Genomic DNA, 57671 nt, shown 5'->3' with positions numbered 1-57671 from the left:
TCCGCCGGCCGGCTGCCCGGCCCGCCCCGAACCGGTCGAGTTCTCGCCCGGCGATCTCCCGGCGCTGGAGCACGCCGCCCGGCGCTACGTCCGCGACGAGCCCTCGCTGCCGGTCCGGGTGACCGGCGCGGTCGTACGGCTGCGCCGGGAGCGGCCCGGCGGCCCGGGTACGGTCCGGCTGCGGGTGCTGACCGGGGCCGACGTGGTCCAGGTCCGGGTCGCGCTGGGGGAGGAGGACTACCGGATCGCGGGCCACGCCCACCTCGTGGGGCTGCCGATCCGGGTCAGCGGCAGACTGGAGAGCCGGGGCGGTTTCCGCCGGATCACCGGGGGCCGGGACGTCACGCCGGTCCAGGTCGACGAGGCGGAGCGGGACCGGCTGCTGAAGTCGCTCCAGGAGAATCTCGACTTCTTCGAGGAGGCGTGCGGCGCCGACGACTGACCGCCCGCGGGCCGGCCCCGGAATCCGTTTCGCGGTCGGGTGCGCCGGCTCGGTACGATTCGGCTGCGCAGCAAACGCTGACGCGCAGCAGACATGAGTCAGGAGAGACCGGTGTCAGACGTCCGTGTGACCGTCCAACGCGATTCCGAGCGGGAAGAACGCGTGGTGACCACGGGCACTACGGCCGCCGACCTCTTCCAGGGTGAGCGCAGCGTCGTCGCCGCACGGGTCGCCGGGGAGCTGAAGGACCTGGCGTACGAGGTCGCCGACGGCGACGAGGTCGAGCCCGTCGAGATCTCCTCCGAGGACGGTCTGAACATCCTGCGGCACTCCACCGCGCACGTGATGGCGCAGGCCGTGCAGGAGCTGTTCCCGGAGGCGAAGCTCGGCATCGGCCCGCCGATCAAGGACGGCTTCTACTACGACTTCGACGTCGAGACCCCGTTCCACCCGGACGATCTCAAGCGCATCGAGAAGAAGATGCAGGAGATCCAGAAGCGCGGGCAGAAGTTCGCGCGCCGCGCGGTCAGCGACGAGGCCGCCCGCGAGGAGCTGGCCGACGAGCCGTACAAGCTCGAACTGATCGGCCTCAAGGGCTCCGCCGCGGACGCCGCCGAGGGCGCCTCCGCCGAGGTCGGCGCCGGCCAGCTGACCATCTACGACAACCTCGACGGGAAGACCGGCGAGCTGTGCTGGAAGGACCTCTGCCGCGGTCCGCACCTGCCCAGCACCCGCGCCATCCCGGCGTTCAAGCTGATGCGCTCGGCCGCCGCGTACTGGCGCGGCAGCGAGAAGAACCCGCAGCTGCAGCGGATCTACGGCACCGCCTGGCCGACCAAGGACGAGCTCAAGGCGTACCTGGAGTTCCTCGCCGAGGCCGAGAAGCGCGACCACCGCAAGCTCGGCGCCGAGCTGGACCTGTTCTCCATCCCGGAGGAGCTGGGCTCCGGCCTCGCCGTCTTCCACCCCAAGGGCGGCGTGGTGCGCCGGGTGATGGAGGACTACTCCCGCAAGCGGCACGAACTGTCGGACTACGAGTTCGTGAACACCCCGCACATCACCAAGGAAGCCCTCTTCGAGACCTCGGGGCACCTGCCGAACTACGGCGAGGCGATGTTCCCGCCCCTGGAGTTCGACGGGCAGAACTACCGCCTCAAGGCGATGAACTGCCCCATGCACAACCTGATCTTCAAGGCCCGCGGCCGGTCGTACCGCGAACTGCCGCTGCGGCTCTTCGAGTTCGGCACGGTCTACCGCTACGAGAAGTCCGGCGTCGTGCACGGCCTGACCCGGGCGCGCGGCTTCACCCAGGACGACTCGCACATCTACTGCACCAAGGAGCAGATGGCGGACGAGCTGGACAGCCTGCTCACCTTCGTCCTCGATCTGCTGCGCGACTACGGCCTGACCGACTTCGAGCTGGAGCTCTCCACCCGCGACCCGGAGTCCGACAAGTTCATCGGCGAGGACGCGGAGTGGGAGGAGGCCACCGAGGCGCTGCGCCAGGCGGCCGAGAAGCAGGGGCTGCCGCTGGTGCCGGACCCGGGCGGCGCCGCCTTCTACGGCCCGAAGATCTCGGTGCAGGCGAAGGACGCCATCGGCAGGTCCTGGCAGATGTCGACCATCCAGGTCGACTTCCAGCAGCCCGCCCGCTTCGGCCTGGAGTACACCGCGGCGGACGGCTCGAAGCAGCAGCCCGTCATGATCCACCGTGCCCTGTTCGGCTCGATCGAGCGGTTCTTCGCGGTCCTGCTGGAGCACTACGCGGGTGCCTTCCCGGCGTGGCTGGCCCCGGTGCAGGCGACCTGCATCCCGATCGGTGACGCGCACGTGCCGTACCTGGAGGAGTTCGCCGCGCAGGCGAAGGCCAAGGGGCTGCGGGTCGAGGTGGACTCGTCCTCGGACCGGATGCAGAAGAAGATCCGCAACGCCCAGAAGGCCAAGGTGCCGTTCATGATCCTCGCGGGCGACGAGGACATGGAGCACGGTGCGGTCTCGTTCCGCTACCGCGACGGGTCGCAGGAGAACGGCATTCCGCGCGACCAGGCGATCGCCAAGCTGCTGGACGTGGTGGAGCGCCGCGTCCAGGTGTGACGCCGCTTGCGTGACGGAAGGGCCCCGGGAGAGCAGCCGCTCCCCGGGGCCCTCTCACGTCTCGCCCTCCCGGCGGAAGCGGCGCAGCAGCCAGGAGGAGAAGGAGCCCACGACCGCCCCGACCAGGGCGACGCCGACGAGCATCAGGACCGCGCCGGTGACCCGGCCGCGAGGGGTGATGGGGGTGACGTCGCCGTAACCGGTCGTGGTCAGCGTCGTGCACGCCCACCACACCGCGTCGCCGAAGGTGCGGACGGTGGTGCCCGGGGCGTGGCGTTCGTCGTGGTAGACGGCGAGGCTCGCGGCGAAGCCGAGCAGCAGGGAGGTCAGGCCCGCGTAGGCCATCACCCGGGCCTCCAGGGCGAGCCGGGGGTGGTCCCGGCGGCGCTGCATCCGGTCGTGCATCTCGACCACCCGCAGCGGCCGGAGCAGCGGCAGGACGGTCACGATCAGGTCCAGCCAGCGGGTGCGGACGAAGCGCCGCCGGTCGTCGCTGAGCAGCAGCCGGGCCAGGTAGTCGGCGACGAAGAGGCCCCAGGTGACGACGGTGACCAGCGCCCAGAAGGTCCGCCAGCCGGGGGAGAGGCCGGGAACCAGCACCTGGACCGCGTAGGAGGTCAGGAAGAGCAGCGAGGCGGCGAGGAGGTACGACTCGGAGGCGCGCTCCCACTCCTGTCGCCGCTGTTGCCTGTCCACCGGCCCAGCATCGTCCAGCGGCCGCTGCGATGCGCCCCAACGACACGCCGCCAATGGGCGACGCCATATGCTGGCCCGTATGACAAGCGAGCCGGAGCAGCAGATCGGAGTCGGGACCCAGGACGCCTTCCAGCGCCTCTGGACGCCCCACCGGATGGCCTACATCCAGGGCGAGAACAAGCCGAGCGGCCCGGGTGCCGACGACGGCTGCCCGTTCTGCACGATCCCGGAGAAGTCCGACGAGGACGGGCTGGTGATCGCTCGCGGCGAGCGCGTCTACGCGGTGCTGAACCTGTATCCGTACAATGGCGGTCACCTCATGGTCGTCCCGTTCCGGCACGTGGCCGACTACACCGAGCTGGACGAGGCGGAGACCGCGGAGCTGGCGGAGTTCACCAAGCGGGCGATGACCGCGCTGCGGACGGCGTCGGGGGCGCACGGGTTCAACATCGGGATGAACCAGGGCTCGGTGGCCGGTGCGGGGATCGCGGCCCATCTGCACCAGCACGTCGTCCCGCGCTGGGGCGGCGACACGAACTTCATGCCGGTGATCGGGCACACCAAGGTGCTTCCGCAACTCCTCGCCGACACCCGGGCGATGCTGGCCGACGCCTGGCCCGCGTAGGGTGCCCGCCCGCCGTCCGAAAGGCCCGCCGGGGCCGGCCCGGAGGCGACACGTACGAGGGTGAATCGGATAGATCGCCCTAATTCGGATTAGTTGCCTCTCTAATGGGGTGGTGACTTCCCCAGATCGTCGCTCCGTGCTGCGCGCGGCCGCCTCGGCCGCGGCCGCGGGTGCGCTTGCGTCGGGCTGCGACCCCCACCGGGACGAGGACCGCGGCCCCGCACGGGCCACCGGCCCGAGCCCGTCCCCGGTGGGCCGGGAACCGCACCGGCCGGCCCACGCCGCCCGCCCGCCCACCCGGGTGCCCGGCCTGCCCGTACAGATCGAGAACGGCCCGCGCGAGGCCCGCGCGGTCGCGCTGACCTTCCACGGCCGGGGCGACCCGAAGCTGGCGACCGCCCTGCTGGGCGAGGCCGAGCGGGCCGGCGCCCGGGTCACCGTGCTCGTCGTCGGCGACTGGCTCGACGCCCAGCCGCAGATGGCCCGCCGCATCCTCGACGGCGGCCACGAACTGGGCAACCACACCCTGCACCACCGCGACATCTGCGCCCTGCCGGCCGCCGACGCCTACGCCGAGATCACCGGCTGCGCCGACCGGCTGCGCCGGCTCACCGGGACCATCGGCAGCTGGTTCCGCCCCTCACAGACCCGGCGGGCCACCGAACTGGTGACACAGCTGGCCCGCAAGGCCGGCTACCCGCACGTCCTCTCCTACGACGTGGACTCCCTCGACGCGAACGACCCCGGCGCCCCGGCCGTCCGGCGCACGGTCCTGGACGCGGTCCGGCCGGGCTCGGTCGTGAGCCTCCACCTCGGGCACGCCGGCACGGTGGCCGCGCTGCCCCCGATCCTCGACGGCCTCCGCCGGCGCGGACTGCGCGCGGTGACGACAACGGAGCTAGTGACCTGATGGCTGACCGGAACCGTACCCACGACCGTAAGAGCCCCCGCGTCCGCCGCCGGGCGTCCGCGCTGCTCGCCGTGGCCTGCGCGCTGGTGGCGGCGGCCTGCAGCGGGGAGGGCAAGCCCGCCGGGCAGAGCCACCGGCCGGTCGAACGCGCACCGGTCAAGGCCGCCAAGCCGGGGCTGCCGGGCATGCCGCCGCTGATCGACGAGCACGACCTGTACGCGGCCGACCGGCCGGGCAAACTGGTGCCGCAGGTCAAGGACTTCCCGTCGCGGATCTACGTGCCCAACACCGGCTCCGACACGGTCAGCGTCATCGACCCGAAGACGTACAAGGTCATCGAGACCATCCCGGTGGGCGTCCAGCCGCAGCACGTCGTGCCGTCCTGGGACCTGAAGACGCTCTGGGTCAACAACAACCGCGGGCACGACCTGACCCCGATCGACCCGGCCACCGGCAAGGCCGGCGAGCCGGTCAAGGTGCACGACCCGTACAACCTCTACTTCACGCCCAACGGCAAGTACGCCGTCGTGATGGCCTCGATGGACCGGCAGCTGGTCTTCCGCGACCCGCACACCATGGAGATCCGCAAGACCCTCCCGGTCAGCTGCGCCGGCGTCAACCACGCCGACTTCTCGCCGGACGGCCGGTACTTCATCGTCTCCTGCGAGTTCTCCGGCGAACTGCTCAAGGTCGACACCGAGAAGATGAAGGTCATCGGCCAGGAGAAGCTGCCGTTCGACGGGGCGATGCCGCAGGACGTGAAGATCTCCCCGGACGGCAGGACCTGGTACATCGCCGACATGATGGCCGACGGCATCTGGGTCATGAACGGCGACACCTTCGACCGGCCCAGGCTCATGCCGACCGGCAAGGGCGCCCACGGCCTCTACGTCAGCCGCGACTCCCGGTACATGTACATCTCCAACCGTGGCGAGGGCTCGATCTCCCTGCTCGACTTCAAGACCGGGGAACTCGTCGACAAATGGCACATCCGCGGCGGCGGCAGCCCCGACATGGGCGGACTGTCCACCGACGGCAAGGTGCTGTGGCTGTCCGGCCGCTACAACTCCGAGGTCTACGCGCTGGATACGAAGACCGGCAAGACCCTGGCCAAGATCCCGGTCGGCCAGGGCCCGCACGGCCTGGCCGTCTACCCGCAGCCCGGGCGGTACTCCCTGGGGCACACCGGCATCTTCCGGTGACCCCGGGGGCCGCCCGGCCCACGGCCGGGCACGCGGCTAGGCGTTGTACTCGTCGGCCTTCTGCGGGTCCACGCCCTGGATCATGCCGCTGAGCACCAGCGCACGGTTGGTGAAGCGCTCGGTGTCCACGCCGTGCTCCTTGAGGACACCCATGGCGGCGGCGTGGACCGTGCGCAGGACCGGGGTCGCGGCGCGCAGCGCGTCATCGGCCATGAAGCGGTGCCGCCAGGGCTTGTCCGCCCAGACGTGCCGCAGACCGAACGGCTCGGGCAGGGTCAGCTTCCCGCCGAGGAAGTCCAGCACCGGCGGGAACCACGTCAGCGGCGCCCGGGCGGCCAGCCGGACCACCTCCTTGGGCTCGATGAGCGGGAGGTGCTGGGTCTTGGTCTCCCAGAACTTGACGACCTTGGCGACGTCCTTGGTCTTCGGCTCCGGCTTGGTCGTGAACAGGCCGTTCACCGGACCGAGGGCGTGGCCGGTCACCTCGATGCGCAGCGTCTCGTGCAGCACCGTGACGGTGATCATCAGCGTGATCACCAGCTGGCCGTCCCACAGCACGAACTGCACACCGAGGTAGTGGCGGTTGCCGCTGCCGAACTGCTGCTCGTTGCAGATCCGCTCTATCTCGTGCCCGCGGATCTGGTACGCCTCCACGTGCGCGCCCTCGGGCCGGGCGACGGCGGCGGCCTTCTCCCCGACCGGGGAGACGATCCAGTGGCGTACGGACGGGGTGGGGAAACCGCCGGTGTGCAGCGGGCTGCGCTCCAGCAGCCGCAGCTTGTCGTGGATCGCCCGGATCACGTCCCAGCTGCGGAACGGGTGGATCTCCGTGCCCTCCTGGACCGGCTTGAGCTCCTCGGCGAGCTGCCAGCTGCCCCAGCGGGTGCCCATGCCGAGTATGCCTTTGGGGCCGGCGTAGAAGACCACGTTGCTGTTCTGCTCGGCGGTGACCATGGCCAGGTTCTGGCGGAGGGTCTCGGCGGCGGTCTGGTTCGGGTCCTGCGGCACCGCCTCGGGGATCTTCGCGGCCACCCCGCCGCCCTCCAGCAGCCCCTTCCAGGACTCCCGCATGGCCACCGCGGTCTTCTCGCAGATCTGCTTGGCCCACCACCAGCCGATCATCGGCGCGATCACCATGGCCCGCGCGTACATCGGCCAGAAGCCGCTCAGCGGCAGTTTGACCATGAAGAACAGCCCGAGACCGGCCAGCACGGTCAGCAGCGTCGCGCCGAGCAGCGAGACGCCGTTGCCCTCACCGTCCTTGGAGAGCATCTTGCGCAGCTGGAAGACGCCCAGCCACAACAGCACACCGGGCAGGAACAGCACGCCGAACAGCACCATCAGCAGCGTCAGCTTGCTGTCCCGCTGCTTGCGGATACGGGTGGCCGACAGGCAGTGCTCGACGACGGTCTGCGGCTCGATGCCGAACGACTGGATCAGCGGCTTGCGGCCGCCGCCGAGCATCCGCACCTGCACGGCGCGCGCGAACGCCTCGCCCAGATTCGGCTCGAACAGGGACAGCTTCGGCTTCTTGATCTCGGACTTGGCGGTGTCGGAGTCGGCCGCGCTGATGGCGGTGAGCGGGTCGTCCCGGTAGGCGGCCGAGGCCAGTGCCTGGGTCGCCGCCGTCTGACCGGCGCTCCCCGAGAGCGGCACCTGCGCCCCAGGACTGAAGTCAAAGCCGTCTGCCACTACCGCCCCCCACACCGCTCGCATCCGATGATGCGGCTCTTCCCGACTTCCGCCGGCGGCACACCTGTGACCCCGCGTCGCCACCGCCGAACAGGTTTCCGTCACACCCTGCTCAACGGCAGGACCTCAGCGTACAGCCGCCGTCCACCCCAAGGGAGTTGAGCCGGACGACGGCTGATTCAGGGCCGCTTCAGGACGGATTCAGGGCGGATTCACGGCGGTCCCGGGCTGATCCGGCGTCAACTACCCGCCGTCCTCGGCCGTTTCCCGCACCTTCGCGGCGATCTGCGGCGGCATCGGTTCGTGCCGGAGGTGGACCCGGGAGAACCGGCCGGTGCCGTGCGAGAGCGACCGCAGGTCGACGGCGTACCGGCCGATCTCGATCTCGGGTACCTCGGCGCGGACGACGGTGCGCCCGGCCCCGGACTGCTCGGTGCCCACCACCCGGCCGCGGCGCCCCGACAGATCGCTCATCACCGGCCCCACGTACTCGTCCGGAACCATCACGCTGACCTCGCAGAACGGCTCCAGCAGATCGATCCGGGCGTCCGCGGCCGCCTCCCGCAGCGCCAGCGCACCGGCCGTCTGGAACGCCGCGTCCGAGGAGTCGACCGAGTGCGCCTTGCCGTCGAGCAGCGTGACGCGGATGTCGACCAGCGGATGCCCGGCGGCGACCCCGCGCCCGGCCTGGGCGCGCACCCCCTTCTCGACGGACGGGATGAACTGCCGCGGCACCGCACCGCCCACGACCTTGTCCACGAACTCGATGCCCGAACCGCCCGGCAGCGGCTCGATCTCGATCTCGCAGATCGCGAACTGGCCGTGCCCGCCGGACTGTTTGACATGCCGGCCGCGGCCCGCCGCGGACTCGCCGAAGGTCTCCCGCAGCGGCACCTTGTGCGGCACGGTGTCGACCTGGACGCCGTACCGGGTCCGCAGCCGCTCCAGCGCCACGTCCACATGGGCCTCGCCCAGGCACCACAGCACCACCTGGTGGGTGTCCTGGTTGTGCTCCAGCCGCATCGTCGGATCCTCCGCGACCAGTCGGGCAAGGCCCTGGGACAGCTTGTCCTCGTCGGCCTTGCTGTGCGCCTGGATGGCGACCGGCAGCAGCGGGTCCGGCATCGACCAGGGCTCCATCAGCAGCGGCTCGTCCTTGGCGGACAGGGTGTCGCCGGTCTCGGCGCGGGTCAGCTTCGCCACGCACGCCAGATCACCGGCGATCGCCTGCGGCAGCGGGCGCTGCTGCTTGCCGAACGGGGCGGACAGCGCGCCGACCCGCTCGTCGACGTCGTGGTCCTCGTGCCCCCGGTCCGCGAGGCCGTGGCCCGAGACGTGCACCGTCTCGTCCGGGCGCAGGGTGCCGGAGAAGACCCGGACCAGCGAGATCCGGCCGACGTACGGGTCGGAGGAGGTCTTGACCACCTCCGCGGCCAGCGGACCGTCCGGATCGCACGCGAGCACCGGGCGCGGCCTGCCGTCCGGGGTGGTCACCGCCGGCGCCTCACGCTCCGCGGGCGTCGGGAAACCACCGGTGATCAGCTCCAGCAGCTCGACGGTCCCCAGCCCCTGCTTCGACCCCTCCGCGGCCGGGGCCGCGGCCAGCACGGGGTGGAAGGTACCGCGGGCCACCGCCGTCTCCAGGTCCCCGACCAGCGTCTTGATGTCGATGTCCTCACCACCGAGGTAGCGGTCCATCAGGGACTCGTCCTCGCTCTCGGCGATGATCGCCTCGATGAGCCGGCCGCGGGCCTCCTCGATCAGCGGCAGCTCCTCGGCGGTCGGCTCCCGCTCGGTGCGCTCCCCGGAGGAGTAGTCGAAGACCCGCTGGGAGAGCAGGCCGATCAGACCGTGCACGGGGGCGTGGCCGTCGGCACCCGGCGTCCCGTACAGCGGCAGGTACAGCGGGACCACGGCGTCCGGATCCTCGCCGCCGAAGGTGGCCCGGCACAGCTCGGTCATCTCGTCGAAGTCGGCCCGGGACGCCTCCAGGTGCGTGACGACCAGCGCCCGCGGCATCCCGACGGCCGCGCACTCGTCCCACACCATGCGGGTCGCGCCGGCCACGCCGTCGGCCGCCGAGACAACGAAAAGGGCCGCGTCCGCGGCGCGCAGACCGGCCCTGAGTTCCCCGACGAAATCGGCGTATCCGGGGGTGTCCAGGATATTGATCTTGATTCCGCCCCAGTCCACCGGGACCAGGGAGAGCTGTACGGAGCGTTGCTGGCGGTGTTCGATCTCGTCGTAGTCCGACAGGCAGCCGCCGTCCTCGACCCGCCCGGCCCGGTTGACCGCACCGGACGCCAGCGCGAGCGCCTCGACCAGGGTGGTTTTCCCCGATCCGCTGTGGCCGACCAGCACCACGTTCCGCAGGGCCGTGGGCCGGCCGGCCGTTACCGCCCTTCCGGCGGCTCCCGGGTGTGTACTCGTCTTCTCGCTCATGTGTCTCGCCTCCAGGTCGACACTTTGCGGTGATTCGAGCTTTCCACCGTGGTCATCAACCGTCCATAGATGGCACAGCGCCCCCGCGCTCCCAAGGGGTCGAAGGGGCCCGCACGCGCGCCCGGAGGCGCACGCCGCCCGGCCCGAGCCGCGGGATGCACCCTGCGCCGCGATGCCTTCGTGGTGGCCGCAGACCTCGTGGCTACGATGGGCCAGCCGGTGGCCCCTTGACCGCGCGGCCCGTATCGACCTCCGGGAAGGCCATGCTGAACAAGTACGCGCGTGCTTTCTTCACGCGTGTTCTCACGCCGTTCGCCGCCCTGCTCATCCGCCTCGGCGTCAGCCCGGACGCGGTCACCCTCATCGGCACCGGCGGCGTGGTGGCCGGCGCGCTGATCTTCTACCCGCGGGGCGAGTTCTTCTGGGGAACGGTCGTCATCACGCTGTTCGTCTTCTCCGACCTCGTCGACGGAAACATGGCACGGCAACTGGGCCGCTCCAGCCGCTGGGGCGCCTTCCTCGACTCCACCCTCGACCGGGTCGCCGACTCGGCGATCTTCGGCGGCCTCGCCCTCTGGTACGCCGGCCACGGCGACTCCCTCACGCTCTGCGCGATGGCGATCTTCTGCCTGGCCAGCGGGCAGGTCGTCTCGTACACCAAGGCCCGCGGCGAGGCCATCGGACTGCCGGTGGCCGTCAACGGCCTGGTCGAACGCGCCGAACGGCTGGTCATCACCCTCGTCGCCTGCGGCCTCTCGGGTCTGCACAAGTTCGGGGTACCCGGTGTCGAAGTACTGCTGCCGATCGCCCTGTGGGTCGTCGCCATCGGCAGCGCCGTCACCCTCGGCCAGCGCGTGGTGACGGTACGCCGCGAATCGGCCGAGGCCGACGCCATCGCACGAGGGGGGAACAGCGCATGAGCCCACGGATGCCGCGGATCGACACCGGCACACTCACCGACGCGCTCTACGGACTGGGCTGGAGCACCGTCAAACGGCTGCCCGAAACGGTCGCGGTACGCCTCGGCCGGAAGATCGCCGACACCGCCTGGAAGCGCCGCGGCAAGGGCGTGCGCCGCCTGGAGGCCAACCTCGCCCGGGTCGTCCCGGACGCCTCCCCGCAGCGCCTCGCCGAGCTCTCCCGCGCCGGGATGCGCTCGTACATGCGCTACTGGATGGAGTCCTTCCGCCTCCCCGCCTGGAGCGAGGACCGCAGAAGGAACGGCTTCGTCCCCGAGGACGTCCACCACCTCACCGACGGCCTCGAAAGCGACCGCGGCGTCATCCTCGCCCTGCCCCACATGGGCAACTACGACCTCGCGGGCGTCTGGGTCACCACGAAGCTCAACACCCCCTTCACCACCGTCGCCGAGCGCCTCAAGCCGGAATCCCTCTACGACCGCTTCGTCGCCTACCGCGAGGGCCTGGGCATGGAGGTCCTGCCGCACACCGGCGGCGCCGCCTTCGGCACCCTCGCCCGCCGCCTGCGGGCCGGCGGCCTGGTCTGCCTGGTCGCCGACCGCGACCTCTCCAGCTCCGGCATACCGGTCAAGTTCTTCGGCGAGGAGACCAAGATGCCCGCCGGCCCGGCGATCCTCGCCCTCCAGACCGGCGCCATGCTGCTGCCCGTCACCCTCTGGTACGACGACACCCCCGTCATGCGCGGCCGGGTCCACCCCGAGATCGAGGTCCCCGAGACCGGCACCCGCGCCGAGAAAGCAGCCCAGATGACCCAGGCGCTCGCCGACGCCTTCGCCTCCGGCATCGCCGACCACCCCGAGGACTGGCACATGCTCCAGCGCCTGTGGCTCGCCGACCTGGAGCCCCGCGAGGCCGGAACGGAGACGGCGTGAAGATCGGCATCGTCTGCCCGTACGCCTGGGACGTCCCCGGCGGCGTGCAGTTCCACATCCGCGACCTGGCCGACCACCTCATCCGGCTCGGCCACGAGGTCTCCGTCCTGGCACCCGCCGACGACGACACCCCGCTCCCGCCGTACGTCGTCTCCGCCGGCCGTGCCGTACCCGTGCCCTACAACGGCTCGGTCGCCCGCCTCAACTTCGGCTTCCTCTCCGCGGCCCGGGTCCGCCGCTGGCTGCAGAACGGCGCCTTCGACGTCATCCACATCCACGAACCGGCCTCCCCGTCCCTGGGCCTGCTCGCCTGCTGGGCCGCCCAGGGCCCGATCGTGGCCACCTTCCACACCTCCAACCCGCGCTCCCGCGCGATGATCGCCGCCTACCCGATCCTCCAGCCCGCCTTGGAGAAGATCAGCGCCCGCGTCGCGGTCAGCGAATACGCCCGCCGCACCCTGGTCGAGCACCTCGGCGGCGACGCGGTCGTCATCCCCAACGGCGTCGACGTCGACTTCTTCGCCCGCGCCGAACCCAAGACCGCGTGGCAGGGCAAGACGATCGGCTTCATCGGCCGCATCGACGAACCCCGCAAGGGCCTGCCGGTCCTCATGAAGGCCCTGCCCAAGATCCTCGCCGAGGTCCCCGACGCCCGCCTCCTCGTCGCCGGCCGCGGCGACGAGGAAGAGGCCGTCGCCTCCCTCCCCGCCGAACTGCGCCCCCGGGTCGAATTCCTCGGCATGGTCAGCGACGAGGACAAGGCCCGCCTGCTCCGCAGCGTCGACCTCTACGTCGCCCCCAACACGGGCGGCGAATCCTTCGGCATCATCCTCGTGGAGGCCATGTCCGCCGGCGCACCCGTACTGGCCAGCGACCTCGACGCGTTCGCCCAGGTCCTCGACCAGGGCGAGGCCGGCGAACTCTTCACCAACGAGGACGCGGACGCGCTCGCCACCGCGGCGGTCCGGCTCCTCGGCGACCCGGCCCGCCTCGCCGAACTCCGTACCCGCGGCACCCGCCACGTCCGCCGCTTCGACTGGTCCACGGTCGGCGCGGACATCCTCGCCGTCTACGAAACGGTGACGGCGGGGGCGGCTTCGGTCGCGACCGCGCCGTAGGCGCAATTTCCCACGTACTTGGCTGTCCCGCCGTGGTGGTTTCTCGCCGTTGCGCCTGCGGCGGGCTGGGTGGGTGTCGGGTGCGGTGACGGGCCTCCGGGGCCGGTTGTGTGGACTGCTGACGCTTTACGTCCACACAACCGGCCCCTCCGGCCCGTCCCCTCCCGTGAGAGGGAAAGTTAAAGCCGGTGGGGGTGCACGTGACGCCCACGTGCGCGCAGGCAACGGATAAGGCCCGCCCCCAACCACCTCTTCCCTCCCACTCACGGGAGGGGCTGGACCGGAGGACGAAGTCTGGAGGGCCGGCACCGCACCCGACAAAACAACGCCCGCCGCCAGGCGCAACGGCGAACAAGCCCCGCGGCGGGAAAGCCGGGTACGTGGGGGGCGCCGCAAAGCGCGCAACGGCGAACAACACCCGCGGCGGGACGGCCAAGTACGTGGGAGGCGCCGCAAAGCGCGCAACGGCGAGACGACCCGCGGCGCCGCAGACAGGTACGTGGGCGGCGAGGTATAACGTGCCACCCCGTGAGCACGTTCATCTGGATCGCCGCCGCGATCATCCTCATCGGCATCTACCTCAGCTGGACGGCCGGCCGCCTCGACCGCCTGCACGCGCGCATCGACGCCGCCCGGGCGGCGCTCGATGCCCAGCTCCTGCGGCGTGCCTCCGTCGCGCAGGAGGTCGGGACGTCGGGCGTTCTCGATCCGGCCGCCTCGATCGTCCTCTACCAGGCCGCCCACGAGGCCCGGCAGGCCGAGGAGGACCACCGGGAGGTCGCCGAGAGCGAGCTGAGCCAGGCGCTGCGGGCCATCTTCGCCGAGGAGGCGCAGCTGGAGGCCGTACGCGAGGCTCCGGGCGGTGAGCAGACGATCGCCGAGCTCACCGCCGCGGTCCGCCGCGTCCCGATGGCCCGGCGCTTCCACAACGACGCCGTACGGGCCGCCCGCGCGGTCCGCCGCCACCGGGTGGTGCGATACTTCCGGCTCGCCGGTCACGCCCCGTTCCCGCTGGCCTTCGAGATGGACGACGAGCCGCCGGCCGTCCTCGACGACCGCTCGGCGGGCAACTGAGCGCAGGCGGCAGAGCCCCGGGAAGCGCGCAGGGCGGACCCGGGGCCGCCCGGGGGAGCGGGCACCGGGCCGCGGGCCGAGCGGGCCCAACGAGCCACCGGCCTTGAATTGGCCCTTTTCTTCGGCCGCTCACAAACGGTTGTGTGGTCCGCACGCACAACCACCCGCACTGAGTGAGGTCAAACCGTGTCCAGCACGCCCACCACGTCCCAGAACCCCGAGACCGGAACCGCGCGCGTTAAGCGCGGAATGGCGGAGCAGCTCAAGGGCGGCGTGATCATGGACGTCGTCACGCCGGAAGAGGCCAAGATCGCCGAGGACGCCGGCGCCGTCGCCGTCATGGCCCTGGAGCGGGTCCCCGCCGACATCCGCAAGGACGGCGGCGTGGCCCGGATGTCCGACCCCGACATGATCGACGGCATCATCAACGCCGTCTCGATCCCGGTCATGGCCAAGTCCCGCATCGGCCACTTCGTCGAGGCCCAGGTCCTGCAGTCGCTCGGCGTCGACTACATCGACGAGTCCGAGGTCCTCACCCCGGCCGACGAGGTCAACCACTCCGACAAGTGGGCCTTCACCACCCCCTTCGTGTGCGGTGCCACCAACCTGGGCGAGGCCCTGCGCCGGATCGCCGAGGGCGCCGCGATGATCCGCTCCAAGGGCGAGGCCGGCACCGGCAACGTCGTCGAGGCGGTCCGTCACCTGCGCCAGATCAAGGGCGAGATCGCCAAGCTGCGCGGCTGTGACAACAACGAGCTGTACGCCGCCGCCAAGGAGCTGCGCGCCCCGTTCGAGCTGGTCAAGGAGGTCGCCGAGCTCGGCAAGCTGCCGGTCGTGCTGTTCTCCGCCGGTGGTGTCGCCACCCCCGCCGACGCCGCGCTGATGCGCCAGCTCGGCGCCGAGGGCGTCTTCGTCGGCTCCGGCATCTTCAAGTCCGGCGACCCCGCCAAGCGCGCCGCCGCGATCGTGAAGGCCACCACCTTCTACGACGACCCGAAGGTCATCGCGGACGTCTCCCGCAACCTGGGCGAGGCCATGGTCGGCATCAACTGCGACACCCTCCCCGAGGCCGAGCGCTACGCCAACCGCGGCTGGTAAGGACGTACGACAGCAGATGAGCACCCCCACCATCGGTGTGCTGGCCCTCCAGGGCGACGTCCGCGAGCACCTCACCGCGCTCGCCGAGGCGGACGCCCTGGCCCGGCCGGTACGCCGTCCCGAGGAACTGGACGAGGTCGACGGCCTGGTCATCCCGGGCGGCGAGTCCACCACGATGTCCAAGCTGGCGGTCGTCTTCGGCATGCTGGAGCCGCTGCGCGCGTTCGTCCGCGCGGGCAAGCCGGTCTACGGCACCTGCGCCGGCATGATCATGGTCGCGGACAAGCTGCTGGACGCCCGCGAGGACCAGGAGACGTTCGGCGGCGTCGACATGATCGTGCGCCGTAACGCGTTCGGGCGGCAGAACGAGTCGTTCGAGGCGGCCATCGACGTGGCCGGCATCCCCGGCGGGCCGGTCGAGGGCGTCTTCATCCGGGCGCCCTGGGTCGAGTCGGTCGGCGGGGACGTCGAGGTCCTGGCCACGTACGACGGGCACACCGTGGCCGTGCGGCAGGGTAACGTCCTTGCCACGTCCTTCCACCCGGAACTCACCGGGGACCACCGCGTCCACGCCCTGTTCGTGGAGATGGTGCGGGCCGCGGCCGGCTGAGGCTGCGGTGATCAGGTGAGTGACACCGTGTGACGCGACCCCGGTAGGATCGACGGCGTTCGTTTCAGAATTGGTTACGCGAAGGAGACAGGCGGATGTCCGGCCACTCTAAATGGGCTACGACGAAGCACAAGAAGGCCGTGATCGATGCCAAGCGCGGCAAGCTCTTCGCGAAGCTGATCAAGAACATCGAGGTCGCGGCCCGTACCGGCGGCGCCGACCCGGACGGTAACCCGACCCTCTTCGACGCCATCCAGAAGGCCAAGAAGAGCTCGGTGCCCAACAAGAACATCGACTCCGCGGTCAAGCGCGGCGCGGGCCTGGAGGCCGGCGGCGCCGACTACGAGACGATCATGTACGAGGGTTACGGCCCCAACGGTGTCGCGGTGCTCATCGAGTGCCTCACCGACAACCGCAACCGTGCCGCCTCGGACGTCCGCGTCGCCATGACCCGCAACGGCGGCTCGATGGCCGACCCGGGCTCCGTCTCGTACCTCTTCAACCGCAAGGGCGTGGTGATCGTCCCCAAGGGCGAGCTCTCCGAGGACGACGTCCTGACCGCGGTGCTCGACGCGGGTGCCGAGGAAGTCAACGACCTCGGTGAGTCCTTCGAGGTGCTCAGCGAGGCCACCGACCTGGTCGCGGTCCGCACCGCTCTGCAGGAAGCCGGGATCGACTACGACTCGGCGGACGCCAACTTCGTCCCGACCATGCAGGTCGAGCTGGAGGAAGAGGGCGCGCGCAAGATCTTCAAGCTGATCGACGCGCTGGAGGACAGCGACGACGTGCAGAACGTCTTCGCCAACTTCGACGTCTCGGACGACGTCATGGCCAAGGTCGACGCCTAGGCCGGACCGGACCGGACCTCGCACGGGCACCACAGCCGCGCACCGACGGGCCGACGGGGAGCACACCCCGTCGGCCCGTCGCGTTGCCGGGCAGCGGGCGGCGGGCGGTTTGCCGACGGGCGGTGGGAGGCGGGCGGCTGGCGGTTTGCCGACGGGCGGTGGGCGGTGGCGTGGTTGGTCCCTGCGTTGTCGGTTCGGCAGCCGGTCCGATCGCCGGGCCGCTCGCCGGGCCGGTGCGCCTTCGGCCGGTTGCGCCGTCGGCCTGTCGGCCTGTCGGCCTGTCGGCCTGTCGGCCTGTCGGCCGGTTGGCCCGTTGCTCCGTTGGCCCGTCGGCCCGTTGCGCCGTCGGCCCGTCGGCCCGTCGGCCCGTCGGCCCGTTGGTCCGTCGCGCCATGGCGTGGTGGGTGCGGGGCGTTGTCAGTGCCACCCGATACTGTGCTGAGCAGGGGATCTCCGCGCCCCCCCATGGGGGAGGTGCGGGACGAAACGGTCCGTCAGATCGGCAGATCGCCGGGCCGGCAAGTCGCCGGCCCGGCAGAGCGCCGGGTCGGCAGCGCGCGCGGCGGCGCGGTGTCGCGCGTGAAGAGGGGAGGGGCGTCGTGAAGGTGCTCGGGGTGGACCCGGGGCTGACCCGGTGCGGGGTCGGCGTGGTGGAAGGCGTGGCCGGGCGCCCGTTGACGATGGCGGGGGTCGGTGTCGTCCGTACCCCGGCCGACGCGGACGTCGCCCACCGTCTCGTCCTCATCGAGCGCGGCCTGGAGGAGTGGCTGGACCGCTACCGCCCCGAATACGTCGCGGTGGAGCGGGTGTTCAGCCAGCACAACGTCCGTACGGTCATGGGCACCGCCCAGGCCAGCGCGGTCGCCATGCTCTGCGCCGCGCGCCGCGGACTGCCGGTCGCGCTGCACACCCCCAGCGAGGTCAAGGCCGCCGTCACCGGCTCGGGACGGGCCGACAAGGCCCAGGTCGGTGCGATGGTGACCCGGCTGCTGCGGCTCTCCGCCCCACCCAAACCGGCCGACGCCGCGGACGCCCTCGCCCTCGCCATCTGCCACATATGGCGCGCCCCCGCGGTCAACCGCCTCCAGGCGGCGCAGGCCGCCGCCCGCCGCACCCCCGCTCCCGTACGCACGCCGAAGGGCACCCGATGATCGCCTTTGTCTCCGGCCCGGTCGCGGCCCTCGCCCCCGATGCCGCCGTCGTCGAGGTCGGCGGGATCGGCATGGCCGTCCAGTGCACGCCGAACACCCTCTCCGGCCTGCGCGTCGGTGAGCCGGCCCGGCTCGCCACCTCCCTCGTAGTCCGCGAGGACTCGCTCACCCTCTACGGCTTCGCCGACGACGACGAGCGGCAGACCTTCGAACTGCTGCAGACCGCCAGCGGCGTCGGTCCCCGGCTGGCTCAGGCCATGCTCGCGGTGCACTCCCCGGACGCGCTGCGGCTGGCGGTCGCCACCGGTGACGAGAAGGCGCTCACCGCCGTGCCCGGTATCGGCAAGAAGGGCGCGCAGAAGCTGCTGCTGGAGCTGAAGGACCGGCTCGGCGAGCCGGTGGGCAGCCGTCGTCCGGCGGCGGTCGCCGCGGGCCCGGCCGGCTGGCGCGACCAGCTGCAGGCCGCCCTGATCGGCCTCGGCTACGCCAGCAGGGAGGCGGACGAGGCGGTCGCCGCGGTCGCCCCGCAGGCCGAGGCCGCGGTCGCCGAGGGCGGCGCCCCGCAGGTGCCGCAGCTGCTCAAGGCCGCCCTGCAGACCCTCAACCGCGCCCGATGACCGCCGCCGCGGGCCCCGCCGCGCGCCGTGAGCGCCGTCCGGGCCCGCGACCGTACGACCCGACCGGCGGCCCGGCCGCCCCGACCCCGCGAGGCATTCCGCAGTGAACTGGGACGACACCGCACCGGCCACCGACGACGCAGCCCCGGCCGGTCCCGACCGGCTGGTGGGCGCCGACGCGGACGGCGAGGACACCGCCGTCGAGGCCGCGCTGCGGCCCAAGGACCTCCAGGAGTTCGTCGGCCAGGAGCGGGTGCGCGAACAGCTCGACCTGGTCCTGCGCGCCGCCCGCGCCCGCGGCGCCACCGCCGACCACGTCCTGCTCTCCGGCGCGCCCGGTCTCGGCAAGACGACCCTCTCGATGATCATCGCCGCCGAGATGGGCGCCCCGATCCGGATCACCTCCGGCCCCGCCATCCAGCACGCCGGCGACCTCGCCGCGATCCTCTCCTCCCTCCAGGAGGGCGAGGTGCTCTTCCTCGACGAGATCCACCGGATGTCCCGGCCCGCCGAGGAGATGCTCTACATGGCGATGGAGGACTTCCGCGTCGACGTCATCGTCGGCAAGGGGCCGGGTGCCACCGCCATCCCGCTCGAACTTCCGCCGTTCACCCTGGTCGGCGCGACGACCCGGGCCGGTCTGCTGCCGCCCCCGCTGCGCGACCGCTTCGGCTTCACCGCCCACATGGAGTTCTACGCGCCCGAGGAGCTCCAGCGGGTCATCCACCGCTCGGCCGGCCTGCTCGACGTCGAGATAGAGCCGGACGGCGCCGCCGAGATCGCCGGCCGTTCCCGCGGCACGCCCCGGATCGCCAACCGCCTGCTGCGCCGGGTCCGCGACTACGCCCAGGTCAAGGCCGACGGCGTGATCACCCGCGAGATCGCCTCGCAGGCCCTGGGGGTCTACGAGGTCGACGCGCGCGGCCTGGACCGCCTCGACCGCGCGGTGCTCACCGCCCTGCTCAAGCTGTTCGGCGGTGGCCCGGTGGGCCTGTCCACCCTGGCGGTGGCGGTGGGGGAGGAGCGCGAGACCGTCGAGGAGGTCGCCGAGCCGTTCCTCGTACGGGAGGGCCTGCTCGCCCGGACCCCGCGCGGCCGGATCGCCACCCCGGCGGCCTGGGCGCATCTGGACATGGTCCCGCCGCAGCACCAAGCGGGCGGAAACGGTCAGCAGGGCCTGTTCGGGGCGTGACGGCGCGGGGACTCGCCCGGGCAGGAACTGCGGTGCGATGCTGGGCGTTGTTCCACTGGTGGGGACTCGCTTAGACTCCGCCGATGCCGTCCGTAGGGGCCGGCATACCACCCCCGCTATATGAGGCCGCGGATGCGCGGTCGTGCGAAGGATCTCCGTCCCGTGCCCAACATCGTCTCTCTCCTCCCCTTCATCGTCCTCATCGGGGCCATGTTCCTGATGACGCGGTCCGCCAAGAAGAAGCAGCAGGCGGCCGCGGAGATGCGCAATCAGATGCAGCCGGGCGCCGGCGTGCGCACGATCGGTGGCATGTACGCCACCGTCAAGGAGGTCCACGAGGACACCGTCCTCCTGGAGGTCGCCCCCGGCGTGCACGCCATCTACGCCAAGAACGCCATCGGCGCAGTGCTCGCGGACGAGGAGTACAACCGCATCCTGGACGGTGCCGACCCGATCCACGCCGAGGAGACCGTCGTCCCGGACGACGCCTCGTCGCTGACCGGCGACACCGCCGGCGAAGCCACCGAAACGGGTGACAAGGCCGACAAGATCGACCTCGGCAAGGCCGCGACGCCGGCCGACGCCGAGCCCGCCGCCGAGAAGCCCGCGGCCGACGAGACCGCGGCCGGCAAGGAAACCAAGGACGCCGGGGACGGCGCCAAGGCCGACGCGGACGCCGCCGAGAAGGACAAGAAGGCCGGCGGCAACGACGCGAAGTAGTCCCTCCCACGGAACCGCGGAGCACGCGTCGAGGCGTGCACCGCGGTTCCGGGACGGTCTAGGCTCCGGCGGGGGGCAGGTCCCCACAACACTTCGTGGCCGCTCGGCCGATACCCCAGGCCGAGGGGTTGGACAGGGAGAATCGAGAAGGTGGCAGCACCGAAAAAGGGCCGCAGGGCGCCCGCGGGCCAGGGGCATCCGGGCCGCACGCTGATCCTGGTCCTGCTCGCGATGGCGGGGCTGATCGGAGGCATGTTCTACTCCGGCACGCTGACGCCCCGGCTGGGCATCGACCTGGCCGGCGGCACCAGCTTCACGCTCCAGGCCGAGAACATGCCGGGCAAGCCCAACGCGATCAACGAGACCAACATGAAGACCGCCGCCGACATCATGGACCGGCGGGTCAACGGTCTGGGCGTCTCCGAGACCGAGGTCCAGACGCAGGGCACCAACCACATCATCGTGAACATCCCCCGGGGGACGAACGCGAAGCAGGCCCGCCAGCAGGTCGGCACCACCGCTCAGCTCGGCTTCCGGCCGGTGCTGACCACCACCGTGGGTACGAAGACCCCCGAGCCCAAGCCCAGCCCCTCGCAGAGCGGCAAGAACGCCAAGGGCAAGGGCGGCGCGCAGGCCGGCAGCCAGCAGCACGCCTCGTCCTCGGCGACCCCCGGGGCGAAGCCCACGACGCAGGGCCGCGCCGTCACGGACTCCCTGAAGAAGGCGCCGTCCGCCAAGCCCACCCCCTCGGGCTCGGCCAAGCCGTCCACGCCTCCGGCCCCCGGTGGTGACCAGATCCCGCCGGCCCTCCAGAAGCGGCTGAACGCACTGGACTGCTCGACCAAGCAGGGCCGCGCCGCCGCCGGTGAGCAGGCCGCCGCGACCAAGCCCTCCGACCCCGTCGTGGCCTGCAACACCGAGGGCACGCAGAAGTACGTGCTCGGCCCGGTGGGCGTCGAGGGCACGGACGTCAAGGGCGCCAAGGCCGTCTTCGACAGCCAGCAGGGCCAGGGCTGGATCGTCCAGATGGACTTCACCTCCGACGGTGGCAAGAAGTTCGCGGACATCACCGGCAAGCTCGCCACCAAGACGCCGCCGCAGAACCAGTTCGCGATCGTCCTGGACGGCGCGGTGGTCTCCGACCCGCGGGTCAGCGAGCGGCTCAACGGCGGCAACGCGACCATCTCCGGTGGCTTCACCCAGCAGTCCGCGCAGGACCTGGGCAACATGCTCTCCTACGGTGCGCTGCCGCTGTCCTTCAAGATCGTCGACGAGACCACGGTCACCGCGGCGCTCGGCGGTGAGCAGCTGCACGCCGGTCTGATCGCCGGCGCGATCGGCCTGGGGCTGGTCGTCATCTACCTCGTCGCCTACTACCGGGGCCTGGCGCTGGTCGCGCTGGCGAGCCTCTGCGTCTCGGCGATCCTGACGTACGCGCTCATGACGCTGCTCGGACCGGCCATCCAGTTCGCCCTGAACCTCCCGGCGGTCTGCGGCGCCATCGTCGCCATCGGCATCACCGCCGACTCGTTCATCGTCTACTTCGAACGCATCCGGGACGAGATCCGCGAGGGCCGCACCCTGCGTCCGGCCGTCGAGCGCGGCTGGCCGCGGGCCCGCCGGACGATCCTGGTCTCCGACTTCGTGTCGTTCCTGGCCGCCGCGGTGCTGTTCATCGTCACCGTCGGCAAGGTCCAGGGCTTCGCGTTCACGCTCGGCCTGACCACCCTGCTCGACGTCGTCGTGGTCTTCTGCTTCACCAAGCCGCTGATGACGCTGCTGGCCCGCCGGAAGTTCTTCGCCGACGGACACTCCTGGTCCGGCCTCGACCCCAAGCGCCTGGGCGCCAAGCCGCCGCTGCGCCGTCGTCGCACCGCCCCCACCCAGACGAAGGAGGCGTGAGATGTCCAAGCTCGGAAGCATCGGCGCCCGGCTCTACCGCGGTGAGGTCGGCTACGACTTCATCGGCAAGCGGAAGATCTGGTACGGCATCTCGATCCTCATCACCATCACGGCCATCGTCGGCCTGGCGGTGCGCGGTCTGAACATGGGCATCGAGTTCTCCGGCGGCGCGGTCTTCTCGACCCCGAAGACCTCGGTGTCGACCGCGGAGGCGCAGGCCCAGGCCCAGTCCGCGTCCGGCGGTCACCAGGCCGTGGTGCAGAAGCTCGGCGACGGCGCGCTGCGGATCCAGATCGGCGGTCTGGACACCCAGCAGGCGGTGCCGGTCCAGGAGCAGCTCGCCAAGGAACTGAAGATCCCGGTCAAGGACGTCAACACCCAGCTGGTCGGCCCGAGTTGGGGCGAGGAGATCGCCAACAAGGCCTGGCTGGGCCTGGGCATCTTCATGGTCCTGGTGGTGCTCTACCTGGCCATCGCCTTCGAGTGGCGGATGGCGCTGGCCGCGCTGATCGCGCTGATCCACGACCTCACGATCACGGTCGGCGTCTACGCCCTGGTCGGCTTCGAGGTCACCCCGGGCACGGTCATCGGTCTGCTGACGATCCTCGGCTACTCGCTGTACGACACGGTCGTCGTCTTCGACAGCCTCAAGGAAGCCTCCAAGGACATCACCAAGCAGACCCGCTTCACGTACAGCGAGATCGCCAACCGCTCGATCAACGGCACGCTGGTGCGGTCCATCAACACCACCGTCGTGGCGCTGCTCCCGGTCGCCGGTCTGCTGTTCGTCGGCGGCGGTCTGCTGGGCGCGGGCATGCTCAACGACATCTCGCTGGCCCTGTTCGTCGGTCTCGCCGCCGGTGCGTACTCCTCGATCTTCATCGCGACCCCGCTGGTCACCGACCTGAAGAACCGCGAGCCGGAGATGAAGGCGCTGGCCAAGCGGGTCAAGGCCAAGCGCGCCGCGGCCGCCGCCAAGGCCGCGAGCCAGGAGGACGCCCAGGAGGCGCCCGAGGGCGCGGCGGACGGTGAGGACGGCCCCGCGGTCGTCGGCCCCCGCCACCAGCCCGCCGCCCGCAACCGCGGACGCGGCCGCCCGTCGGGCAAGCGCCGATGAGCGCCCCCGCAGCCCTGCGGGAGCTGCTGCTGAGCAGGATCGCGGATGTGCCGGACTATCCCAAGCCGGGCGTGATGTTCAAGGACATCACCCCGCTGCTCGCCGATCCGGCGGCCTTCGGCGCGCTCACCGACGCCCTCGCCGGGCTGTGCGAGCGGCACGGCGCCGACAAGGTCGTGGGCCTGGAGGCGCGCGGGTTCATACTCGCCGCCCCGGTCGCGGTCCGGGCCGGCCTCGGCTTCGTACCCGTCCGCAAGGCCGGCAAGCTGCCCGGCACGACGCTCGGGCAGTCCTACGAGCTGGAGTACGGCACCGCCGAGATCGAGATGCACGCCGATGCGCTGAAGCCGGGGGAGCGGGTGCTGGTGATCGACGACGTGCTGGCCACCGGCGGCACCGCCGACGCCTCGCTCCAGCTGATCCGCCGGGCCGGCGCCGAGGTCGCGGGCGTCGCGGTGCTGATGGAGCTCGGTTTCCTCGCCGGGCGGCAGCGCCTGGAGCCGGGCCTGAAGGGCGCTCCGCTGGAGGCGCTGATCACGGTCTGACCAGGCCACCGCATACGCTGGACAAGCAGGGGCATCCGGAACAATCCGGGTGCCCCTGCTGCTGTGTCATGTACGTACCCATGGCCGCGCGGCGGCGGCCGCCCCGGGATCGATACCATGGCACCCCGGCCTGTTCGAGGGCCTGGGGTCCGGAACCGCTTGAGGAGTGCTCTTGCCAGACGAGGCCCAGCCGCTCTCCCCCGGACTGCGTCCGGCGGGATCCCATGCCGCGCGCCCGGACGAGCCGAAGCCCGCGACCGGGGCTTCCCCGGACGCGCCCCGGCCCGAGCGGCACGGCGCGACCCCCGAGGGCACCGGACGGTCCGGGACCGCGGCCCCCGCCGACCGGCCCCGCCCCGCGCCCAAGCCGGGACCCGCCGCCGCCTCGCCCCGCCCCGCGGCCGCCCCGGCCCGCGCCCCCAAGCCCCCGGCCAAGGCCGACCAGCCCGCCGCGGCGAAGCCGCTGCCGGCCGCACCGGCCGGCCGCTCCGGCTCCCCGAACCGCGTACGGGCCCGCCTCGCCCGCCTCGGCGTGCAGCGCTCCAGTCCGTACAACCCGGTGCTCGAACCGCTGCTGCGGGCCGTCCGCGGCAACGACCCCAAGATCGAGACGGGCACGCTGCGCCAGATCGAGCGCGCCTATCAGGTCGCCGAGCGCTGGCACCGCGGCCAGAAGCGCAAGAGCGGCGACCCGTACATCACCCACCCGCTCGCCGTCACCACGATCCTCGCCGAGCTCGGCATGGACCCGGCGACGCTGATGGCCGGCCTGCTGCACGACACCGTCGAGGACACCGAGTACGGCCTGGAGCAGCTGCGGGGCGACTTCGGCGACCAGGTCGCGCTGCTGGTCGACGGCGTCACCAAGCTCGACCGGGTCAAGTTCGGCGAGGCCGCGCAGGCCGAGACGGTCCGCAAGATGGTCGTCGCCATGGCCAAGGACCCGCGCGTCCTGGTCATCAAGCTCGCCGACCGGCTGCACAACATGCGCACCATGCGCTACCTCAAGCGGGAGAAGCAGGAGAAGAAGGCCCGCGAGACGCTGGAGATCTACGCTCCGCTCGCCCACCGCCTGGGCATGAACACCATCAAGTGGGAGCTGGAGGACCTCGCCTTCGCGATCCTCTACCCCAAGATGTACGACGAGATCGTGCGGCTGGTCGCCGAGCGGGCGCCCAAGCGGGACGAGTACCTCGCGATAGTGACCGACGAGGTCCAGGCCGATCTGCGCGCCGCCCGCATCAAGGCCACCGTCACCGGCCGCCCCAAGCACTACTACAGCGTCTACCAGAAGATGATCGTGCGCGGCCGCGACTTCGCCGAGATCTACGACCTGGTGGGCATCCGCGTCCTCGTCGACACCGTCCGCGACTGCTACGCCGCCCTCGGCACCATCCACGCGCGGTGGAACCCGGTCCCCGGCCGGTTCAAGGACTACATCGCGATGCCGAAGTTCAACATGTACCAGTCGCTGCACACGACCGTGATCGGCCCCAGCGGCAAGCCCGTCGAGCTCCAGATCCGCACGTTCGACATGCACCGCCGCGCCGAGTACGGCATCGCCGCCCACTGGAAGTACAAGCAGGAGGCGGTGGCCGGCGCGTCCAAGGTCCGCACGGACGTGCCGAAGAACGCCGGCAAGGGCCAGGAAACCGTCAACGACATGGCCTGGCTGCGGCAGCTGCTCGACTGGCAGAAGGAGACCGAGGACCCCGGCGAGTTCCTGGAGTCGCTGCGCTTCGACCTGTCCCGCAACGAGGTCTTCGTCTTCACGCCCAAGGGCGACGTGATAGCGCTGCCGGCCGGTGCCACGCCCGTCGACTTCGCCTACGCGGTGCACACCGAGGTCGGCCACCGCACGATAGGCGCCCGGGTCAACGGCCGGCTGGTCCCGCTCGAATCGACCCTGGACAACGGCGACCTGGTGGAGGTCTTCACCTCCAAGGCAACGGGCGCCGGGCCCTCCCGCGACTGGCTCGGCTTCGTCAAGTCCCCGCGTGCCCGCAACAAGATCCGCGGCTGGTTCTCCAAGGAGCGCCGCGACGAGGCCATCGAGCAGGGCAAGGACGCCATCGCGCGCGCCATGCGCAAGCAGAACCTGCCGATCCAGCGGATCCTGACCGGCGACTCCCTGGTGACGCTCGCGCACGAGATGCGCTACCCGGACATCTCCTCGCTCTACGCCGCGATCGGCGAGGGCCACGTCGCCGCGGCGGGCGTCGTCCAGAAGCTGGTGCAGGCGCTCGGCGGGCAGGACGAGGCCACCGAGGACATCGCCGAGTCCACCCCGATCCGGCCGCGCTCCAAGCGCCGCTCCAGCGCCGACCCGGGCGTGGTCGTCAAGGGCGTCGACGACGTGTGGGTGAAGCTGGCCCGCTGCTGCACGCCGGTCCCGGGCGACCCCATCATCGGCTTCGTCACCCGCGGCAGCGGCGTCTCGGTGCACCGCGCCGACTGCCTCAACGTCGACTCGCTGTCCCGGCAGCCGGAACGGATCCTGGACGTCGAGTGGGCGCCCACCCAGTCCTCGGTCTTCCTGGTCGCCATCCAGGTCGAGGCGCTGGACCGCTCCCGGCTGCTGTCGGACGTCACCCGGGTCCTGTCCGACCAGCACGTCAACATCCTCTCGGCGGCCGTCCAGACCTCCCGCGACCGCGTCGCCACCTCCCGCTTCACCTTCGAGATGGGCGACCCCAAGCACCTCGGCCACGTCCTGAAGGCCGTACGGGGTGTGGAGGGCGTGTACGACGTCTACCGCGTGACCTCGGCGCGCAGGCCGTAACGCCACGGACACGAGGAGGGCCCCGGTACCTGGGTACCGGGGCCCTCCTCGTACGCGGGACCTCGCTCAGCCGCCGAACTCCTCCAGGCCCTTGAGCGCCTGGTCCAGCAGCGCCTTGCGGCCCTCCAGCTCGCGGCCGAGCTTGTCGGCCTTGGCGTCGTTGCCGGCCGCCCGGGCCGCGTCGATCTGCTTCTGCAGCTTGTCGACGGCGTCCTGGAGCTGGCCGGTCAGCCCCGCGGCGCGGGCCCGCGCCTCAGGGTTCGTCCGCCGCCACTCGGCCTCCTCGGCCTCCTGGATGGCGCGCTCGACGGCGTGCATCCGGCCCTCGATCTTGGGGCGGGCGTCCCGCGGGACGTGGCCGATGGCCTCCCACCGCTCGTTGATCGACCGGAACGCGGCCCGCGCGGCCTTCAGGTCCGAGACCGGGAGCAGCTTCTCGGCCTCGACGGCCAGCTCCTCCTTGCGGGTCAGGTTCTCCCGCTGCTCGGCGTCGCGCTCCGCGAAGACCTCACCGCGGGCCTGGAAGAAGACGTCCTGGGCGCCGCGGAAGCGGTTCCACAGGTCGTCCTCGTGCTCGCGCTGGGCCCGGCCGGCGGCCTTCCAGTCCTGCATCAGCTCGCGGTAACGGGCGGCCGTCGCCCCCCAGTCCGTCGAGTTGGACAGCGACTCGGCCTCGGCGACCAGCTTCTCCTTGGCCTTGCGGGACTCCTCGCGCTGCGCGTCCAGCGACGCGAAGTGCGCCTTGCGCCGCTTGGAGAACGCCGAGCGGGCGTGCGAGAAGCGGTGCCACAGCTCGTCGTCCGCCTTGCGGTCCAGCCGCGGCAGGCCCTTCCAGATGTCGACCAGCGCCCGCAGCCGCTCGCCGGCCGCCCGCCACTGCTCGCTGGCCGCCAGCTCCTCGGCCTCGGCTACCAGCTTCTCCTTGGCCTGCCGGGCCTCGTCGCTCTGCCGCGCCTTCTGGGCCTTGCGCTCCTCACGGCGGGACTCGACGACCTCCACCAGCTTGTCCAGCCGCTTCCGGAGCGCGTCCAGATCGCCCACCGCGTGGTGCTCGTCGACCTGCTGGCGCAGATGGTCGATCGCGGTCGTCGCGTCCTTGGCCGACAGGTCGGTGGTCCGGACCCGGCGTTCGAGGAGGTCGATCTCGACGACCAGGCCGTCATACTTGCGCTCGAAGTAGGCAAGGGCCTCCTCGGGGCTGCCCGCCTGCCACGATCCGACGACCTGCTCGCCGTCGGCGGTACGCACGTACACGGTCCCCGTCTCATCGACGCGGCCCCACGGGTCGCTGCTCACAGCGCCTCCTCCACATGATGCCGACGCGGGCGTGCGGCCCCCCGGCATCGTCCACAGTTTCTGTCCGGCAGGGCCGCGCCCTGGCCGTCCGACGGGTGGTTTTGCGGGTGAGGGTGGAAGCCGTCGGACCAGGCACCCTACCCACACGCCAATCTAGGCGACCGGCGGTCGGCTGTCCGCATCCAGCACGACCGAAATTCCGCCCGGCGGCCGGTCAGGACTTCGTGACGGTCGCCCGGTCGATGGCGACGGTGGCGTGCGGGGCGGTGTTGCCGGTCTGCGGGTCGGGGTCCGTCGCCCCGGCGGCGGCGATCTTGCGCAGGACGTCCATACCGCCGGTGATGGTGCCGAACGGGGTGTAGTTGGCGGGCAGCTTGCTGTCCTGGAAGACGAGGAAGAACTGGCTGCCGCCGGAGTTGCGGGTCTTGGGGTTCTTGCCGTCGTAGCTGTTGGCCATCGCGACCGTGCCCGCCGGATAGACGCCGCCCTTGAGCCGCGGATCCTTGAGGTTCTCGTCCGGGATCGTGTAGCCGGGGGAGCCGCTGCCGGTGGCCGTCGGGTCGCCGCACTGCAGGACGTGGATGCCCTGGTCCACGAGGCGGTGGCACCTGCTGTGGTCGAAGAACCCCTGCTGGGCCAGGAACGCGAAGGAGTTGACGGTGTGCGGTGCCTTGCCGGCGTCCAGCTTCAGGCCGATCGTGCCGCAGGTCGTCGCCAGCTTCACGGCGTAGGAGGCCGAGGTGTCGATCGACATCTTCGGCTCCTTCTTCCAGGTCCGCTGCGACGGCGCGCCCTTCGCGGGCGTGCGGCAGGGGTCGTCCGGCCGGTGGCTGCCCGCGGCCTGGTCGGACGTCCGGTCGTCGCCGCCGATCAGCGCGGTGGAGGCGTAGACGGCCCCGCCGGCCGCCAGGGCGACGGCCACCGCGCCGGCGATGACGGCATTGCGGCGCCTGGCCTTGCGCTGGGCGACGGTCCGCCGCTGCTGCTGGCGCGCGTACTTCTCCCGGGCGAGCTGCCGCCGCCGCTGATCCTTGCTGACCACCGACTCGTCTCCTTGTCCGATCACCGATCGCTGAGGTGCGCCGTCGCCGTACCGTATACGGGTTCGCCCTGCCGGGAGTCCCGCCGGTAGGCTCTGGAGCTGCCGAGATGTCCGGGAGCGGCCCCGCGGCCGCCCGCCACACCGATCCTTAAGGACGAACGTGCTGATTGCCGGGTTCCCCGCCGGGGCCTGGGGCACCAACTGCTACTTGGTCGCCCCCGCCGCAGGCGAGGAGTGCGTCATCATCGACCCGGGCCACCAGGCCGCCCAGGGAGTCGAGGACGCGGTCAGGAAGCATCGGCTCAAGCCCGTCGCGGTCGTCCTCACCCACGGCCACATCGACCACGTCGCGTCGGTCGTCCCCGTGTGCGGCGCGCACGACGTCCCGGCCTGGATCCACCCCGAGGACCGCTACATGATGACCGACCCGGAGAAGGCCCTGGGCCTCTCCGTCGGCCAGCAGCTCATGGGCGACCTCACCGTGGGGGAGCCCGACGACGTCAAGGAGCTGAGCGACGGTGCCGTCCTTGAACTCGCCGGAATGGAGTTCTCGGTCGCGCACGCACCGGGCCATACCAAGGGGTCGGTGACGTTCAGGATGCCCGAGCAGGCCGACATTCCCTCGGTCTTCTTCTCGGGCGACCTGCTGTTCGCCGGCTCCATCGGACGCACCGATCTGCCGGGCGGCGACCACGCCGAGATCCTCGAGTCGCTGGCCCGTGTGTGCCTGCCGCTGGAGGACTCCACCGTCGTCCTGTCCGGCCACGGCCCCCAGACCACCATCGGCCGCGAGCGCGCCACCAACCCCTTCCTGCGGGAAGTGGCCGCCGGCCTCGGAGACGGCTTCAGCGCCGCTCCACGACGAGGAATGTGACGAGAGCTTCCGTGAGCACCTTTCAGGCCCCCAAGGGCACCTACGACCTGCTGCCGCCGGATTCCGCCACCTATCTGGCGGTCCGCGAGGCCATCTCCGGCCCGCTGAAGAACTCCGGCTACGGCTACATCGAGACGCCCGGTTTCGAGAACGTCGAGCTGTTCGCGCGCGGCGTCGGTGAGTCCACCGACATCGTGACCAAGGAGATGTACGCCTTCGAGACCAAGGGCGGCGACCAGCTCGCGCTGCGCCCCGAGGGCACCGCGTCCGTGCTGCGCGCCGCACTGGAGGCCAACCTCCACAAGGCCGGCAACCTCCCGGTCAAGCTGTGGTACTCCGGCTCGTACTACCGCTACGAGCGTCCGCAGAAGGGCCGCTACCGCCACTTCTCCCAGGTCGGTGCCGAGGCGATCGGTGCCGAGGACCCGGCGCTGGACGCCGAGCTGATCATCCTGGCCGACCAGGCGTACCGCTCGCTGGGCCTGCGCGACTTCCGCATCCTGCTCAACTCGCTGGGCGACAAGGAGTGCCGCCCCGTCTACCGCGCCGCGCTGCAGGACTTCCTGCGCGGCCTGGACCTGGACGAGGACACCCGGCGCCGGGTCGACATCAACCCGCTGCGGGTCCTGGACGACAAGCGGGACGCGGTCCAGAAGCAGCTGGCCGGGGCGCCGATGCTGCGCGACTACCTCTGCGAGGCCTGCAAGGCGTACCACGAGCAGGTGCGCGAGCTGCTGACCGCGGCGGGCGTGGCCTTCGAGGACGACGAGAAGCTGGTGCGCGGCCTGGACTACTACACCCGCACCACCTTCGAGTTCGTCCACGACGGCCTCGGCTCGCAGTCCGCGGTGGGCGGCGGCGGCCGGTACGACGGCCTGTCGGAGATGATCGGCGGCCCGGCGCTGCCGTCCGTCGGCTGGGCGCTGGGCGTGGACCGCACGGTGCTGGCCCTGGAGGCGGAGGGCATCACGCTCGACATCCCGGCCGCCACCGCCGTCTACGCCGTCCCGCTGGGCGACGAGGCCCGCCGGGTGCTGTTCGGCGCGGTCACCGAGCTGCGCCGGGCCGGCGTCGCCACCGACTTCGCGTACGGCGGCAAGGGCCTGAAGAACGCCATGAAGTCCGCCAACCGCTCGGGTGCGCGGCTGGCGCTGGTCGCCGGCGAGCGCGATCTGGCCGAGGGCGTCGTCCAGCTGAAGGACCTGGAGAGCGGTGAGCAGACGCCGGTCGCGGTGGACGCCGTGACCGAGGAGGTCCGGCGCCGGCTGGGCTGAGGCAGGGCCGGACACGACGGAACGAGGGGCCCGGACGGCGGTGACCGTCCGGGCCCCTCGCGTCAACGCCCGTCCCCGGGGGTTCACCGGCTTTATGCACAGCGAACGGCCCGTTGTGGTGGGGTTGGGGCACAATGAGGGGCGCGGCCGCGGGCCCGCCTGCCGCAGCCCCAGCCCCATTCCCCAGGCATCGACGGAACGGCGATATGACGACGACAGCGGTTGACGACGTGTCCATCGACGACGATCACGCGGGCGGCGCGCGCACCCTCGGCGCGGGCCGCGGCCTCGGACTGCTGCTGGTGATCACCGGCGCGCTGGGCATCCTGGCCGCCTGGGTCATCACCCTGGACAAGTTCGAGCTGCTGAAGGACCCGAACTTCAAGCCGGCCTGCAGCCTCAACCCGATCATCTCCTGCGGCAGCGTCATGCAGAGCAAGCAGGCCGAGGTCTTCGGGTTCCCCAACCCGATGGCCGGGCTCGTCGGCTTCGGCGTGGTCGTGGCGATCGGCATGGCCGTCCTGGCCGGTGCCCGCTTCCGCCGCTGGTACTGGATCGGTCTGAACATCGGCACCGGGCTCGCCGCGGTCTTCTGCATGTGGCTGATGAGCCAGTCGCTGTACAGCATCAACGCGCTGTGCCTGTGGTGCACGCTGACCTGGTGCGTGACGATCCTGATGTTCTGGTACACCACCGCGCACAACATCAAGCACGGCGTCATCCCGGCCCCCGAGGGCGTGCGGAACGCGGTCGCGGAGTTCCACTGGGTCGTACCGGTCCTCTGGTACGGCGTGATCACGCTGCTGATCCTGACCCGCTGGTGGTCGTTCTGGAGCAGCCTGCTGTAGGAACCGCCCTCCCGTTCCGCCGGGAGGCCGCCCGCGCCCCGGTCCGTCCCCGACGGTCGCCGGGGCGTTGTCAGTGGGGTGGCATAGGCTCGTGTGCGTGGAGCCCGACCTGTTCACCGCCGCCGCCGAAGACCGCCAGGAGAAGGACCCCGCGGGGTCTCCGCTCGCCGTGCGGATGCGTCCGCGCACCCTCGACGAGGTCGTGGGTCAGCAGCATCTGCTCAAGCCCGGCTCGCCGTTGCGCAGACTGGTCGGCGAGGACGAGAAGAGGAGCGGGCCCGAAGGGCCCTCCGGCCGGGGTGGTGGCGGGCGACGGGCGGGCGGGCCCGCCGGGCCGTCGTCGGTGTTCCTGTGGGGGCCGCCCGGCATCGGCAAGACGACCCTGGCGTACGTCGTCAGCCAGGCGACGAACAAGCGCTTCGTGGAGCTCTCCGCGATCACCGCCGGCGTCAAGGAGGTCCGCGCGGTCATCGACGGCGCCCGCCGCGCCTCCGGGGGGTACGGCAAGGAGACGGTGCTCTTCCTCGACGAGATCCACCGCTTCAGCAAGGCCCAGCAGGACTCCCTGCTGCCCGCGGTGGAGAACCGCTGGGTCACCCTGATCGCCGCGACGACCGAGAACCCGTACTTCTCGGTGATCTCCCCGCTGCTCTCCCGTTCGCTGCTGCTGACCCTCGAACCGCTCACGGACGACGATCTGCGCGCGCTGCTGCGGCGGGCGCTGACCGACGCCCGCGGGCTGGCCGGGGCCGTCACGCTCCCCGAGGACACCGAGGCGCATCTGCTGCGCATCGCGGGCGGCGACGCCCGGCGCGCGCTGACCGCCCTGGAGGCGGGCGCCGGATCCGCGCTGGCCAAGGGCGAGAAGGAGATCACCCTCCGGACCCTGGAGGAGTCCGTCGACCGGGCCGCGGTGAAGTACGACCGGTCCGGCGATCAGCACTACGACGTCGCCAGCGCCCTGATCAAGTCGATCCGCGGCTCGGACGTCGATGCCGCGCTGCACTACCTCGCGCGGATGATCGAGGCGGGGGAGGACCCGCGGTTCATCGCCCGGCGGCTGATGATCTCGGCGAGCGAGGACATCGGCCTGGCCGATCCGACGGCGCTGCAGACCGCGGTCGCCGCCGCCCAGGCCGTGGCGCTGATCGGCTTCCCGGAGGCCCGGATCACGCTGAGCCAGGCGACCATCGCCCTCGCCCTGGCGCCGAAGTCGAACGCCGCCTATCTGGCCATCGACGCCGCGCTGGCGGACGTCCGGGCCGGCAAGGCCGGTGCGGTGCCGCTCCATCTGCGCGACAGCCACTACAAGGGCGCCCAGAAGCTCGGCCACGGACACGGCTACCAGTACCCGCACGACCTGCCCGGCGGTATCGCGGCCCAGCAGTACGCCCCGGACGAGGTGCACGGCAGGCGCTATTACGAGCCCACCCGCCATGGCGCCGAGGCCCGCTACGCCGATGTGGCGGACCGGGTCCGGTCCCGTCTGCGCGGCGCCTCGGGGGAGGCCTCCGCCGAGTAGGCATCGGCCCGGCAGGCCGTCGGCCGCGGTCTAGGGGGCCGCGGCCTCGAAGAGCGTGTGCATCGCCCGCCGCAGCTCGGCCACGTCCCGTACCGGCTCGGGGAAGTCGAAGCGGGCGTCGAAGGAGCGCTGCCCGCGGTCGGTGAAGCGGACCCGCAGCCCGAAGCGGTCCAGGGCCACCGGTACGGCCTTCTCGCGCGCCCCGCAGACCCGGCCGCGCTCGCCCAGCAGCGAGCACAGTCCGCGGACCTGCTCGCCGTGCGCCGCGGCCAGGTGCTGCAGCAGCTCGGCCTCGTGGGCGACCAGCGGATCGGGCGCGGCCGCCGCGAAGTCGTCCGGCTCGACCGGCCCGGCGCCCCAGAGGTCGTCCACCGCCCCCTCGCCGACCTCCAGGCGCAGCATCATCCAGGCGGTCCGCCCGTACAGCCCCGGTGCCGGATCCGGGTGCAGTGCCTCGCCGAGTCCGAGCAGCTCGCCGACCGGGTGCCGCTCGGCGAGCAGCAGCGCGGCCTCGGCGCGCTGACCGTTGCGTACGGGGGTCAGCCAGCCGGCCAGCCAGGCCCGGCCGCGGATGCGGTGGGGCACCGAGACCGGTGCCACATCCGTGATCTCCATCACGGCGGTCAGGTCGTCGTCCTGGGCGTGGGCGGCCGCCCGGGCCGCCGCACAGTCCCCGGGAACCAGCAACAGCACGTCCCCGTCGCGCGTCACGGTCCGGCAGACCGGAGCCGTCAGCCCGGTCTCGTCCGGATCCTCGACTCCGGGGACGCTCAGCGACGCCATACCATGGGATTCGACGAGAGTTCGTACGCGCTCGGCAGCGGTCGGTTGCTGGGCGTCTTCCACGGGACGCGGCTGACCCGTCCCGGTGCTCTGACCAGCACCGGGCAGGGGGATCCCAGGTCGAAACATGCGTTCTCCTCGCGCTAAGGTAAGCCTCACCTAACTTACATGGAGGAACGTTCCACGTGAACCAGTCGCGTCCCAAGGTCAAGAAGTCGCGCGCGCTCGGCATCGCGCTGACTCCGAAGGCCGTCAAGTACTTCGAGGCCCGCCCCTACCCGCCCGGCGAGCACGGCCGCGGCCGCAAGCAGAGCAGTGACTACAAGGTCCGCCTGCTGGAGAAGCAGCGTCTGCGCGCGCAGTACGACATCAGCGAGCGCCAGATGGCGCGCGCCTACGACCGCGCCCGCAAGGCCGAGGGCAAGACGGGCGAGGCCCTGGTGGTCGAGCTGGAGCGCCGTCTGGACGCGCTCGTTCTGCGGTCGGGCATCGCCCGCACCATCTACCAGGCCCGTCAGATGGTCGTGCACGGCCACATCGCGGTCAACGACCGCAAGGTCGACAAGCCGTCCTTCCGCGTCCGCCCCGGCGACGTCGTGATGGTCCGCGAGCGCAGCCGCGAGAAGCACCCCTTCCAGGTCGCGCGCGAGGGTGGCTACGCCCCCGACGGCGAGACCCCGCGCTACCTGGAGGTCAACCTCCCGGCGCTGGCGTTCCGCCTGGACCGGGACCCCAACCGCAAGGAGATCCCGGTGATCTGCGACGAGCAGCTCGTCGTCGAGTACTACGCCCGCTAGAGCCACACCGCGCGGCGCAGCACCACCTCAGCCCGCCGTCTCCCCGCCGCTCGCGGAGGGGGAGGCGGCGGGCTCGTGCGTGGCCGGCGGCGCGATCCGCACCGCCCGGCGCGGGGCCGGCAGCGGTCCGGCCGGCCGCAGGACCCGGGCCACCGCCGCGTCCAGATCGAGCCGGCCGCCCTCCCGCAGGCAGCGCTCGTAGTTCCCGTTCCCCAGCTCCCGCCGGGCCCGGTCCTCGCACAGCGCGTGCGGCCGGCTGAAATAGCGCGAGCCGAACAGCGGCAGCCCCACCGACGGCCAGATCCGCCCCGCCGCGCCCTGCAGCACCGCCGCCTCCGCCGCATCGCCCTCGCCCACCGTCACCAGCGCCAGCAGCTCGATCGCCAGCACCGCGCCCAGCAGGTCGTGGAAGGTGTGGTCGATGGCCAGGCACTCCTCCAGCAGCGCCCGGGCCCGCCCCGCCTCGCCGCGCGACCACGCCGCGAAGGCCAGCACGAACAGCGCGTACGCCAGCGTCCAGCGCTCCCCGTGGTCCTCGCACACCTCCCGGACGTCCTCGCACAGCCGCACCGCGTCCGCCAGCTCGCCCTGGAAGGCCACCGCCATGGCCAGCTCGACCTGCCCCATCAGCACATTGCTGTTGAGCTCGCCGATCTCCCGGTAGCGCGCCAGCGCCCCGCGCAGCAGCTCCTCGGCGCGCGGCATGTCGTCGCAGACCAGCGCCAGACAGCCGGTGCGGTGCAGCGCGTACGCGGCCGCGGTGGCGTTCCCGGTCCGCTCGGCCTCCTCGCTGCACTCCTGCAGCGCCCCCAGCGCGCCGACGGTGTCCCCCTGGAGCACCGCCACGTACCCGGCCACCCACAGCGCCTTCAGCCGGGCGTCGTCATGGCCGCCGTCCAGCTCCAGCGCCCGGTCCAGCCAGTGCCGGCCCTCCGACAGCCGCCCGCAGCCGACCCAGTAGAACCACAGCGTGCCCGCCAGGTACTGCCCCAGGTGCGTCTCGGTGGTGCTCTGCAGGCTCTGCTCCAGCGCCACCCGCAGATTGGGCAGCTCGGCCTCGATCCGGGCCGCGATCTCCGCCTGACGCGAGCTGAACCAGTCCAGCTCGCACCATGTCGCCAGCCCCAGGTACCAGTCCCGGTGCCGCCGCCGCAGCCGCTCGGCGTCCCGCGTCGCCTCCAGCCAGCCCGCGCCGTAGGCCCGTACGGTGTCCAGCATCCGATAGCGCACCCCGGCCGCGGTCTCCTCCCGGACCAGCACCGACTGGGCGACCAACTCCTCCAGGGTGTCCAGGAGTTCGCCGGCCGGCAGCTCCGGGCCCGAGCAGACGTACTCCGCCGCCTCCAGGTCGAACTGCCCGGCGAACACCGACAGCCGGGCCCACAGCAGCCGCTCCCCGGGCGTGCACAGCTCATGGCTCCAGCCGATCGCGCAGCGCAGCGTCCGGTGGCGGGGCAGCGCGCCCCGGGTCCGCCCGGTCAGCAGCCGGAACCGGTCGTCGAGCCGGAGCAGCACCTGGTCCACCGACAGCGCCCGCAGCCGCCCGGCGGCCAGTTCCAGCGCGAGCGGGATGCCGTCCAGGCGCTCGCAGAGCTCGCCGACCGCGGCCTCGTTCCCTGGGCCGACGGTGAAACCCGGGACGACGGCCGCGGCCCGGTCGGCGAACAGTGCCGCCGCATCGTCTCCGGGCATCGGCGCCAGCGGCAGCAACTGCTCGCCCGGGATCCCCAGCGGCCGGCGGCCGGCCGCCAGTACCCGCAGCCCCGGCACGCGGCGCAGCAGCTCGGCCGTCAACCCGGCGCAGGCGTCCACCAGGTGCTCGTAGCCGTCCAGGACGAGCAGCAACTCACGGCCGGCGAGGTGGTCGCAGAGCGCGGCGCGCACCGGGCGGCCGCTGTGGTCGGCCAGCGCCAGCGCCTCGGCGACCGCGTGGTCCAGGAGGTGCGGCTCGTTCAGGGAGGCCAGCTCGACCAGCCACACCCCGTCGCAGAAGCGATCCTGCAAGATCGCCGAGCCGTGGCGGACCAGCCGTGACTTGCCGACTCCGCCGAGCCCCGTGACGGTCACCAGCCGGGCCGACCCCACCTGCCGGACCAGCTCGGCCAGCTCGTCGTCGCGGCCGATGAACCGGTTCAGTTCCGCGGGGAGATTGCCCGGCCCGCCCGGCGGCCCGCCCGTCCCGCGGGGCTGCCTCCCCGGCCCTTCCGGACGGTCGGGAGAGGGGCCGGAAGCGGGCCCGGGGCCCGTGAAGCGTCGCATGGCACACGGAGCGTACTCGGCGGGATGCGGACCGTACAATCACCTCCGCGGATTCCCCGGACGCCCCCGTCCCGGCGCGGAGAACTGGGTACGGACGGACAGTCACGGCGCGATAAGGTCAAGGTTGCCGTTCGAGCAGGACGAGACCAGACCAGTCGGAGAGTGGTGCCAACGTGTCCGGTGGAGAGGTGGCCGGGATCCTCGTGGCCGTCTTCTGGGCGATCCTCGTGTCGTTCCTCGCCCTCGTGCTGGTGAGGCTCGCACAGACGCTGAAGGCGACGACGAAGATGGTGGCCGAGGTGTCCGAGCAGGCCGTGCCGTTGCTCGCCGACGCCTCCGCGACCGTCCGCTCCGCGCACACCCAGCTGGCGCGCGTCGACGCGATCGCCGCCGACGTCCAGGAGGTCACCGCCAACGCCTCGGCGCTCTCCTCGACCGTCTCCTCCGCCTTCGGCGGACCGCTGGTCAAGGTGGCCGCGTTCGGCTACGGCGTGCGCCGCGCGATCGGCAAGAAGGGCGCAGAAGCCCCTGCCGCCGGCGCAAAGCGCACCGTCGTCGTCGGCCGTACCCTGCCCGGCGCCCGCCGCGGCGGGCGCCGCAACCGCCGCTCCAAGGACTGATCACCGCGATGTTCCGCCGCGCATTCTGGTTCACCACCGGCGCCGCCGCCGGGGTGTGGGCCACCAACAAGGTCCACCAAAAGCTGCGCAAGCTGCAGCCCGACAGCCTCGCCGCGCAGGCCGCGGACAAGGCCGTCGAGACCGGACACCGGCTGCGCCAATTTGCATTGGACGTACGCAGCGGAATGGCGGACCGTGAAGAGCAGTTGCACGAGGCCCTCGGCCTGAGCAGGCCGGCCGAGGCGCGCGAGCTGCCCGCACCGCGCCGCGCGGTGCTCGAAGGGCACCACCGAACCACGAGAACAACCGGACCGACCGGTCTGACCGGACCGACTGGAAAAGAGGACCACTGATGGAGTCGGCTGAAATCCGCAGGCGCTGGCTGCGCTTCTTCGAGGAGCGCGGGCACACCGTCGTGCCGTCGGCGTCGCTCATCGCGGACGACCCGACGCTGCTGCTGGTCAACGCGGGCATGGTCCCCTTCAAGCCGTACTTCCTCGGCGAGGTCACGCCGCCCTACAAGACGGCGACCAGCGTCCAGAAGTGCGTCCGCACGCCGGACATCGAAGAGGTCGGCAAGACCACCCGGCACGGCACGTTCTTCCAGATGTGCGGCAACTTCTCCTTCGGCGACTACTTCAAGGAAGGCGCCATCAAGCACGCCTGGGAGCTGCTGACCGGCTCGCAGGCCGACGGCGGCTACGGCCTCGACCCCGAGCGCCTGTGGATCACCGTCTACCTCGACGACGACGAGGCCGAGCGCATCTGGCACGAGGTCGTCGGCGTGCCCAAGGAGCGCATCCAGCGCCTGGGCAAGAAGGAGAACTACTGGTCCATGGGCGTCCCGGGCCCGTGCGGCCCGTGCTCCGAGATCAACTACGACCGCGGCCCCGACTTCGGCGTCGAGGGCGGCCCGGCCGTCAACGACGAGCGGTACGTGGAGATCTGGAACCTGGTCTTCATGCAGTACGAGCGCGGCGCGGGCACCGGCAAGGAGGACTTCGAGATCCTCGGCGAGCTGCCCAGCAAGAACATCGACACCGGCCTCGGCCTGGAACGCCTGGCGATGATCCTCCAGGGCGTCCACAACATGTACGAGACCGACACCCTGCGCGTCGTCATCGACAAGGCCACCGAGCTCACCGGCGTCCGCTACGGCACCTCCGACGGCACCGACGTCTCGCTGCGCGTGGTCGCCGACCACCTCCGCACGTCCACGATGCTCATCGGCGACGGCGTCACCCCGGGCAACGAGGGCCGCGGCTACGTCCTGCGCCGCATCATGCGCCGCGCCATCCGCAACATGCGCCTGCTGGGCGCCACCGGCCCGGTCGTGGGCGAGCTGCTGGACGTGGTCATCAGGACCATGGGCCAGCAGTACCCCGAGCTGCTGGAGGACCGCCGCCGCATCGAGACGGTCGCCCTCGCCGAGGAGGCCGCCTTCCTCAAGACGCTGAAGGCCGGCACCAACATCCTCGACACCGCCGTCACGGAGACCAAGGCCGCCGGTGGCGCGGTCCTCCCCGGCGACAAGGCCTTCCTGCTCCACGACACCTGGGGCTTCCCGATCGACCTCACCCTCGAAATGGCCGCCGAGCAGGGCCTGTCGGTGGACGAGGACGGCTTCCGCCGCCTGATGAAGGAGCAGCGGGAGCGCGCCAAGGCCGACGCCCAGGCCAAGAAGCACGGCCACGCCGACCTCGGCGCCTACCGCGAGATCGCCGACCGCGCCGGCGCCACCGACTTCATCGGCTACGCGTCCACCGACGGCGAGTCCACCGTCGTCGGCCTGCTGGTCAACGGCGCTTCCTCGCCGGCCGCCACCGAGGGCGACGAGGTCGAGGTCGTCCTGGACCGCACCCCGTTCTACGCCGAGGGCGGCGGCCAGATCGGTGACACCGGCCGCATCAAGCTGGACAACGGCGCGGTCATCGAGGTCCGCGACTGCCAGAAGCCGGTTCCGGGTGTGTACGTCCACAAGGGCGTCGTACAGGTCGGCGAGGTCACGGTCGGCGCCACGGCCCACGCCACCATCGATGTGGCCCGCCGCCGTGCCATCGCCCGCGCCCACTCCGCCACCCACCTCACGCACCAGGCGCTGCGCGACGCCCTCGGCCCGACGGCCGCCCAGGCCGGTTCGGAGAACCAGCCCGGCCGCTTCCGCTTCGACTTCGGTTCGCCGTCCGCCGTGCCCACGGCCGTGATGACGGACGTCGAGCAGAAGATCAACGAGGTCCTGGCCCGCGAGCTCGACGTGCAGGCCGAGATCATGTCGATCGACGACGCCAAGAAGCAGGGCGCCATCGCCGAGTTCGGCGAGAAGTACGGCGACCGGGTGCGCGTCGTCACCATCGGCGACTTCTCCAAGGAGCTGTGCGGCGGCACGCACGTGCACAACACCGCCCAGCTGGGCCTGGTGAAGCTGCTCGGCGAATCCTCCATCGGTTCCGGCGTGCGCCGCATCGAGGCCCTGGTCGGCGTCGACGCGTACAACTTCCTGGCCAAGGAGCACACGGTCGTCGCCCAGCTCCAGGAGCTGGTCAAGGGCCGTTCCGAGGAACTGCCGGAGAAGATCTCGGCGATGCTCGGCAAGCTCAAGGACGCCGAGAAGGAGATCGAGAAGTTCCGCGCCGAGAAGGTGCTCCAGGCCGCCGCCGGCCTCGCCGAGGGCGCCAAGGACGTCCGCGGTGTGGCCGTCGTCACCGGCCAGGTCCCGGACGGCACGGCCGCCGACGACCTGCGCAAGCTGGTCCTCGACGTACGGGGCCGCATCCAGGGTGGCCGGGCCGCCGTCGTGGCGCTCTTCGCGGTCGCCAACGGCCGCCCGGTGACGGTCATCGCCACCAACGACGCCGCTCGCGAGCGCGGCATCAAGGCCGGTGACCTGGTCCGTACGGCCGCCAAGACGCTCGGCGGCGGTGGCGGCGGCAAGCCGGACGTCGCCCAGGGCGGCGGCCAGAACCCGGCCGCGGTGCCCGAGGCCATCGAGGCCGTCGAGCGCCTGGTCTCCGAGGCGGCCTGACGCGCGTGAGTGAGATGCGACGCGGCCGGCGCCTCGCGGTCGATGTCGGGGACGCCCGCATCGGGGTCGCCTCGTGCGACCCCGACGGGGTCCTCGCCACCCCCGTCGAGACCGTGCCGGGACGTGACGTCCCGTCAGCGCACCGTCGGCTCAAGGCGATCGTCGAGGAGTACGAACCCCTTGAGGTCGTGGTCGGCCTGCCCCGCTCCCTCAGTGGGGGAGAGGGGCCGGCCGCGGCCAAGGTCCGGGCGTTCGCCCAGGAATTGGCAAAGAACATCGCACCCGTAGGCGTCCGGCTCGTCGACGAGCGGATGTCGACGGTCACCGCGACCCAGGGCCTGCGCGCCTCCGGCGTACGCAGCAAGAAGGGCCGCTCGGTCGTCGACCAGGCGGCCGCGGTGGTGATCCTGCAGAGCGCACTGGAAACCGAACGCGTGTCCGGGGAACCTCCGGGCGAGGGCGTCGAAGTGGTCATCTGATCGCGATACGGTAACGTGCCGCGCGATGTGGCGGTGGTTCGAACAGCCGCACGTGCAAGTAGAGGCGGATCGGTACAGCAAGCGCGCTGCCCGTACGGAGCGCACCGCCTCTCGGCTCTAGGGGATCGATGACCGAGTATGGCCGGGGCTACGGCTCCGAACCGTGGCATCCCGAGGACCCGCTCTACGGAGACCAGGGGCCCTACGGAGGCCGGGAGCAGCAGCCGCAGTGGGGCGGGCAGCAGTCCGCCCCGCAGCACTACACGGATCCCCAGCAGCATCCTCAGCAGCACTACGGCCAGGGCTGGGACGGCTCCTCGACCGGGCAGCTGCCGGCGTACGACCCGTACGACCCCTACGCCACCCAGCAGCCCCCGGCCGATCCGTACGCCGGAGCGGGCCAGGACTACTACGGCCACCAGGACCCGTACCAGCAGCAACCGCAGCACGGGCACCAGCAGGCCCCGCAGCACCAGCAGGCCCCGCAGCACCAGCACCAGCAGGTGCCGCACCAGCAGCCGTACCCGCCGGAGCAGTACGAGCAGCAGCCCGCCGGGGCGCCGTACGACGACACCGCGTACGAGAACGCCGCCGCCTACGAGGACGCCCCGGGCGACGACTGGCGGGCCGACCCCGAGCGGCCGCGGGAACCGGAGCCGGACCACTCGTTCTTCGCCGGTGACGACGCGGACGAGTACCCCGACGACGAACCGGGCGAGAGCCGCGGCGGCCGCGAGCGGCGCGGCAAACGGAACGGCAAGAAGAACAAGCGCCGCAGCGGCACCGCCTGTCTGGTCATGACGCTGGTGTTCGCCGGCGCGGTCGGCACCGTCGGCTATTTCGGCTACGACTTCTTCATGGCCCACTTCGGATCGGCGCCCGACTACGAGGGCGAGGGTTCCGGTGCGGTCCAGGTCGACATTCCGGACGGTTCGACGGGCCTGGAAATGGGCCAGATCCTCGCGAAGAAGGGCGTCATCAAGAGCGCCGGGGCCTTCACCGAGGCGGCCGGCGACAACAAGAACGCCAGGTCGCTGCAGCCCGGTACGTATTCGCTCCGCAAGCAGATGTCCGCGGCCTCGGCCATCGAGCTGATGCTGGACCCCAAGAGCCGCAACGGCCTCACGATCCGCGAGGGGCTGCGGGCGAAGGAGGTCTACGCGCTCATCGACAAGAAGCTGCACCTCAAGGCGGGCACGACCAAGGACGTCGCCAAGGCCGACGTCAAGAGCCTCGGTCTGCCCTCCTGGGCCGACGACAACGGCGAGATAAAGGACCCGCTGGAGGGCTTCCTCTACCCGTCCACGTACAGCGTGGGTGACAAGGCGAAGCCGGCCGTGGTCCTCAAGCAGATGGTGTCGCGGGCCAAGCAGGTGTACGCGAAGTACGACCTGGAGGGGAAGGCACGCGAGTTCCACCTCTCCTCGCCGCTGCAGCTGCTCACCGTTGCCAGCCTCACCCAGGCCGAGGGCAAGTACAAACACGACTTCGTCAAGGTCGCGCGGGTCGTCTACAACCGCCTCAAGCCGAACAACACGGAGACCTACGGGTTGCTCGACTTCGACTCGACGGTGAACTACGCCCGGTCCCAGAGCACCCTGGACACCGGCTCCGTCGACGATCTGAGGCACTTCAACGACCCCTACAACACCTACAAGTTCAAGGGACTTCCGCCCGGCCCGATCGGCAATCCCGGTGAGGTGGCGATCAATTCCGCCATCAACCCGGCCAAGGGCAACTGGTACTACTTCGTCTCGATCAGCCCGGAGAAGACGTTGTTCGCCGAGACGAACGAAGAGCACGAGCGGAACCGCCGGATTTACGAACAGGAACACAAGAAGGCGAAGCAATGAGCCCCACACGCCGGGCCGCGGTCCTCGGGTCGCCCATCGCGCACTCCCTTTCGCCGGTGCTGCACCGCGCCGCCTACGACGCACTCGGCCTGACCGGCTGGGAATACGGCCGGCACGAGGTCGACGAGGCCGCGCTGCCCGGATTCCTGGCAGAGCTCGGGCCGGAGTGGGCCGGGCTCTCGCTGACCATGCCGCTCAAGCGCGCGGTGATCCCGCTGCTCGACGAGATCACCCCCACCGCGGCCTCGGTCGAGGCGGTGAACACCGTCGTCCTCACGCCCGACGGACGCCGCCTGGGCGACAACACCGACATCCCGGGCCTGCTCGCCGCCCTGCGCGAACGCGGCGTACAGCAGGTCGAGCGGGCCTCGATCCTGGGCGCCGGTGCCACCGCCTCCTCGGCCCTCGCCGCGCTCTCCCGCATCTGCACCGGCGAGGTCACCGCGTACGTCCGCAGCGAGGCCCGCGCCGACGAGATGCGCGGCTGGGGCGAACGGCTCGGCGTCGCCGTCCGCACCGCCCCGTGGGAGCGGGCCGCCGAGGCCTTCGCCGCCCCGCTGACCATCGCCACCACCCCCGCCGGCACCACCGACGCACTCGCCGCCGCCGTCCCGGACCGGCCCGGCACGCTCTTCGACGTCCTCTACGAGCCCTGGCCGACCGCGCTCGCCGGAGCCTGGGCCGACCGCGGCGGCGCGGTGGTCGGCGGCCTGGATCTCCTGGTGCACCAGGCCGTGCTGCAGGTGGAGCAGATGACCGGCCGCTCGCCGGCACCGCTGGCCGCGATGCGCGCGGCCGGCGAGGCCGCCCTCGCGGCCCGCTGAGCCATCGGACGGTTCCCCGCGCGGACGCCGGGGTCCGCTTCCTGGACTCGGCGCCGCCGCTCCCGCGTGACGTGGGAGGATCAGGGGGAGACCGTACGCGGATGAGCAGTACTGAGGAGCACCGTTGAGCAGGTTGCGCTGGCTGACGGCGGGGGAGTCGCACGGCCCCGCACTGGTGGCGACGCTGGAGGGCCTTCCGGCCGGCGTCCCGATCACCACGGAGCTGGTGGCGGACGCCCTGGCGCGCCGCCGGCTGGGCTACGGCCGCGGTGCCCGCATGAAGTTCGAGCAGGACGAGGTCACGTTCCTGGGCGGCGTGCGGCACGGCCGCTCGCTGGGCTCGCCGGTGGCGATCATGGTCGGCAACACCGAGTGGCCCAAGTGGGAACAGGTGATGGCGGCCGACCCGGTGGATCCGGAGGAGCTGGCCGCGCTGGCCCGCAACGCGCCGCTGACCCGTCCCCGCCCCGGTCACGCCGACCTGGCCGGCATGCAGAAGTACGGCTTCGACGAGGCCCGCCCGATCCTGGAGCGCGCCTCGGCCCGGGAGACCGCGGCCCGGGTGGCGCTGGGCGCGGTGGCGCGTTCCTTCCTGAAGGAGACCGCCGGGATCGAGATCGTCTCGCACGTCGTCGAGCTGTGCTCCGTGAAGGCTCCGCAGGGCGTGTACCCCACGCCGGCCGACGTCGAGAAGCTGGACGCGGACCCGCTGCGCTGCCTGGACGCGGACGCGTCGAAGGCGATGGTCGCGGAGGTCGACCAGGCCCACAAGGACGGCGACACGCTCGGTGGTGTGGTCGAGGTGCTGGCGTACGGCGTGCCCGTCGGCCTCGGCTCGCACGTGCACTGGGACCGCAAGCTGGACGCCCGGCTCGCCGGTGCCCTGATGGGCATCCAGGCGATCAAGGGCGTCGAGATCGGCGACGGCTTCGAGCTGGCCCGGGTGCCCGGCTCCAAGGCGCACGACGAGATCGTCAACACGCCCGAGGGCATCCGGCGCGTCTCCGGCCGCGCCGGCGGCACCGAGGGCGGCCTGACCACCGGTGAACTGCTGCGGGTGCGGGCCGCGATGAAGCCGATCGCGACGGTGCCGCGCGCCCTGAAGACCGTGGACGTCACCACCGGCGAGGCGGCCCAGGCCCACCACCAGCGCTCCGACGTCTCCGCCGTGCCGGCCGCCGGGATCGTCGCCGAGGCCATGGTGGCCCTCGTCCTCGCCGACGCCGTGGTGGAGAAGTTCGGCGGCGACAGCGTGGCCGAGACCCGCCGCAACGTGCAGGGCTTCCTCGACAACCTGGCGATCAAATGACGTCCCCCGTCGTCGTGTTGATCGGCCCGCCCGGTGCCGGTAAGTCCACGGTGGGCGCGCTGCTGGCCGAGCGGCTGGGGGTCGGCTACCGGGACACCGACGCGGACGTCGTCGCCACCGCCGGCCGGCCGATCGCCGAGATCTTCATCGACCAGGGCGAGGCGCACTTCCGCGAGCTGGAGCGGGCGGCGGTCCGGAGCGCGCTCGGCGAGCACCCGGGCGTGCTCGCGCTGGGCGGCGGCGCGGTCCTCGACGAGGGCACCCGCGCGCTGCTGACCGGGCTGCCGGTGATCTTCCTCGACGTCGAACTCGCCGACGCCGTCAAGCGGGTGGGCCTCGACGCCCCCCGTCCGCTGCTCGCCGTCAACCCGCGCAAGCAGTGGCGCGAACTGATGGAACGGCGTCGTCCGCTCTACACCGAGGTCGCGCGCGCCGTGATCCCCACGGCGGAGCGCACCCCCGGTCAGGTCGCCGAGGCGATCCTGGACGCATTGGAGCTACGGCCGGCCGCGGGCGGTGCCCCGCAGGCGGCCCACAGGGAGGAGAACGCATGACGGAGCAGGCCACCCGGATCCAGGTCGGCGGCACCGCGGGCACCGACCCGTACGAGGTGCTCGTCGGGCGGCAACTGCTCGGTGAACTCCCGGGCCTGATCGGCGACGGCGTGAAGCGGGTCGCCGTGCTGCACCCGGAGGCGCTGGCCGCCACCGGTGAGGCACTGCGCGAGGACCTCGCCTCCCAGGGCTACGAGGCGATCGCCATCCAGCTGCCGAACGCCGAGGAGTCCAAGACGGCCGAGGTCGCGGCGTACTGCTGGAAGGCGCTGGGGCAGTCCGGCTTCACCCGCAGCGACGTGATCGTGGGCGTCGGCGGCGGGGCCACCACCGACCTGGCCGGCTTCGTCGCCGCCACCTGGCTGCGCGGCGTGCGCTGGATCGCGATCCCGACCACCGTCCTGGGCATGGTCGACGCCGCGGTCGGCGGCAAGACCGGCATCAACACCGCCGAGGGCAAGAACCTCGTCGGCGCCTTCCACCCGCCGGCCGGCGTGCTGTGCGACCTGGCCGCGCTGGACACCCTGCCGGTGCACGACTACGTCTCCGGCCTGGCCGAGGTCATCAAGGCCGGTTTCATCGCCGACCCGGTCATCCTCGACCTGATCGAGGCGGACCCCGAGGCCGCCAAGCGCCCCGACGGCGCGCACACCGCCGAGCTGATCGAGCGGGCGATCCGGGTCAAGGCCGAGGTGGTCTCCGCGGACCTCAAGGAGTCCGGTCTGCGGGAGATCCTCAACTACGGCCACACCCTCGCGCACGCCATCGAGAAGAACGAGCGCTACAACTGGCGGCACGGCGCGGCGGTCTCCGTCGGCATGGTCTTCGCCGCCGAACTCGGCCGGATCGCCGGCCGTCTGGACGACGCCACCGCCGACCGGCACCGCGCGGTGCTGGCCTCCGTCGGGCTGCCGCTGACCTACCGCGGCGACCAGTGGCCCAAGCTGCTGGAGACGATGAAGGTCGACAAGAAGTCCCGCGGCGACCGGCTGCGCTTCATCGTCCTGGACGGCCTGGCCAAGCCGACCGTCCTGGAGGGCCCGGACCCGGCCATGCTGCTCGCCGCGCACGCGGAGATCGCCTCATGAGCGGCGCGCTGCGGCGGGTACTCGTCCTGAACGGCCCCAACCTCGGCCGGCTGGGGTCCCGCGAGCCCGATGTCTACGGTGCCACCTCCTACGCCGGACTGGTCGAGGAGTGCGCCCGGCTCGGCAAGGAGCTGGGCCTGGAGGCCGAGGTCCGGGAGACCAACGACGAGGGCGAGATGATCCGCTGGCTGCACGAGGCCGCCGACGGAGCCGTCCCGGTCGTCATCAACCCCGGTGCGTTCACGCACTATTCGTACGGAATGCGGGATGCGGCCGCCCAGCGCACCGCCCCGCTCATCGAGGTGCACATCTCCAATCCGTACGCCCGCGAGCAGTTCCGTCACACCTCGGTCATCGCGGCCGTGGCCAGCGGCACGGTGGCCGGATTCGGCATCGGCTCGTACCGGCTCGCGCTGCGTGCGCTGGCCGAGGAACTGAACGACTGACGCGTCCCCACGGGCGCTTCGGGCCCGCCCCCGGCCGTTCACGCGCTGCGTGCCGGGGGTAGGAGGTCCCCCGGCGCGCCGCCGGGAGGGTACCGTTCGCAAGCAGTACCACCCCACGCCGGCGGCCGTGGGCCCAACGGCCCCTGGGGGCCGGTGGGTTACCGCACGGCGCACCGGGCAGTCCGGCCCGGCGCCGTGCCCCGCACCACGTCGACCGCACGAGACGGAGAGCCACCGGATGCAGTACGCAGTGGGGGCTCCGCTGCCGCCGCCCCACGGGCAGGCATCAGGACCCGGGGCCGCCATGCACTGGACGCCCAACCCGGGACGGCCCACCCCGCCCACCTCGCCGCCGGCCCCGCCGGCCGCCCCGCCCGCTCCCGCGGGCCCGCCGCCGCCCGTGCAGCAGCCCGCCCCGCAGCCGGGCTGGCACGGCCCCGCGCCGCAGCAGGCCCCGCCGCCCAGCGGGCACAGCACCGACATCACCGGCCATATCCAACTGCCGCCGGGCGCGCCGGTGCCGCTGCCGAGCCCGCCCGCCGACCCGGCCGCGCCGGACGCCACGCACGCCGCCGTCGCGGTGCTGCTGATCGGCCCGGCCGGCGCGGGCAAGACCAGCGTGGCCCGCCACTGGGCCGACACCCGGCGGGTGCCGACCGCGCACATCAGCCTGGACGACGTCCGCGAGTGGGTCCGGTCCGGCTTCGCCGACCCGCAGTCCGGGTGGAACGACCACTCCGAGGCGCAGTACCGCCTGGCCCGCCGGACCTGCGGTTTCGCCGCCCGTAACTTCCTCGCCAACGGCATCTCCTGCATCCTCGACGACGCGGTCTTCCCGGACCGTCCGGTCGTCGGCCTGGGCGGCTGGAAGCGCCACGTGGGCCCCGGACTGCTGCCGATCGTGCTGCTGCCCGGCCTGGAGATCGTGCTGGAGCGCAACGCCCGGCGCACCGGCAACCGCCGGCTGTCGGACGAAGAGGTGGCCAGGATCCATGGCCGGATGGCCGGCTGGTACGGCTCGGGCCTGCCGATCATCGACAACTCCCAGCACGACGTCGCCACGACGGTGCGGGTGCTGGACGACGTGGTCGCCCGCTCGCTGGCCAGTCCGCCCAGCTGGTAGCCGCCCTCGGGCGCGTGCTCGCTGGTCGTCCCCCGGGCGGCCCCCTCGACCGGCCGCCGCGGGGGAGCCGCCGTACCCTTGCGATATGTCCGAGTTGTACGCGGCCCGACGCACGCGGCTGCGCGACCGCTGTGCCGCAACCGGAAGCGCCGCCGCCCTGATCTCGCGCCCCGCGAACGTCCGCTACCTCACCGCCTGCGCCCCGCCGGGCGCCGCTCTGCTGCTGGGCCCGTCCGACGACGTGCTGCTGTGCGGCAGACCGCTGAGCGGCGATCCGTCCGAGGGCCGGCCGGTGGACGACGTACGGGTGTCGGTGCTGCCCGGCCGCGGCGGTGACCCGGTGGTGGCCGGCGCCGACCTGGCCGCGAAGGCCGGCGCGGACACCCTGGCCGTCGAGGAGCACCACCTGACCGTCACCCGGCACCGGGCGCTCTCCCAGGTCGCACCGCAGCTCCGGCTGGCGGATCTGGCCTGTGCGGTCGAGGCGCAGCGGCTGGTCAAGGACGACGACGAGATCGCCTGTCTGCGGATCGCCGCGGAGATCGCCGACCAGGCGCTCGGCGAACTGCTCGAATCGATCCTGGTGGGCCGCACCGAGCGGCATCTCGCGCTGGAGCTGGAGCGCCGGCTGGTGGACCACGGCGCGGACGGCCCGGCCTTCCCGACCTCCGTGGCGACCGGCCCGAACTCCGGCCGCCCGGGTCATCTGCCCACCGACCGGCGGGTCGAGGAGGGCGACTTCCTCAGCGTCTGCCTCGGGGCGAACTACCGCGGCTACCGCTGCGAGATCGGCCGCACCTTCGTCATCGGCACCACCCCGTCCGACTGGCAGATCGAGCTGTACGATCTCGTTTTCGCAGCCCAGCGAGCCGGCCGGGAGGCGCTCGCGCCGGGCGTGGAGTGCCGCGAGGTGGACCGGATCACCCGCCATGTGCTCGATGCCGCGGGGTACGGCGAGCGGCTCGGACCGTGGACCGGGCACGGCGTGGGGCTCGAAATCGATGAGGACCCTCAGTTGTCCCCGGCCGCCATGGGTAAACTGGACGCTTGCGTGCCGGTCACCGTCGAGCCGGGGGTTCACATCCCGGGCCGTGGGGGTGTCCGGATCGACGACACACTCGTCGTCCGCCCCGAGGCGGACGGCGGGCCCGAGCTACTCACGATCACGACCAAGGAGCTGCTCGCACTCTGAGCCGCAGCGGCTCGGTGGGCGTCGCTCCGGGTCCCACCACCTGCAGTCCAGGAGATTCCGCAACCGTGGCATCCACGAACGACCTCAAGAACGGCATGGTGCTCAAGCTCGAAGGCGGCCAGCTCTGGTCCGTCGTCGAGTTCCAGCACGTCAAGCCCGGCAAGGGCCCGGCCTTCGTCCGCACCAAGCTCAAGAACGTGCTCTCCGGCAAGGTGGTGGACAAGACCTTCAACGCCGGCGTGAAGGTCGAGACGGCCACCGTCGACAAGCGCGGCATGCAGTTCTCGTACATGGACGGCGACTACTTCGTCTTCATGGACATGGACACCTACGACCAGCTGCACGTCGACCGCAAGGCCGTCGGCGACGCCGCCAACTTCCTCATCGAGGGCTTCGAGGCCGTCGTCGCGCAGCACGAGGGCGAGGTGCTCTACGTCGAGCTGCCGGCCGCCGTCGAGCTCACCGTCCAGGAGACCGAGCCGGGCGTCCAGGGCGACCGCTCCACCGGCGGCACCAAGCCCGCCGTGCTGGAGACCGGCCACCAGATCCAGGTCCCGCTCTTCATCACCACCGGTGAGAAGATCAAGGTCGACACCCGCACGAGCGACTACCTCGGCCGGGTGAACAGCTAACCGTGGCTGCCCGCAGCAAGGCCCGTAAGCGCGCGTTCCAGATCCTCTTCGAGGCCGATCAGCGCGGCGCCGACGTGCAGTCCGTGCTCGCGGACTGGATGCGGCACGCCCGGACCGACCCCCGGCAGCCGCCGGTGAACGAGTACACCCTGCAGCTCGTCGAGGGGTACGCGGACCACATCGTCCGCATCGACGAGCTGATCTCCACCTACGCGGTCGACTGGGACCTGGACCGGATGCCGGCCGCCGACCGCTCGATCCTGCGGCTCGGCGCCTACGAGCTGCTCTGGGTGGACGACACGCCGGACGCGGTGGCGATCGACGAAGCCGTGCAGCTCGCCAAGGAGTTCTCCACGGACGACTCCCCGGCCTTCGTCAACGGCCTCCTCGGCCGGCTGAAGGAGCTGAAGCCGGGTCTGCGGCGCGAGGCGCAGTAGCCGGCGCCGCCGACGAGCGGCAGAGCACGGGACGGGCCCGGAGCGTTGGGTGAACGCTCCGGGCCCGTTCGCATGCCCGCACCGGCGCGGGGGAGGACACCGGCAAACAGAACCGCCGCCCCGGGCTCCGGGGCGGCGGTACGTTTCTGCAGATGGCCCGAGGGGCTCAGATCTCCTCGTGGGACACGGCGCGACGGGCGTCGGCGTCGAGCACGCCCCAGCTGATCAGCTGCTCGGTCAGCACCGAGGGCGACTGGTCGTAGATCACGGCGAGGGTCCGCAGGTCGTCCTGGCGGATCGAGAGGACCTTGCCGTTGTAGTCACCGCGCTGGCTCTGGATCGTGGCGGCGTAGCGCTGCAGCGGGCCGGCCTTCTCCTGCGGGACGTGGGCAAGTCGCTCCAGGTCGAGCACCAGCTTCGGCGGCGGCTCGGCCGCGCCGCCCGGTGTCGTGCCCGGCAGCAGTTCCTGCACCGGAACGCCGTAGAAGTCCGCCAGCTCGGCAAGGCGCTGCACGGTCACGGCACGGTCGCCGCGCTCGTACGAACCGACCACCACGGCCTTCCAACGACCCTGGGACTTCTCCTCGACGCCGTGAAGGGAGAGGCCCTGCTGGGTACGGATGGCGCGGAGCTTGGCCCCGAGCTGTTTGGCGTATTCGCTGGACATATAGCTCCCCAGACAGCTGTATCGACATGCGGCTCCGCCGCGTGGCTGGTAACTCACTGTGAGGTTACGCAGCGTAATCTCAGTTCGTCAAGCGGAATGGGCCAGACCCTCACCCGTCAGGGGTGTAGACGGGCCAGGAGAGCGGTCCTGGTAACCTGACTGCGTAATTCCGACGTCCTTTAAGGTCCGTCCCGTGAGGCGGAGAAGGAGGTCCGTTTCGTATGGACGCAAACAGCTCCGAAGCGGGAGCTCAGCTCCCCGCGCGGCCGGTGCTCGAAGGCCCCGACATCGCGCGCATGCTCACCCGCATCGCCCACGAGATCGTCGAGCGCGCCAAGGGCGCGGACGACGTGGTGCTGCTGGGAATCCCCACCCGTGGCGTCTTCCTCGCCCGGCGGCTGGCCGCCAAGCTCCAGGACATCACCGGCCGCACGGTCCCGGTGGGCTCGCTCGACATCACGATGTACCGCGACGACCTGCGCCTGGGCCCGGCCCGGACGCTCGCCCGCACCGACATCCCCGCCGAGGGCATCGAGGGCCGGGTCGTCCTGCTCGTCGACGACGTCCTGTTCTCCGGACGCACGATCCGCGCCGCCCTGGACGCCCTGGGCGACATCGGCCGGCCGCGCGCCGTCCAGCTGGCGGTCCTCGTCGACCGGGGCCACCGCGAACTGCCGATCCGCGCCGACTACGTCGGCAAGAACCTCCCCACGTCGCTGCGGGAGGCGGTCAAGGTCCAGCTGACCGAGGAGGACGGCCGGGACGCCGTGCTGCTCGGCCTCAAGCAGACCACCCCGGCCGGCGAGCGCTAGCGCACCGCTGACGGACCCGGTGACCCCGGGCCCGCAGGCATGCCTGCCTGACGGACATTCCCGTACACCTCCCTCACACACGGAGAAAACCGGATGAAGCGCCACCTCATCTCGGCCGCCGACCTCACCCGCGACGATGCCGTGCTGATCCTCGACACCGCCGAGGAGATGGCCCGGGTCGCCGACCGGCCGATCAAGAAGCTCCCCACCCTGCGCGGACGCACGGTCTGCAACCTCTTCTTCGAGGACTCCACCCGCACCCGGATCTCCTTCGAGGCCGCCGAGAAGCGGCTCTCCGCGGACGTCATCAACTTCGCGGCCAAGGGATCGAGCGTCTCCAAGGGCGAGTCCCTCAAGGACACCGCGCAGACCCTGGAGGCGATGGGCGTCGACGCCGTCGTCATCCGGCACGGTGCCTCCGGCGCCCCCTACCGGCTCGCCAACTCCGGCTGGATCGACGCCCCTGTCATCAACGCCGGTGACGGCACCCACCAGCACCCCACCCAGGCCCTGCTCGACGCCTTCACCATGCGCCGCCGGCTGATCGGCCCGGACGCCGGGATCGGCCAGGACCTGTCCGGCAAGCGCATCACGATCGTCGGCGACGTGCTGCACAGCCGGGTCGCCCGGTCCAACGTCGACCTGCTGCACACCCTCGGCGCCGAGGTCACCCTGGTCGCGCCGCCCACCCTGGTGCCGGTCGGGGTCGAGACCTGGCCCTGCGAGGTGTCGTACGACCTCGACGGCGTGCTGCCGAAGTCCGACGCCGTGATGATGCTGCGGGTCCAGCGCGAGCGGATGAACGCCGCGTTCTTCCCCACCGAGCGCGAGTACTCGCGCCGCTACGGCCTGGACGGCGACCGCATGGCGCGGATGCCCGGACACGCCCTGGTGATGCACCCCGGCCCCATGGTCCGCGGCATGGAGATCACCGCCGAGGTCGCCGACTCCGGCCGCTGCACGGCCGTCGAGCAGGTCACCAACGGCGTCAGCATCCGGATGGCCGTCCTCTACCTGCTCCTGGGCGGCAACGAGCCCGCCGTGACCAACCCCCGTACCGAGGAGAAGTAAGACCATGAGCAAGATCCTGATCCGTGGTGCGAAGGTGCTCGGCGGCGAGCCGCAGGACGTCCTGATCGACGGCGAGTTCATCGAGGCCGTGGGCAGCGGCCTGGACGCGGACGGCGCGCAGATCGTCGAGGCCGGCGGCAAGGTCCTCCTCCCCGGGCTCGTCGACCTGCACACCCACCTGCGCGAGCCCGGCCGGGAGGACTCCGAGACCGTCCTCACCGGCACCCGCGCGGCCGCCTCCGGCGGCTACACCGCCGTCTTCGCCATGGCCAACACCTTCCCGGTCGCCGACACCGCCGGCGTCGTCGAGCAGGTCTACCGGCTCGGCCAGGAGCACGGCTACTGCGACGTGCAGCCGATCGGCGCGGTCACCGTCGGCCTGGAGGGCAAGAAGCTCGCCGAGCTCGGCGCCATGCACGAGTCGGCCGCCGGCGTCACCGTCTTCTCCGACGACGGCAAGTGCGTCGACGACGCGGTGATCATGCGCCGGGCCCTGGAGTACGTGAAGGCCTTCGGCGGCGTCGTCGCCCAGCACGCCCAGGAGCCGCGGCTGACCGAGGGCGCCCAGATGAACGAGGGCATCGTCTCCGCCGAGCTGGGCCTGGGCGGCTGGCCCGCGGTCGCCGAGGAGTCGATCATCGCCCGGGACGTGCTGCTCGCCGAGCACGTCGGCTCCCGGGTCCACATCTGCCACCTGTCGACCGCCGGCAGCGTCGAGATCGTCCGCTGGGCCAAGTCCCGCGGCATCGACGTCACCGCCGAGGTCACCCCGCACCACCTGCTCCTCACCGACGAGATGGTGCGCACCTACAACCCGGTCTACAAGGTCAACCCGCCGCTGCGCACCGAGCGCGACGTGCTGGCCCTGCGCGAGGCGCTGGCCGACGGCACCATCGACATCGTCGCCACCGACCACGCCCCGCACCCGCACGAGGACAAGGACTGCGAGTGGGGCGCCGCGGCCATGGGCATGGTCGGCCTGGAGACCGCGCTCTCCGTCGTCCAGCACACGATGGTCGACACCGGGCTGCTGGACTGGGCCGGCGTCGCCGAGCGGATGTCCTTCCGGCCCGCGCGGATCGGCGGCCTGGAGGGCCACGGCCGGCCCATCTCGGCTGGTGAGCCCGCCAACCTCACCCTGGTCGATTCCGCTTACCGTGGAGAGGTGGACCCCGCGGGCTTCGCCTCCCGCAGCCGCAACACCCCCTACGAGGGCCGTGAGCTGCCGGGACGCGTCACCCACACCTTCCTGCGGGGCCGGGCAACGGTCGTCGACGGGAAGCTGGCGTGACTCCTCCACTCATCCAACTGGCCGAGGCGCAGAAGTCCGCGCCGGTCACCGACTGGGCGGCACGGCTCGGCTGGGTCGCCGGCCTGCTCGTCCTCGTCGCCTTCGTCTACTGGCTGATGCGCCAGGGCTGGAAGTGGCGCGGCACGCTCCAGGGCGACCTGCCCGAGCTGCCCTCCACTCCCGAGAACCCGGGCAGGCCGAAGCTGACGCTCAGCGGGCGCTACCACGGCTCCACCACGGCCGGGCAGTGGCTCGACCGGATCGTGGCGCACGGCCTCGGCACCCGCAGCCGCGTCGAGCTGACCCTCACCGAGGGGGGCCTGGACGTCGTACGGCCGGGCGCGACGGACTTCTTCGTGCCGGTCGCCGCGCTGCGCGGCGCCCGCCTCGACAAGGGCATCGCCGGCAAGGTCCTCACCGAGGGCGGCCTGCTCGTCGTCACCTGGCAGCACGGCGACCAGGAGATCGACTCCGGTTTCCGCTCCGACCGGGCGGAGGAGCACCCCGCCTGGGTCGAGGCCCTCACCGCACTGAGCACCACCCCCCGCAGCACCCGAAACACCACCGAGCAGAGCGAAACGGAAGGCGCACGATGACGACCTCCACCAGGGGAAGCTCCTCTCAGAGGAACAAGGCGCTTCCCGCCGTACTTGTCCTGGAGGACGGCCGCACCTTCAGCGGTCGTGCCTACGGGGCCGTGGGGGAGACCTTCGGCGAAGCGGTGTTCTCCACCGGCATGACCGGCTACCAGGAGACGCTGACCGACCCCTCGTACCACCGCCAGGTCGTCGTCATGACCGCCCCGCACATCGGCAACACCGGGGTCAACGACGAGGACCCCGAGTCGCAGCGGATCTGGGTCGCCGGCTACGTCGTCCGCGACCCCGCCCGGATCCCGTCCAACTGGCGCTCGGTGCGCTCCCTGGACGAGGAACTGACCGCCCAGGGCGTGGTCGGCATCAGCGGCGTCGACACCCGCGCGCTCACCCGCCACCTGCGCGAACGCGGTGCGATGCGGGTCGGGATCTTCTCCGGCGACGCGCTGCCCGACGCCGGCACCATGCTCGCCAAGGTGCGCCAGGCCCCCGAGATGAAGGGCGCCGACCTCTCCGCCCAGGTCGCCACCAAGGAGGCCTACGTCGTCCCGGCGATCGGCGAGAAGAAGTTCACCGTCGCCGCCGTCGACCTCGGTATCAAGGGCATGACCCCGCACCGCATGGCCGAGCGCGGCATCGAGGTGCACGTGCTGCCCGCCACCGCCACCGTCGAGGACGTCTACGCGGTCGACCCGGACGGCGTGTTCTTCTCCAACGGCCCCGGCGACCCGGCCACCGCCGACCACCCGGTCTCCGTCATGCGGGGCGTCCTCGCGCGCAAGACCCCGCTCTTCGGCATCTGCTTCGGCAACCAGATCCTCGGCCGCGCGCTGGGCTTCGGCACCTACAAGCTCAAGTACGGCCACCGCGGGATCAACCAGCCGGTCCAGGACCGCACGACCGGCAAGGTCGAGGTCACCGCGCACAACCACGGATTCGCCGTCGACGCCCCGCTCGACAAGGTTTCCGACACCCCCTTCGGCCATGCCGAGGTCTCCCACGTCTGCCTCAATGACAACGTGGTGGAGGGCCTGCACCTCCTCGACCAGCCGGCCTTCAGCGTCCAGTACCACCCCGAGGCGGCCGCCGGCCCGCACGACGCCGCGTACCTCTTCGACCGCTTCGTTTCCCTGATGGAGGGCCAGCGTGCCTAAGCGCACCGATATCCAGTCCGTCCTGGTCATCGGCTCCGGCCCGATCGTCATCGGCCAGGCCGCCGAGTTCGACTACTCCGGTACCCAGGCGTGCCGGGTCCTCAAGTCCGAGGGCCTGCGCGTCATCCTGGTCAACTCCAACCCGGCGACGATCATGACCGACCCGGAGATCGCCGACGCGACCTACGTCGAGCCGATCACCCCGGAATTCGTCGAGAAGATCATCGCCAAGGAGCGCCCGGACGCCCTGCTGCCCACCCTGGGCGGCCAGACCGCGCTCAACACCGCCATCTCGCTGCACGAGGCGGGCACCCTCGAGAAGTACGGCGTCGAGCTGATCGGCGCGAACGTCGAGGCCATCAACAAGGGTGAGGACCGCGACCTCTTCAAGGAGGTCGTCGAGGCCGTCCGCCGGAAGATCGGCCACGGCGAGTCCGCCCGCTCGGTCATCTGCCACTCCATGGACGACGTCCTGGCGGGCGTCGAGGAGCTCGGCGGCTACCCCGTCGTCGTCCGCCCGTCGTTCACCATGGGCGGCGCCGGCTCCGGCTTCGCGCACGACGAGGACGAGCTGCGCCGGATCGCCGGCCAGGGCCTCACGCTCTCCCCGACCACCGAGGTGCTCCTGGAGGAGTCCATCCTCGGCTGGAAGGAGTACGAGCTGGAGCTGATGCGCGACAAGAACGACAACGTCGTGGTCGTCTGCTCCATCGAGAACTTCGACCCGATGGGTGTCCACACCGGCGACTCGATCACCGTCGCCCCGTCGATGACGCTCACCGACCGCGAGTACCAGATCCTGCGGGACATCGGCATCGCGGTCATCCGCGAGGTCGGCGTGGACACCGGCGGCTGCAACATCCAGTTCGCGGTGAACCCCGAGGACGGTCGCGTGATCGTCATCGAGATGAACCCCCGCGTGTCGCGTTCCTCGGCCCTCGCCTCCAAGGCCACCGGCTTCCCGATCGCGAAGATCGCCGCCCGCCTCGCCGTCGGCTACACCCTCGACGAGATCCCGAACGACATCACCGAGCAGACCCCGGCCTCCTTCGAGCCGACCCTCGACTACGTCGTCGT

At 71.7% G+C, this 57671-nt stretch carries 53 protein-coding genes (2 of these 53 running past the window's edge); 45 read left to right on the top strand and 8 right to left on the bottom strand.

The genetic code is table 11. The features are described 5' to 3' along the window. Both V2J85_RS11695 and thrS read left to right on the top strand, forming a co-directional pair. Positions 1-442, top strand: the final stretch of a protein-coding gene (locus V2J85_RS11695) for a hypothetical protein (RefSeq protein WP_330821538.1). The gene continues 737 nt to the left of window position 1, outside the view; 442 of the gene's 1179 nt are visible here — the last part of the coding sequence; its start codon lies beyond the left edge, outside the window; the stop codon is at positions 440-442. A gap of 111 nt (positions 443-553) precedes the next feature. Beyond that, entirely contained in the window at positions 554-2536 is a 1983-nt protein-coding gene (gene thrS / locus V2J85_RS11690) for a threonine--tRNA ligase (protein WP_261952533.1), read from the top strand. A gap of 54 nt (positions 2537-2590) precedes the next feature. On the opposite strand, the gene V2J85_RS11685 is transcribed toward thrS, so the two are convergent. Next, positions 2591-3232, bottom strand: a complete 642-nt coding sequence (locus V2J85_RS11685) for a potassium channel family protein (RefSeq protein WP_330821537.1) — start codon at positions 3230-3232, stop codon at positions 2591-2593. A gap of 67 nt (positions 3233-3299) precedes the next feature. Between V2J85_RS11685 and V2J85_RS11680 the strand changes: the two genes are divergently transcribed. The 3 genes from V2J85_RS11680 (at position 3300) to V2J85_RS11670 (ending at position 5969) form a co-directional block, all read left to right on the top strand. Next, positions 3300-3857, top strand: coding sequence for an HIT family protein (locus tag V2J85_RS11680; protein WP_261952535.1), 558 nt, complete (start codon positions 3300-3302; stop codon positions 3855-3857). A gap of 136 nt (positions 3858-3993) precedes the next feature. Beyond that, on the top strand, positions 3994-4767 hold the full coding sequence (locus tag V2J85_RS11675) for a polysaccharide deacetylase family protein (RefSeq protein ID WP_330821551.1): 774 nt from the start codon (positions 3994-3996) through the stop codon (positions 4765-4767). Next, positions 4767-5969: a YncE family protein gene (locus V2J85_RS11670; protein ID WP_261952536.1), complete on the top strand. Its 1203-nt coding sequence runs from the start codon at positions 4767-4769 to the stop codon at positions 5967-5969. The genes V2J85_RS11675 and V2J85_RS11670 overlap by 1 nt, the downstream gene beginning before the upstream one ends. A 36-nt stretch (positions 5970-6005) precedes the next feature. On the opposite strand, the gene V2J85_RS11665 is transcribed toward V2J85_RS11670, so the two are convergent. Both V2J85_RS11665 and V2J85_RS11660 read right to left on the bottom strand, forming a co-directional pair. Further along, positions 6006-7685 carry a hypothetical protein gene (locus V2J85_RS11665; RefSeq protein WP_261952537.1) on the bottom strand — a complete coding sequence of 560 codons (1680 nt, stop codon included), beginning with the start codon at positions 7683-7685 and terminating at the stop codon, positions 6006-6008. Between the two features lie 219 nt (positions 7686-7904). Further along, positions 7905-10103: an elongation factor G-like protein EF-G2 gene (locus V2J85_RS11660; RefSeq protein WP_330821536.1), complete on the bottom strand. Its 2199-nt coding sequence runs from the start codon at positions 10101-10103 to the stop codon at positions 7905-7907. A gap of 263 nt (positions 10104-10366) precedes the next feature. Here V2J85_RS11660 and pgsA point away from each other — a divergent pair, with 263 nt between their 5' ends. The 15 genes from pgsA (at position 10367) to V2J85_RS11585 (ending at position 26729) form a co-directional block, all read left to right on the top strand. Beyond that, entirely contained in the window at positions 10367-11023 is a 657-nt protein-coding gene (gene pgsA / locus V2J85_RS11655; RefSeq protein WP_261952539.1) for a phosphatidylinositol phosphate synthase, read from the top strand. Next, positions 11020-11955, top strand: a complete 936-nt coding sequence (locus V2J85_RS11650; protein WP_330821535.1) for a phosphatidylinositol mannoside acyltransferase — start codon at positions 11020-11022, stop codon at positions 11953-11955. Before pgsA ends, V2J85_RS11650 begins: the two co-directional genes overlap by 4 nt. Next, positions 11952-13073 (top strand): glycosyltransferase family 4 protein, encoded by a 1122-nt coding sequence (locus V2J85_RS11645; RefSeq protein WP_261952541.1) that lies wholly within the window; start codon positions 11952-11954, stop codon positions 13071-13073. Before V2J85_RS11650 ends, V2J85_RS11645 begins: the two co-directional genes overlap by 4 nt. Before the next feature lie 528 nt (positions 13074-13601). After that, positions 13602-14147 carry a hypothetical protein gene (locus V2J85_RS11640; protein WP_261952542.1) on the top strand — a complete coding sequence of 182 codons (546 nt, stop codon included), beginning with the start codon at positions 13602-13604 and terminating at the stop codon, positions 14145-14147. 186 nt (positions 14148-14333) lie between these two features. Beyond that, positions 14334-15245, top strand: a complete 912-nt coding sequence (gene pdxS, locus V2J85_RS11635) for a pyridoxal 5'-phosphate synthase lyase subunit PdxS (RefSeq protein WP_030415313.1) — start codon at positions 14334-14336, stop codon at positions 15243-15245. A 16-nt stretch (positions 15246-15261) separates the two neighbouring features. Continuing rightward, on the top strand, positions 15262-15855 hold the full coding sequence (gene pdxT, locus V2J85_RS11630) for a pyridoxal 5'-phosphate synthase glutaminase subunit PdxT (RefSeq protein WP_261952543.1): 594 nt from the start codon (positions 15262-15264) through the stop codon (positions 15853-15855). Between the two features lie 95 nt (positions 15856-15950). After that, positions 15951-16703 carry a YebC/PmpR family DNA-binding transcriptional regulator gene (locus tag V2J85_RS11625; protein WP_261952544.1) on the top strand — a complete coding sequence of 251 codons (753 nt, stop codon included), beginning with the start codon at positions 15951-15953 and terminating at the stop codon, positions 16701-16703. Positions 16704-17302: 599 nt separating this feature from the next. Continuing rightward, positions 17303-17854 (top strand): crossover junction endodeoxyribonuclease RuvC, encoded by a 552-nt coding sequence (gene ruvC, locus V2J85_RS11620; RefSeq protein WP_330821534.1) that lies wholly within the window; start codon positions 17303-17305, stop codon positions 17852-17854. Then, on the top strand, positions 17851-18471 hold the full coding sequence (gene ruvA, locus V2J85_RS11615; RefSeq protein WP_330821533.1) for a Holliday junction branch migration protein RuvA: 621 nt from the start codon (positions 17851-17853) through the stop codon (positions 18469-18471). The genes ruvC and ruvA overlap by 4 nt, the downstream gene beginning before the upstream one ends. 103 nt (positions 18472-18574) lie before the next feature. Beyond that, entirely contained in the window at positions 18575-19663 is a 1089-nt protein-coding gene (gene ruvB / locus V2J85_RS11610) for a Holliday junction branch migration DNA helicase RuvB (RefSeq protein WP_330821532.1), read from the top strand. A 162-nt stretch (positions 19664-19825) separates the two neighbouring features. After that, complete coding sequence (yajC, locus tag V2J85_RS11605) at positions 19826-20383, top strand: preprotein translocase subunit YajC (RefSeq protein ID WP_330821531.1); 558 nt, start codon at positions 19826-19828, stop codon at positions 20381-20383. A 150-nt stretch (positions 20384-20533) separates the two neighbouring features. Continuing rightward, positions 20534-22285: a protein translocase subunit SecD gene (gene secD / locus V2J85_RS11600; protein ID WP_330821530.1), complete on the top strand. Its 1752-nt coding sequence runs from the start codon at positions 20534-20536 to the stop codon at positions 22283-22285. 1 nt (position 22286) lies between these two features. Next, positions 22287-23402, top strand: a complete 1116-nt coding sequence (secF, locus tag V2J85_RS11595) for a protein translocase subunit SecF (protein WP_261952550.1) — start codon at positions 22287-22289, stop codon at positions 23400-23402. After that, a complete protein-coding gene (locus V2J85_RS11590; protein WP_261952551.1) occupies positions 23399-23947 on the top strand; it encodes an adenine phosphoribosyltransferase in 549 nt (182 codons plus the stop codon). Before secF ends, V2J85_RS11590 begins: the two co-directional genes overlap by 4 nt. A gap of 172 nt (positions 23948-24119) precedes the next feature. Then, positions 24120-26729, top strand: coding sequence for a RelA/SpoT family protein (locus V2J85_RS11585; protein WP_261952552.1), 2610 nt, complete (start codon positions 24120-24122; stop codon positions 26727-26729). A 66-nt stretch (positions 26730-26795) separates the two neighbouring features. Here V2J85_RS11585 and V2J85_RS11580 read toward each other — a convergent pair whose 3' ends face one another. Then, the gene (locus V2J85_RS11580) at positions 26796-28025 is read right to left on the bottom strand and encodes a DUF349 domain-containing protein (RefSeq protein ID WP_261952553.1); all 1230 of its coding nucleotides are present in this window, start codon (positions 28023-28025) and stop codon (positions 26796-26798) included. Positions 28026-28239: 214 nt separating this feature from the next. Further along, positions 28240-29067, bottom strand: coding sequence for a peptidylprolyl isomerase (locus V2J85_RS11575; protein ID WP_330821529.1), 828 nt, complete (start codon positions 29065-29067; stop codon positions 28240-28242). 160 nt (positions 29068-29227) lie between these two features. Between V2J85_RS11575 and V2J85_RS11570 the strand changes: the two genes are divergently transcribed. The 4 genes from V2J85_RS11570 (at position 29228) to V2J85_RS11555 (ending at position 33585) form a co-directional block, all read left to right on the top strand. After that, a complete protein-coding gene (locus tag V2J85_RS11570; protein WP_330821528.1) occupies positions 29228-29941 on the top strand; it encodes an MBL fold metallo-hydrolase in 714 nt (237 codons plus the stop codon). Between the two features lie 11 nt (positions 29942-29952). Then, positions 29953-31215: a histidine--tRNA ligase gene (hisS, locus tag V2J85_RS11565; protein WP_261952556.1), complete on the top strand. Its 1263-nt coding sequence runs from the start codon at positions 29953-29955 to the stop codon at positions 31213-31215. A 206-nt stretch (positions 31216-31421) separates the two neighbouring features. Further along, on the top strand, positions 31422-32063 hold the full coding sequence (locus V2J85_RS11560; RefSeq protein WP_261952557.1) for a vitamin K epoxide reductase family protein: 642 nt from the start codon (positions 31422-31424) through the stop codon (positions 32061-32063). A 97-nt stretch (positions 32064-32160) separates the two neighbouring features. Further along, positions 32161-33585 carry a replication-associated recombination protein A gene (locus tag V2J85_RS11555; protein ID WP_261952558.1) on the top strand — a complete coding sequence of 475 codons (1425 nt, stop codon included), beginning with the start codon at positions 32161-32163 and terminating at the stop codon, positions 33583-33585. A 30-nt stretch (positions 33586-33615) separates the two neighbouring features. On the opposite strand, the gene V2J85_RS11550 is transcribed toward V2J85_RS11555, so the two are convergent. Then, entirely contained in the window at positions 33616-34368 is a 753-nt protein-coding gene (locus V2J85_RS11550; protein WP_261952559.1) for a DUF2470 domain-containing protein, read from the bottom strand. Positions 34369-34553: 185 nt separating this feature from the next. On the opposite strand from V2J85_RS11550, the gene rpsD reads away from it, so the two are divergent. Then, entirely contained in the window at positions 34554-35165 is a 612-nt protein-coding gene (gene rpsD / locus V2J85_RS11545; RefSeq protein ID WP_261952560.1) for a 30S ribosomal protein S4, read from the top strand. A 27-nt stretch (positions 35166-35192) separates the two neighbouring features. Here rpsD and V2J85_RS11540 read toward each other — a convergent pair whose 3' ends face one another. Next, positions 35193-37424, bottom strand: a complete 2232-nt coding sequence (locus tag V2J85_RS11540) for an ATP-binding protein (protein WP_330821527.1) — start codon at positions 37422-37424, stop codon at positions 35193-35195. Between the two features lie 173 nt (positions 37425-37597). Between V2J85_RS11540 and V2J85_RS11535 the strand changes: the two genes are divergently transcribed. The 14 genes from V2J85_RS11535 (at position 37598) to nusB (ending at position 51003) form a co-directional block, all read left to right on the top strand. After that, entirely contained in the window at positions 37598-38044 is a 447-nt protein-coding gene (locus V2J85_RS11535) for a DUF948 domain-containing protein (protein WP_261952562.1), read from the top strand. An 8-nt stretch (positions 38045-38052) separates the two neighbouring features. Beyond that, positions 38053-38397, top strand: coding sequence for a DUF6167 family protein (locus V2J85_RS11530; protein ID WP_261952563.1), 345 nt, complete (start codon positions 38053-38055; stop codon positions 38395-38397). Continuing rightward, complete coding sequence (gene alaS / locus V2J85_RS11525) at positions 38397-41066, top strand: alanine--tRNA ligase (RefSeq protein ID WP_261952564.1); 2670 nt, start codon at positions 38397-38399, stop codon at positions 41064-41066. Before V2J85_RS11530 ends, alaS begins: the two co-directional genes overlap by 1 nt. 14 nt (positions 41067-41080) lie before the next feature. Then, positions 41081-41545 (top strand): Holliday junction resolvase RuvX, encoded by a 465-nt coding sequence (gene ruvX, locus V2J85_RS11520; RefSeq protein WP_330821550.1) that lies wholly within the window; start codon positions 41081-41083, stop codon positions 41543-41545. 128 nt (positions 41546-41673) lie between these two features. Beyond that, positions 41674-43398, top strand: coding sequence for an endolytic transglycosylase MltG (gene mltG / locus V2J85_RS11515; protein ID WP_330821526.1), 1725 nt, complete (start codon positions 41674-41676; stop codon positions 43396-43398). Then, entirely contained in the window at positions 43395-44222 is an 828-nt protein-coding gene (locus V2J85_RS11510; RefSeq protein ID WP_261952566.1) for a shikimate dehydrogenase, read from the top strand. Before mltG ends, V2J85_RS11510 begins: the two co-directional genes overlap by 4 nt. A 124-nt stretch (positions 44223-44346) precedes the next feature. Further along, entirely contained in the window at positions 44347-45531 is a 1185-nt protein-coding gene (gene aroC / locus V2J85_RS11505) for a chorismate synthase (RefSeq protein WP_261952567.1), read from the top strand. Continuing rightward, the gene (locus V2J85_RS11500) at positions 45528-46085 is read left to right on the top strand and encodes a shikimate kinase (RefSeq protein ID WP_261952568.1); all 558 of its coding nucleotides are present in this window, start codon (positions 45528-45530) and stop codon (positions 46083-46085) included. The genes aroC and V2J85_RS11500 overlap by 4 nt, the downstream gene beginning before the upstream one ends. After that, entirely contained in the window at positions 46082-47173 is a 1092-nt protein-coding gene (gene aroB, locus V2J85_RS11495) for a 3-dehydroquinate synthase (protein ID WP_261952569.1), read from the top strand. The genes V2J85_RS11500 and aroB overlap by 4 nt, the downstream gene beginning before the upstream one ends. Beyond that, complete coding sequence (gene aroQ, locus V2J85_RS11490) at positions 47170-47619, top strand: type II 3-dehydroquinate dehydratase (RefSeq protein ID WP_261952570.1); 450 nt, start codon at positions 47170-47172, stop codon at positions 47617-47619. Before aroB ends, aroQ begins: the two co-directional genes overlap by 4 nt. 238 nt (positions 47620-47857) lie before the next feature. Further along, the gene (locus tag V2J85_RS11485) at positions 47858-48742 is read left to right on the top strand and encodes a Pro-rich N-terminal domain-containing protein (protein WP_330821525.1); all 885 of its coding nucleotides are present in this window, start codon (positions 47858-47860) and stop codon (positions 48740-48742) included. A gap of 85 nt (positions 48743-48827) precedes the next feature. Beyond that, complete coding sequence (locus tag V2J85_RS11480) at positions 48828-49934, top strand: aminopeptidase P family protein (protein ID WP_261952572.1); 1107 nt, start codon at positions 48828-48830, stop codon at positions 49932-49934. 65 nt (positions 49935-49999) lie between these two features. Further along, positions 50000-50566, top strand: a complete 567-nt coding sequence (gene efp / locus V2J85_RS11475) for an elongation factor P (RefSeq protein WP_261952573.1) — start codon at positions 50000-50002, stop codon at positions 50564-50566. A 2-nt stretch (positions 50567-50568) separates the two neighbouring features. Then, the gene (gene nusB / locus V2J85_RS11470) at positions 50569-51003 is read left to right on the top strand and encodes a transcription antitermination factor NusB (RefSeq protein WP_261952574.1); all 435 of its coding nucleotides are present in this window, start codon (positions 50569-50571) and stop codon (positions 51001-51003) included. A 166-nt stretch (positions 51004-51169) separates the two neighbouring features. Here the strand turns inward: nusB and bldD are convergent, their stop codons facing one another. Beyond that, positions 51170-51670 (bottom strand): transcriptional regulator BldD, encoded by a 501-nt coding sequence (bldD, locus tag V2J85_RS11465; RefSeq protein WP_030412006.1) that lies wholly within the window; start codon positions 51668-51670, stop codon positions 51170-51172. Positions 51671-51891: 221 nt separating this feature from the next. Between bldD and pyrR the strand changes: the two genes are divergently transcribed. The 6 genes from pyrR to carB form a co-directional block, all read left to right on the top strand. Further along, entirely contained in the window at positions 51892-52482 is a 591-nt protein-coding gene (gene pyrR, locus V2J85_RS11460) for a bifunctional pyr operon transcriptional regulator/uracil phosphoribosyltransferase PyrR (RefSeq protein WP_261952575.1), read from the top strand. A 93-nt stretch (positions 52483-52575) separates the two neighbouring features. Beyond that, a complete protein-coding gene (locus V2J85_RS11455) occupies positions 52576-53553 on the top strand; it encodes an aspartate carbamoyltransferase catalytic subunit (RefSeq protein ID WP_261952576.1) in 978 nt (325 codons plus the stop codon). Positions 53554-53557: 4 nt separating this feature from the next. After that, positions 53558-54844, top strand: coding sequence for a dihydroorotase (locus V2J85_RS11450; protein ID WP_261952577.1), 1287 nt, complete (start codon positions 53558-53560; stop codon positions 54842-54844). Further along, positions 54841-55440 carry a PH-like domain-containing protein gene (locus V2J85_RS11445; RefSeq protein WP_261952578.1) on the top strand — a complete coding sequence of 200 codons (600 nt, stop codon included), beginning with the start codon at positions 54841-54843 and terminating at the stop codon, positions 55438-55440. Before V2J85_RS11450 ends, V2J85_RS11445 begins: the two co-directional genes overlap by 4 nt. Then, positions 55437-56594, top strand: a complete 1158-nt coding sequence (gene carA, locus V2J85_RS11440; protein ID WP_261952579.1) for a glutamine-hydrolyzing carbamoyl-phosphate synthase small subunit — start codon at positions 55437-55439, stop codon at positions 56592-56594. The genes V2J85_RS11445 and carA overlap by 4 nt, the downstream gene beginning before the upstream one ends. After that, on the top strand, positions 56587-57671 hold the 5' end (the start) of the coding sequence (carB, locus tag V2J85_RS11435; protein ID WP_261952580.1) for a carbamoyl-phosphate synthase large subunit. Its footprint extends 2224 nt past the window's final position; the window shows 1085 of its 3309 coding nt (coding positions 1-1085); it begins with the start codon at positions 56587-56589; the stop codon falls past the right edge of the window. The genes carA and carB overlap by 8 nt, the downstream gene beginning before the upstream one ends.

The sequence above is a fragment of the Streptomyces bugieae genome (genome assembly GCF_036352915.1).
In the GTDB taxonomy this organism is placed as follows: domain Bacteria; phylum Actinomycetota; class Actinomycetes; order Streptomycetales; family Streptomycetaceae; genus Streptomyces; species Streptomyces endophytica.
The sequence above is the reverse complement of the archived record's forward strand: the minus strand, read 5'-3'. Positions and strand labels throughout refer to the sequence as shown.

Bases quoted from the DNA above. Each gene is read 5' to 3' on its own strand.
- V2J85_RS11660 (WP_330821536.1), bottom strand. From the start codon at position 10,103: ATGAGCGAGAAGACGAGTACACACCCGGGAGCCGCCGGAAGGGCGGTA.
- V2J85_RS11500 (WP_261952568.1), top strand. From the start codon at position 45,528: ATGACGTCCCCCGTCGTCGTGTTGATCGGCCCGCCCGGTGCCGGTAAG.
- V2J85_RS11665 (WP_261952537.1), bottom strand. From the start codon at position 7,685: ATGCGAGCGGTGTGGGGGGCGGTAGTGGCAGACGGCTTTGACTTCAGT.
- pgsA (WP_261952539.1), top strand. From the start codon at position 10,367: ATGCTGAACAAGTACGCGCGTGCTTTCTTCACGCGTGTTCTCACGCCG.
- ruvX (WP_330821550.1), top strand. From the start codon at position 41,081: ATGCGACGCGGCCGGCGCCTCGCGGTCGATGTCGGGGACGCCCGCATC.
- aroB (WP_261952569.1), top strand. From the start codon at position 46,082: ATGACGGAGCAGGCCACCCGGATCCAGGTCGGCGGCACCGCGGGCACC.
- pdxT (WP_261952543.1), top strand. From the start codon at position 15,262: ATGAGCACCCCCACCATCGGTGTGCTGGCCCTCCAGGGCGACGTCCGC.
- V2J85_RS11590 (WP_261952551.1), top strand. From the start codon at position 23,399: ATGAGCGCCCCCGCAGCCCTGCGGGAGCTGCTGCTGAGCAGGATCGCG.
- V2J85_RS11530 (WP_261952563.1), top strand. From the start codon at position 38,053: ATGTTCCGCCGCGCATTCTGGTTCACCACCGGCGCCGCCGCCGGGGTG.
- secF (WP_261952550.1), top strand. From the start codon at position 22,287: ATGTCCAAGCTCGGAAGCATCGGCGCCCGGCTCTACCGCGGTGAGGTC.
- V2J85_RS11540 (WP_330821527.1), bottom strand. From the start codon at position 37,424: ATGCGACGCTTCACGGGCCCCGGGCCCGCTTCCGGCCCCTCTCCCGAC.
- V2J85_RS11625 (WP_261952544.1), top strand. From the start codon at position 15,951: ATGTCCGGCCACTCTAAATGGGCTACGACGAAGCACAAGAAGGCCGTG.
- carA (WP_261952579.1), top strand. From the start codon at position 55,437: ATGACGACCTCCACCAGGGGAAGCTCCTCTCAGAGGAACAAGGCGCTT.
- V2J85_RS11455 (WP_261952576.1), top strand. From the start codon at position 52,576: ATGAAGCGCCACCTCATCTCGGCCGCCGACCTCACCCGCGACGATGCC.
- bldD (WP_030412006.1), bottom strand. From the start codon at position 51,670: ATGTCCAGCGAATACGCCAAACAGCTCGGGGCCAAGCTCCGCGCCATC.
- V2J85_RS11480 (WP_261952572.1), top strand. From the start codon at position 48,828: ATGTCCGAGTTGTACGCGGCCCGACGCACGCGGCTGCGCGACCGCTGT.
- pyrR (WP_261952575.1), top strand. From the start codon at position 51,892: ATGGACGCAAACAGCTCCGAAGCGGGAGCTCAGCTCCCCGCGCGGCCG.
- V2J85_RS11550 (WP_261952559.1), bottom strand. From the start codon at position 34,368: ATGGCGTCGCTGAGCGTCCCCGGAGTCGAGGATCCGGACGAGACCGGG.
- V2J85_RS11510 (WP_261952566.1), top strand. From the start codon at position 43,395: ATGAGCCCCACACGCCGGGCCGCGGTCCTCGGGTCGCCCATCGCGCAC.
- aroQ (WP_261952570.1), top strand. From the start codon at position 47,170: ATGAGCGGCGCGCTGCGGCGGGTACTCGTCCTGAACGGCCCCAACCTC.
- V2J85_RS11450 (WP_261952577.1), top strand. From the start codon at position 53,558: ATGAGCAAGATCCTGATCCGTGGTGCGAAGGTGCTCGGCGGCGAGCCG.
- alaS (WP_261952564.1), top strand. From the start codon at position 38,397: ATGGAGTCGGCTGAAATCCGCAGGCGCTGGCTGCGCTTCTTCGAGGAG.
- V2J85_RS11680 (WP_261952535.1), top strand. From the start codon at position 3,300: ATGCTGGCCCGTATGACAAGCGAGCCGGAGCAGCAGATCGGAGTCGGG.
- mltG (WP_330821526.1), top strand. From the start codon at position 41,674: ATGACCGAGTATGGCCGGGGCTACGGCTCCGAACCGTGGCATCCCGAG.
- ruvA (WP_330821533.1), top strand. From the start codon at position 17,851: ATGATCGCCTTTGTCTCCGGCCCGGTCGCGGCCCTCGCCCCCGATGCC.
- V2J85_RS11650 (WP_330821535.1), top strand. From the start codon at position 11,020: ATGAGCCCACGGATGCCGCGGATCGACACCGGCACACTCACCGACGCG.
- V2J85_RS11485 (WP_330821525.1), top strand. From the start codon at position 47,858: ATGCAGTACGCAGTGGGGGCTCCGCTGCCGCCGCCCCACGGGCAGGCA.
- V2J85_RS11670 (WP_261952536.1), top strand. From the start codon at position 4,767: ATGGCTGACCGGAACCGTACCCACGACCGTAAGAGCCCCCGCGTCCGC.
- V2J85_RS11560 (WP_261952557.1), top strand. From the start codon at position 31,422: ATGACGACGACAGCGGTTGACGACGTGTCCATCGACGACGATCACGCG.